General features: G+C 60.2%; 51 protein-coding genes, 2 tRNA genes and 1 pseudogene (2 of these 54 running past the window's edge). 33 read left to right on the top strand and 21 right to left on the bottom strand.

The annotated features are described in order from the left end of the window. From lpxD to ispD, 13 genes are all read left to right on the top strand, one after another. A protein-coding gene (gene lpxD, locus IFT47_RS03670; protein WP_192170830.1) for a UDP-3-O-(3-hydroxymyristoyl)glucosamine N-acyltransferase crosses the window boundary here: on the top strand, positions 1-183 show its 3' portion. 873 nt of this gene lie to the left of the window's left edge; 183 of the gene's 1,056 nt are visible here — the last part of the coding sequence; the start codon falls outside the window, past its left edge; it ends in the stop codon at positions 181-183. 112 nt (positions 184-295) lie between these two features. Further along, positions 296-736 carry a 3-hydroxyacyl-ACP dehydratase FabZ gene (gene fabZ, locus IFT47_RS03665; RefSeq protein ID WP_037014232.1) on the top strand — a complete coding sequence of 147 codons (441 nt, stop codon included), beginning with the start codon at positions 296-298 and terminating at the stop codon, positions 734-736. Beyond that, positions 733-1,509, top strand: a complete 777-nt coding sequence (gene lpxA / locus IFT47_RS03660; protein ID WP_192170831.1) for an acyl-ACP--UDP-N-acetylglucosamine O-acyltransferase — start codon at positions 733-735, stop codon at positions 1,507-1,509. The genes fabZ and lpxA overlap by 4 nt, the downstream gene beginning before the upstream one ends. 2 nt (positions 1,510-1,511) lie before the next feature. Further along, positions 1,512-2,648 (top strand): lipid-A-disaccharide synthase, encoded by a 1,137-nt coding sequence (lpxB, locus tag IFT47_RS03655; RefSeq protein WP_192170832.1) that lies wholly within the window; start codon positions 1,512-1,514, stop codon positions 2,646-2,648. A gap of 11 nt (positions 2,649-2,659) precedes the next feature. Next, positions 2,660-3,301 carry a ribonuclease HII gene (gene rnhB / locus IFT47_RS03650; protein ID WP_122622967.1) on the top strand — a complete coding sequence of 214 codons (642 nt, stop codon included), beginning with the start codon at positions 2,660-2,662 and terminating at the stop codon, positions 3,299-3,301. A 71-nt stretch (positions 3,302-3,372) separates the two neighbouring features. Then, positions 3,373-6,894 (top strand): DNA polymerase III subunit alpha, encoded by a 3,522-nt coding sequence (gene dnaE, locus IFT47_RS03645; protein WP_192170833.1) that lies wholly within the window; start codon positions 3,373-3,375, stop codon positions 6,892-6,894. A gap of 127 nt (positions 6,895-7,021) precedes the next feature. Continuing rightward, the gene (locus IFT47_RS03640) at positions 7,022-7,969 is read left to right on the top strand and encodes an acetyl-CoA carboxylase carboxyltransferase subunit alpha (protein WP_172610979.1); all 948 of its coding nucleotides are present in this window, start codon (positions 7,022-7,024) and stop codon (positions 7,967-7,969) included. Between the two features lie 80 nt (positions 7,970-8,049). Next, positions 8,050-9,387, top strand: coding sequence for a tRNA lysidine(34) synthetase TilS (gene tilS, locus IFT47_RS03635; protein ID WP_192170834.1), 1,338 nt, complete (start codon positions 8,050-8,052; stop codon positions 9,385-9,387). A 272-nt stretch (positions 9,388-9,659) separates the two neighbouring features. Next, entirely contained in the window at positions 9,660-11,291 is a 1,632-nt protein-coding gene (locus IFT47_RS03630) for a CTP synthase (protein WP_192132158.1), read from the top strand. Between the two features lie 14 nt (positions 11,292-11,305). Then, entirely contained in the window at positions 11,306-12,151 is an 846-nt protein-coding gene (gene kdsA / locus IFT47_RS03625; protein WP_122622970.1) for a 3-deoxy-8-phosphooctulonate synthase, read from the top strand. A gap of 170 nt (positions 12,152-12,321) precedes the next feature. After that, positions 12,322-13,608, top strand: coding sequence for a phosphopyruvate hydratase (gene eno, locus IFT47_RS03620; RefSeq protein ID WP_122537377.1), 1,287 nt, complete (start codon positions 12,322-12,324; stop codon positions 13,606-13,608). 159 nt (positions 13,609-13,767) lie between these two features. Then, a complete protein-coding gene (ftsB, locus tag IFT47_RS03615) occupies positions 13,768-14,046 on the top strand; it encodes a cell division protein FtsB (protein ID WP_037014212.1) in 279 nt (92 codons plus the stop codon). A 10-nt stretch (positions 14,047-14,056) separates the two neighbouring features. Beyond that, a complete protein-coding gene (gene ispD / locus IFT47_RS03610) occupies positions 14,057-14,767 on the top strand; it encodes a 2-C-methyl-D-erythritol 4-phosphate cytidylyltransferase (protein WP_192170835.1) in 711 nt (236 codons plus the stop codon). A 5-nt stretch (positions 14,768-14,772) separates the two neighbouring features. Here the strand turns inward: ispD and IFT47_RS03605 are convergent, their stop codons facing one another. Beyond that, entirely contained in the window at positions 14,773-15,669 is an 897-nt protein-coding gene (locus tag IFT47_RS03605; protein WP_192170836.1) for a LysR substrate-binding domain-containing protein, read from the bottom strand. Between the two features lie 103 nt (positions 15,670-15,772). Here IFT47_RS03605 and IFT47_RS03600 point away from each other — a divergent pair, with 103 nt between their 5' ends. From IFT47_RS03600 to rpoS, 8 genes are all read left to right on the top strand, one after another. Further along, positions 15,773-16,885, top strand: coding sequence for an S-(hydroxymethyl)glutathione dehydrogenase/class III alcohol dehydrogenase (locus IFT47_RS03600; RefSeq protein ID WP_108120933.1), 1,113 nt, complete (start codon positions 15,773-15,775; stop codon positions 16,883-16,885). Between the two features lie 94 nt (positions 16,886-16,979). Next, a complete protein-coding gene (gene fghA / locus IFT47_RS03595; RefSeq protein ID WP_122537381.1) occupies positions 16,980-17,825 on the top strand; it encodes an S-formylglutathione hydrolase in 846 nt (281 codons plus the stop codon). A 106-nt stretch (positions 17,826-17,931) separates the two neighbouring features. Continuing rightward, entirely contained in the window at positions 17,932-18,405 is a 474-nt protein-coding gene (ispF, locus tag IFT47_RS03590) for a 2-C-methyl-D-erythritol 2,4-cyclodiphosphate synthase (protein WP_192170837.1), read from the top strand. Next, on the top strand, positions 18,402-19,460 hold the full coding sequence (gene truD / locus IFT47_RS03585) for a tRNA pseudouridine(13) synthase TruD (protein ID WP_192170838.1): 1,059 nt from the start codon (positions 18,402-18,404) through the stop codon (positions 19,458-19,460). The genes ispF and truD overlap by 4 nt, the downstream gene beginning before the upstream one ends. Then, complete coding sequence (surE, locus tag IFT47_RS03580; RefSeq protein ID WP_192170839.1) at positions 19,448-20,197, top strand: 5'/3'-nucleotidase SurE; 750 nt, start codon at positions 19,448-19,450, stop codon at positions 20,195-20,197. Before truD ends, surE begins: the two co-directional genes overlap by 13 nt. Before the next feature lie 41 nt (positions 20,198-20,238). After that, entirely contained in the window at positions 20,239-20,874 is a 636-nt protein-coding gene (locus IFT47_RS03575) for a protein-L-isoaspartate(D-aspartate) O-methyltransferase (protein ID WP_172610991.1), read from the top strand. A 179-nt stretch (positions 20,875-21,053) separates the two neighbouring features. Further along, positions 21,054-21,947: a peptidoglycan DD-metalloendopeptidase family protein gene (locus tag IFT47_RS03570; RefSeq protein WP_192170840.1), complete on the top strand. Its 894-nt coding sequence runs from the start codon at positions 21,054-21,056 to the stop codon at positions 21,945-21,947. Between the two features lie 103 nt (positions 21,948-22,050). Next, complete coding sequence (gene rpoS / locus IFT47_RS03565) at positions 22,051-23,055, top strand: RNA polymerase sigma factor RpoS (RefSeq protein WP_065989798.1); 1,005 nt, start codon at positions 22,051-22,053, stop codon at positions 23,053-23,055. Positions 23,056-23,614: 559 nt separating this feature from the next. Here the strand turns inward: rpoS and fdxA are convergent. Both fdxA and mutS read right to left on the bottom strand, forming a co-directional pair. Continuing rightward, complete coding sequence (gene fdxA / locus IFT47_RS03560; RefSeq protein WP_065989796.1) at positions 23,615-23,938, bottom strand: ferredoxin FdxA; 324 nt, start codon at positions 23,936-23,938, stop codon at positions 23,615-23,617. 239 nt (positions 23,939-24,177) lie between these two features. Continuing rightward, entirely contained in the window at positions 24,178-26,745 is a 2,568-nt protein-coding gene (gene mutS, locus IFT47_RS03555; protein ID WP_192171052.1) for a DNA mismatch repair protein MutS, read from the bottom strand. Between the two features lie 495 nt (positions 26,746-27,240). On the opposite strand from mutS, the gene IFT47_RS03550 reads away from it, so the two are divergent. The 3 genes from IFT47_RS03550 (at position 27,241) to recX (ending at position 29,367) form a co-directional block, all read left to right on the top strand. Further along, the gene (locus IFT47_RS03550) at positions 27,241-27,741 is read left to right on the top strand and encodes a CinA family protein (protein WP_192170841.1); all 501 of its coding nucleotides are present in this window, start codon (positions 27,241-27,243) and stop codon (positions 27,739-27,741) included. A gap of 85 nt (positions 27,742-27,826) precedes the next feature. Then, positions 27,827-28,891 (top strand): recombinase RecA, encoded by a 1,065-nt coding sequence (gene recA / locus IFT47_RS03545; protein ID WP_065989790.1) that lies wholly within the window; start codon positions 27,827-27,829, stop codon positions 28,889-28,891. Positions 28,892-28,899: 8 nt separating this feature from the next. Beyond that, positions 28,900-29,367: a recombination regulator RecX gene (recX, locus tag IFT47_RS03540; RefSeq protein ID WP_122537389.1), complete on the top strand. Its 468-nt coding sequence runs from the start codon at positions 28,900-28,902 to the stop codon at positions 29,365-29,367. Positions 29,368-29,415: 48 nt separating this feature from the next. On the opposite strand, the gene IFT47_RS03535 is transcribed toward recX, so the two are convergent. Continuing rightward, the gene (locus tag IFT47_RS03535) at positions 29,416-30,522 is read right to left on the bottom strand and encodes an LOG family protein (RefSeq protein WP_192170842.1); all 1,107 of its coding nucleotides are present in this window, start codon (positions 30,520-30,522) and stop codon (positions 29,416-29,418) included. Between the two features lie 378 nt (positions 30,523-30,900). Next, positions 30,901-31,326, bottom strand: a complete 426-nt coding sequence (locus IFT47_RS03530; RefSeq protein WP_065989783.1) for a quorum-sensing-regulated virulence factor family protein — start codon at positions 31,324-31,326, stop codon at positions 30,901-30,903. Positions 31,327-31,544: 218 nt separating this feature from the next. Here IFT47_RS03530 and IFT47_RS03525 point away from each other — a divergent pair, with 218 nt between their 5' ends. Next, positions 31,545-32,276 carry a tRNA-uridine aminocarboxypropyltransferase gene (locus tag IFT47_RS03525; protein WP_192171053.1) on the top strand — a complete coding sequence of 244 codons (732 nt, stop codon included), beginning with the start codon at positions 31,545-31,547 and terminating at the stop codon, positions 32,274-32,276. A 58-nt stretch (positions 32,277-32,334) separates the two neighbouring features. On the opposite strand, the gene IFT47_RS03520 is transcribed toward IFT47_RS03525, so the two are convergent. After that, positions 32,335-33,219 carry a DMT family transporter gene (locus IFT47_RS03520; protein WP_192170843.1) on the bottom strand — a complete coding sequence of 295 codons (885 nt, stop codon included), beginning with the start codon at positions 33,217-33,219 and terminating at the stop codon, positions 32,335-32,337. 175 nt (positions 33,220-33,394) lie between these two features. On the opposite strand from IFT47_RS03520, the gene erdR reads away from it, so the two are divergent. Together erdR and IFT47_RS03510 are read left to right on the top strand one after the other, a co-directional pair. After that, positions 33,395-34,042, top strand: coding sequence for a response regulator transcription factor ErdR (erdR, locus tag IFT47_RS03515; protein ID WP_065989781.1), 648 nt, complete (start codon positions 33,395-33,397; stop codon positions 34,040-34,042). Positions 34,043-34,147: 105 nt separating this feature from the next. Beyond that, positions 34,148-34,516 carry a diacylglycerol kinase gene (locus tag IFT47_RS03510; protein ID WP_192170844.1) on the top strand — a complete coding sequence of 123 codons (369 nt, stop codon included), beginning with the start codon at positions 34,148-34,150 and terminating at the stop codon, positions 34,514-34,516. A gap of 27 nt (positions 34,517-34,543) precedes the next feature. On the opposite strand, the gene IFT47_RS03505 is transcribed toward IFT47_RS03510, so the two are convergent. Next, positions 34,544-35,470: a LysR family transcriptional regulator gene (locus tag IFT47_RS03505; RefSeq protein WP_192170845.1), complete on the bottom strand. Its 927-nt coding sequence runs from the start codon at positions 35,468-35,470 to the stop codon at positions 34,544-34,546. A 121-nt stretch (positions 35,471-35,591) separates the two neighbouring features. Here IFT47_RS03505 and fpr point away from each other — a divergent pair, with 121 nt between their 5' ends. Continuing rightward, positions 35,592-36,371, top strand: coding sequence for a ferredoxin-NADP reductase (gene fpr, locus IFT47_RS03500; RefSeq protein ID WP_065989778.1), 780 nt, complete (start codon positions 35,592-35,594; stop codon positions 36,369-36,371). A gap of 168 nt (positions 36,372-36,539) precedes the next feature. Here the strand turns inward: fpr and tsaA are convergent, their stop codons facing one another. From tsaA to IFT47_RS03485, 3 genes are all read right to left on the bottom strand, one after another. Beyond that, positions 36,540-37,244 (bottom strand): tRNA (N6-threonylcarbamoyladenosine(37)-N6)-methyltransferase TrmO, encoded by a 705-nt coding sequence (gene tsaA / locus IFT47_RS03495; protein WP_192170846.1) that lies wholly within the window; start codon positions 37,242-37,244, stop codon positions 36,540-36,542. Positions 37,245-37,261: 17 nt separating this feature from the next. Then, positions 37,262-37,723, bottom strand: a complete 462-nt coding sequence (locus IFT47_RS03490) for a DUF1456 family protein (RefSeq protein ID WP_074891250.1) — start codon at positions 37,721-37,723, stop codon at positions 37,262-37,264. A 72-nt stretch (positions 37,724-37,795) separates the two neighbouring features. Further along, on the bottom strand, positions 37,796-38,506 hold the full coding sequence (locus IFT47_RS03485) for an rRNA pseudouridine synthase (RefSeq protein WP_133772785.1): 711 nt from the start codon (positions 38,504-38,506) through the stop codon (positions 37,796-37,798). Between the two features lie 162 nt (positions 38,507-38,668). Between IFT47_RS03485 and IFT47_RS03480 the strand changes: the two genes are divergently transcribed. Then, on the top strand, positions 38,669-39,664 hold the full coding sequence (locus IFT47_RS03480; protein ID WP_192170847.1) for an alpha/beta fold hydrolase: 996 nt from the start codon (positions 38,669-38,671) through the stop codon (positions 39,662-39,664). Between the two features lie 12 nt (positions 39,665-39,676). Here the strand turns inward: IFT47_RS03480 and IFT47_RS03475 are convergent, their stop codons facing one another. Together IFT47_RS03475 and rimO are read right to left on the bottom strand one after the other, a co-directional pair. After that, a complete protein-coding gene (locus IFT47_RS03475) occupies positions 39,677-40,129 on the bottom strand; it encodes a GNAT family N-acetyltransferase (RefSeq protein ID WP_192170848.1) in 453 nt (150 codons plus the stop codon). 121 nt (positions 40,130-40,250) lie between these two features. Further along, positions 40,251-41,588 (bottom strand): 30S ribosomal protein S12 methylthiotransferase RimO, encoded by a 1,338-nt coding sequence (gene rimO / locus IFT47_RS03470; RefSeq protein ID WP_122537399.1) that lies wholly within the window; start codon positions 41,586-41,588, stop codon positions 40,251-40,253. Positions 41,589-41,858: 270 nt separating this feature from the next. On the opposite strand from rimO, the gene IFT47_RS03465 reads away from it, so the two are divergent. Next, positions 41,859-43,757 carry a potassium transporter Kup gene (locus IFT47_RS03465; RefSeq protein ID WP_192170849.1) on the top strand — a complete coding sequence of 633 codons (1,899 nt, stop codon included), beginning with the start codon at positions 41,859-41,861 and terminating at the stop codon, positions 43,755-43,757. 187 nt (positions 43,758-43,944) lie between these two features. On the opposite strand, the gene IFT47_RS03460 is transcribed toward IFT47_RS03465, so the two are convergent. From IFT47_RS03460 to IFT47_RS03445, 4 genes are all read right to left on the bottom strand, one after another. Next, a complete protein-coding gene (locus IFT47_RS03460) occupies positions 43,945-45,234 on the bottom strand; it encodes a virulence factor family protein (protein ID WP_192170850.1) in 1,290 nt (429 codons plus the stop codon). Next, positions 45,234-47,876 (bottom strand): bifunctional lysylphosphatidylglycerol flippase/synthetase MprF, encoded by a 2,643-nt coding sequence (mprF, locus tag IFT47_RS03455; protein WP_192170851.1) that lies wholly within the window; start codon positions 47,874-47,876, stop codon positions 45,234-45,236. Before mprF ends, IFT47_RS03460 begins: the two co-directional genes overlap by 1 nt. 330 nt (positions 47,877-48,206) lie before the next feature. Then, a tRNA-Met gene (locus IFT47_RS03450) sits at positions 48,207-48,283 on the bottom strand. A 268-nt stretch (positions 48,284-48,551) separates the two neighbouring features. Further along, positions 48,552-48,628 (bottom strand) — tRNA-Met (locus tag IFT47_RS03445). Between the two features lie 237 nt (positions 48,629-48,865). Here IFT47_RS03445 and dinB point away from each other — a divergent pair. After that, positions 48,866-49,924 carry a DNA polymerase IV gene (gene dinB / locus IFT47_RS03440; protein WP_192170852.1) on the top strand — a complete coding sequence of 353 codons (1,059 nt, stop codon included), beginning with the start codon at positions 48,866-48,868 and terminating at the stop codon, positions 49,922-49,924. Positions 49,925-49,941: 17 nt separating this feature from the next. Here dinB and IFT47_RS03435 read toward each other — a convergent pair whose 3' ends face one another. The 3 genes from IFT47_RS03435 to IFT47_RS03425 form a co-directional block, all read right to left on the bottom strand. Next, positions 49,942-50,898, bottom strand: coding sequence for a hypothetical protein (locus IFT47_RS03435; protein WP_192170853.1), 957 nt, complete (start codon positions 50,896-50,898; stop codon positions 49,942-49,944). 83 nt (positions 50,899-50,981) lie between these two features. Next, on the bottom strand, positions 50,982-52,697 hold the full coding sequence (locus tag IFT47_RS03430; protein WP_192170854.1) for a proline--tRNA ligase: 1,716 nt from the start codon (positions 52,695-52,697) through the stop codon (positions 50,982-50,984). A 173-nt stretch (positions 52,698-52,870) separates the two neighbouring features. Next, complete coding sequence (locus IFT47_RS03425; protein ID WP_122623039.1) at positions 52,871-54,193, bottom strand: OprD family porin; 1,323 nt, start codon at positions 54,191-54,193, stop codon at positions 52,871-52,873. A gap of 987 nt (positions 54,194-55,180) precedes the next feature. On the opposite strand from IFT47_RS03425, the gene IFT47_RS03420 reads away from it, so the two are divergent. Together IFT47_RS03420 and IFT47_RS03415 are read left to right on the top strand one after the other, a co-directional pair. Beyond that, positions 55,181-55,606, top strand: coding sequence for an HIT domain-containing protein (locus IFT47_RS03420; RefSeq protein WP_192170855.1), 426 nt, complete (start codon positions 55,181-55,183; stop codon positions 55,604-55,606). Between the two features lie 2 nt (positions 55,607-55,608). Further along, positions 55,609-55,815 (top strand): SlyX family protein, encoded by a 207-nt coding sequence (locus IFT47_RS03415; protein WP_192170856.1) that lies wholly within the window; start codon positions 55,609-55,611, stop codon positions 55,813-55,815. A gap of 75 nt (positions 55,816-55,890) precedes the next feature. Here IFT47_RS03415 and IFT47_RS28050 read toward each other — a convergent pair whose 3' ends face one another. Beyond that, positions 55,891-56,112 (bottom strand): cold shock domain-containing protein, encoded by a 222-nt coding sequence (locus tag IFT47_RS28050; RefSeq protein WP_004667445.1) that lies wholly within the window; start codon positions 56,110-56,112, stop codon positions 55,891-55,893. A gap of 108 nt (positions 56,113-56,220) precedes the next feature. Further along, a pseudogene (locus IFT47_RS28045) lies at positions 56,221-56,459 on the bottom strand (cold shock domain-containing protein membrane protein); its annotated part runs 37 nt beyond the window's last position; the annotation flags it as partial.

The following is a 56,459-nucleotide window of genomic DNA, read 5'->3' as shown; positions in this document are numbered from 1 at the left end:
GTCACCCGGTCGATCACCGAGCCTGGATCGTATTCTTCGGGGACGGCGATGCAGCCGGCGGCGGAGTGGCGCAAGAGCGCGGCACGCATGCGTCATCTCGATGACATGGCGCGACGTCTGCAGCACCTGGAAAAGATTGTCGAGGCAGTGACCTCAGGCGGTAAAGCTTCATCTGATGGCTGATACTTTTTTCTTATCAAGCGTGCACAGCCGATAAACTGCCTCCTTGATTTGCTAGAGGAGTGACGCGCGTTAGTCGCGCCCTCCCACTCTTTACTACAGGCTTCCCTTCGAAATGATGGACATCAACGAAATCCGTGAATATCTGCCGCACCGTTACCCGTTCCTGCTTGTGGACCGTGTGGTGGAGCTGGATGTCGAGACCAAGAGCATTCGTGCCTACAAGAATGTCAGCATCAACGAGCCTTTCTTCAACGGTCACTTTCCTCAGCACCCCATCATGCCGGGCGTGCTGATCATTGAGGCCATGGCTCAAGCGGCCGGCATCCTGGGCTTCAAGATGCTCGATGTGAAGCCTGCCGACGGCACCCTGTATTACTTCGTCGGTTCCGACAAACTGCGCTTTCGCCAGCCCGTGCTGCCGGGGGATCAGCTGATCCTCGAAGCGAAATTCCTGAGCTGCAAGCGTCAGATCTGGAAGTTCGAATGCCAGGCATCGGTAGATGGCAAGCCGGTCTGCTCGGCTGAAATCATCTGTGCGGAACGCAAACTATGAGTTTGATTGACTCTCGCGCAATCATCGATCCGACGGCCGTGCTGGCCGACAATGTGGAGGTCGGCCCGTGGTCGATCGTCGGACCTGGTGTGGAAATCGGCGAGGGTACAGTGATCGGACCGCATGTGATCCTGCGCGGCCCGACCAAAATCGGCAAACACAACCACATCTACCAGTTTTCCTCGGTAGGTGAGGACACGCCTGATCTGAAATACAAAGGTGAAGCGACACGTCTGGTGATCGGTGACCACAACGTCATCCGTGAAGGCGTGACCATCCACCGTGGCACCATTCAAGACCGCGCCGAAACCACCCTCGGTGATCACAACCTGATCATGGCCTACGCGCACATCGGTCATGACAGCGTCATCGGCAATCACTGCATTCTGGTCAACAACACCGCACTGGCCGGCCATGTGCACGTGGATGACTGGGCCATTCTGTCGGGGTTCACCCTGGTGCATCAGTATTGCCATATCGGCGCGCACAGTTTTTCCGGCATGGGCACGGCCATCGGCAAGGACGTTCCGGCGTTCGTCACCGTGTTCGGCAACCCGGCCGAAGCCCGTAGCATGAACTTCGAAGGCATGCGCCGTCGCGGCTTCTCCGAGGAAGCGATCCATGCGCTGCGCCGCGCCTACAAGACCGTCTACCGTCAGGGCCTGACCGTGGAGCAGGCGATCGTCGAGCTGAGCGAACCCGCCGCGCAGTTCCCCGAAGTCGAGCTGTTCCTCAAGTCCATCCAGTCTTCGACTCGCGGCATCACCCGCTGACCATGGCCCGCTTGCGTATTGCGCTGGTGGCCGGAGAGGCCTCCGGCGACATTCTCGGCTCCGGTTTGATGCGTGCAATCAAGGCGCGGCATCCGGACGCCGAATTTATTGGTGTCGGCGGACCGCTCATGGAAGCCCAGGGCATGACGTCGTATTTTCCGATGGAGCGCCTGTCGGTCATGGGCCTTGTGGAAGTACTGGGCCGCCTGAAGGAGCTGCTCGCCCGCCGCAAGTTGCTGATTCAGGCCCTCATCGACGAAAAGCCCGACGTGTTCATCGGCATCGATGCCCCGGATTTCACCCTCAATATCGAGCTCAAGCTACGTCAGGCCGGGATCAAGACCGTTCATTACGTCAGCCCGTCCGTATGGGCGTGGCGGCAGAAGCGTGTTCTGAAGATCCGTGAAGGCTGCGACCTGATGCTGACGCTGCTGCCGTTCGAAGCCCGTTTCTATGAAGAGAAGGGCGTGCCTGTGCGTTTCGTCGGGCATCCGTTGGCCGACACCATTCCACTGCAGGCGGATCAACTGGCGGCGCGCGCCGAACTTGGCCTGGGCGAAGGCCCGGTGGTCGCGTTGATGCCGGGCAGTCGCGGTGGTGAGGTCGGGCGTCTCGGTGCGCTGTTTTTCGACGCGGCCGAGCGCCTTCTGGCCGAGCGCCCCGACATCCGTTTCGTGCTGCCCTGTGCCAGCCCTCAACGCCGTGAGCAGATCGAGCAACTGCTGCAAGGGCGCGATCTTCCACTGACGTTGCTCGACGGCCGGTCCCACGTAGCGTTGGCAGCCTGCAATGCCGTGCTGATCGCTTCCGGGACCGCGACCCTCGAAGCGCTGCTGTACAAACGACCGATGGTGGTTGCCTATCGTCTGGCACCACTGACCTACTGGATACTCAAGCGGATGGTGAAAAGCCCGTACGTGTCGCTGCCGAATTTGCTGGCCCAGCGCTTGCTGGTTCCGGAGCTTCTGCAGGACGCGGCGACCGCCGAGGCCCTGGCGCAGACGCTGTTGCCGTTGCTGGAAAACGGCGACGCACAGACGGCCGGCTTCGACGCGATTCACCGAACCTTGCGTCGCGATGCTTCCAATCAGGCCGCCGAAGCGGTGCTGAACCTGATTGGCGCAACGCCTTCACAATGAGCAGGCAATCAATGCAAATGGGTCTGGACTTCAATCTTGTCGAGGATCTGGTCGCCGGTGTCGACGAAGTCGGTCGCGGCCCACTGTGTGGCGCCGTGGTCACTGCGGCGGTCATTCTTGACCCCAAGCGCCCGATTCTGGGCCTGAACGATTCAAAGAAACTCACCGAAGCCAAGCGCGAAAGACTGTTCGACGAGATCTGCGAGAAGGCGTTGTGCTGGCACATCGCGCGGGCTGAAGTCGAAGAGATCGACGAGCTGAATATTCTTCACGCCACTATGCTGGCGATGAAGCGTGCGGTAGAAGGCTTGATCATCACGCCGAAACTGGCGCTGATCGACGGCAACCGCTGCCCGCAGCTGTCGGTGCCCAGCGCGCCTGTCATTCAGGGTGACGCCCATGTGCCGGCCATTGCCGCCGCGTCGATTCTGGCCAAGGTCAGTCGCGACCGGGAAATGGCGCGCATGGAGCTGCTCTATCCGGGCTACGGCATTGGCGGCCACAAGGGTTATCCCACGGCCGTGCACCTTGAGGCCCTGGCGCGTTTGGGCCCGACGCCTATTCACCGGCGCTCCTTCGGCCCGGTCCGTCAGGCCTGGGCCGCGCGGGACATGATGGTCTCCACCGGCTTCATGTCGCTGCCGCTCAGTTGATCGCGGGCTGATGTTTTTCTGAATGGCCGGTACAATCCGGCCTTCGTTTTTTCTGCACCATAGGATCAACCATGCCGGCTTCTTTCGTTCATCTACGCCTGCACACCGAATACTCCCTCGTTGATGGTCTGGTCCGTGTAAAACCCTTGGTCAAGGCGCTCACGGCCATGAACATGCCGGCCGTGGCGGTGACCGACCAACACAACATGTGTTCGTTGGTGAAGTTCTATAAAGCCGCCATGGGTGCGGGGATCAAGCCGATCTGCGGCGCCGACATCTGGCTGGCGGGGCGTGATCGCGATGCACCGCTCAGCCGTCTGAGCCTGCTGGTGATGAACCCCAAAGGCTACCTGAACCTCACCGAACTGATTTCCCGTGGCTTCATGCATGGCCAGCGCAATGGCCTGGTCGTCATCGAGCGGGAGTGGGTCGCCGAAGCCAGCGAAGGGCTGATTGCTCTGTCTGCGGCGAAGGAAGGCGAGATCGGCATGGCCCTGCTCGGTGGCAATCCGGCCGAAGCCGACGAGCTGCTCAAAGAGTCGCTGTCGGTTTTCCCGGACCGCTTCTACATCGAAGTCCAGCGCACCAACCGCATCAATGACGAAGAACACCTGCACGCCGCCGTCGCCCTGGCCGAGCGCCATGGTGTGCCGCTGGTGGCCAGCAACGACGTGCGCTTCATCAAGCAGGAAGATTTCGAAGCCCACGAAACCCGCGTGTGCATCGGCGAGGGCCGGGCGCTGGACGATCCGCGCCGCTCGCACAATTACAGCGATCAGCAGTACCTGAAGAGCGCGGAGGAGATGGCCGAGCTGTTCAGCGATTTGCCGGACGCCCTCGCCAACACCGTCGAGATCGCCAAGCGCTGCAACATCGACGTCAAGCTGGGCACGCACTTTTTGCCCAACTTCCCGATCCCCGATGGCATGACCATCGACGAGTATTTCCGCAAGGTGTCTTTCGAGGGGCTGGAAGAGCGCCTTGCCGTGCTGTGGCCGAAAGAGACCACGCCGGACTACGAGGCCAAACGGCAGGTCTACGTCGATCGCCTGAATTTCGAGCTGGATATCATCATCCAGATGGGCTTCCCCGGTTACTTCCTGATCGTGATGGACTTCATCCAGTGGGCCAAGAATAACGGTGTGCCGGTGGGTCCGGGCCGGGGGTCGGGTGCCGGTTCGCTGGTGGCCTACGTGCAGAAGATCACCGACCTCGACCCGCTGGAATACGACCTGCTGTTCGAACGTTTCCTCAACCCCGAGCGGGTCTCCATGCCCGACTTCGACGTCGACTTCTGCATGGACGGTCGCGACCGGGTCATCGAGTACGTGGCCGAGAAATACGGCCGCAACGCGGTCAGCCAGATCATCACCTTCGGTTCCATGGCCGCGAAGGCCGTGGTCCGTGACGTGGCGCGGGTACAGGGCAAGTCCTACGGATTGGCCGATCGTCTGTCGAAGATGATCCCCTTCGAAGTCGGCATGACCCTGGAAAAGGCCTACGAGCAGGAAGAGATTCTGCGCGACTTCCTCAAGGTGGACGAAGAAGCGGCAGAAATCTGGGAGATGGCGCGCAAGCTCGAAGGCGTTGTGCGTAACGTCGGCAAGCACGCCGGTGGTGTGGTTATCGCGCCGACCAAACTGACTGACTTCTCAGCGATCTACTGCGATGAAGAGGGCGGCGGCCTGGTCACCCAGTTCGACAAGGATGACGTCGAGGCAGCCGGTCTGGTGAAGTTCGACTTCCTCGGACTGCGTACCCTGACCATCATCGACTGGGCGCTGAAGACTATTAACCGCGACCGCGCCAAGGTCGACGAAGAGCCTCTCGACATCGCGTTCATCCCGCTGGATGACATGCCGACCTACGAGCTGCTGCAGCGCGCCGAAACCACGGCCGTGTTCCAGCTTGAATCCCGCGGCATGAAAGAGCTGATCAAAAAGCTCAAGCCCGACTGCCTGGAAGACTTGATCGCACTGGTGGCACTGTTCCGTCCCGGCCCGTTGCAATCGGGCATGGTTGACGACTTCATCAACCGCAAGCACGGCCGTGCCGAGCTGTCGTACCCCCACGTCGATTACCAGTACGAAGGCCTCAAGCCGGTGCTTGCGCCAACGTACGGCATCATCCTGTATCAGGAACAGGTGATGCAGATTGCCCAGGTCATGGCCGGCTACACCCTCGGCGGTGCTGACATGCTGCGTCGTGCGATGGGCAAGAAGAAGCCCGAGGAGATGGCCAAGCAGCGCGGCGGTTTCATCGAGGGCTGCAAGACCAACAACATCGACCCGGACCTGGCCGGTAACATTTTCGACCTGGTGGAAAAATTCGCCGGTTACGGCTTCAACAAGTCGCACTCGGCGGCCTACGGGCTGGTGTCGTACCAGACCGCCTGGCTCAAGCGTCACTACCCGGCGCCGTTCATGGCAGCGGTGCTTTCAGCGGATATGCACAACACCGACAAGGTCGTGACCTTGATCGAAGAAGTGCGGATCATGAAGCTGCGCCTTGATGCGCCGGACGTGAACAACTCCGAGTTCAAGTTCACCGTGAACGACGACGGCCGTATCGTCTATGGCCTCGGCGCGATCAAGGGCGTCGGCGAAGGCCCGGTGGAAGCCATCACCGAAGCGCGTCAGGAAGGCCCGTTCGCCGACCTGTTCGATTTCTGCGCTCGCATCGACCTCAAGCGCGTCAACAAGCGCACCCTCGACGGCCTGATTCGCAGCGGTGCGCTGGACCGGCTGGGCCCGTTCTTCTATGACGAGCCAAAACAGTATCAAGCCAATATCGACCGTAACCGCGGCGTCCTGTTGGCCGCGCTTGAAGAAGCCATTCAGGCGGCTGAGCAGACCGCGCGCAGTCACGACAGCGGCCACGCGGATCTCTTCGGCGGCCTGTTCGTCGAAGCCGACGCCGACGTGTACGCGAACCATCGCAGCGCCAAAGAGGTCACGCTCAAGGAGCGGCTGCGTGGGGAGAAAGAAACCCTGGGCCTGTACCTGACCGGGCACCCGATCGACGAATACGAAGGCGAGATCCGCCGGTTCGCGCGTCAGCGTATTGTTGATCTGAAGCCCTCGCGGGAAACCCAGACCATCGCCGGCCTGATCATCGCGCTGCGGGTGATGAAGAACAAAAAGGGCGACAAGATGGGCTTCATCACCCTGGACGACCGTTCGGGGCGTATCGAAGCGTCGCTGTTTGCCGACTCGTTCCAGGCTGCCCAGTCGCTGCTGCAGACCGACGCGATGGTGGTGGTGGAAGGGGAGGTCAGCACCGACGATTTCTCCGGCGGCCTGCGGTTGCGGGCCAAACGGGTGATGAGCCTGGAAGAAGCGCGCACCGGGCTGGCAGAGAGTCTGCGCCTGAACGTGCGTGCCGAAGCGCTCAAGGGCGACCGGCTGCGCTGGCTGGGCGAGCTGTGCAAGAAGCACCGCGGCGCGTGCCCGATCACCCTCGACTACACCGGGCAGGAAGCCAAGGCACTGCTGCAGTTCGGCGAAGCGTGGCGGATCGATCCCGCGGACAGCCTGATTCAGGCGCTGCGTGACCAGTTCGGACGAGAGAACGTCTTCCTGCAGTATCGCTGACACCGATCAGCTCAACATTTGTGACTCGACACTTTAAACTCGACCGAAAGGCGCCCGCTCCATTAAGGTAGGGCGCTTATCGGATCAACCGGCCGGCCTCTTGGCCGTCGACCCAAGACGGATGCCTATGAACCCGAATTTTCTGGATTTCGAACAGCCGATTGCTGACCTGCAAGCCAAGATTGAAGAGCTGCGTCTGGTAGGCAATGACAACTCGCTGAACATCGGCGACGAAATCTCTCGACTGCAAGAGAAGAGCAATACGCTCACCGAAAGCATTTTCGGCAACCTGACCAGTTGGCAGATCGCGCGCATGGCGCGTCATCCGCGTCGTCCGTACACGCTGGACTACATTCAACACATCTTCACCGAGTTCGACGAGCTGCATGGCGATCGCCACTTCTCCGACGACGCCGCTATCGTCGGCGGCATTGCCCGTCTGAACGAGCAGCCGGTGATGGTGATCGGTCATCAGAAAGGCCGCGAAGTGCGCGAGAAGGTTCGCCGCAACTTCGGCATGCCGCGTCCTGAAGGCTACCGCAAGGCCTGCCGCCTGATGGAAATGGCCGAGCGCTTCAAAATGCCGATCCTGACCTTCATCGACACGCCGGGCGCTTATCCTGGCATCGACGCCGAAGAGCGTAACCAGAGCGAAGCCATTGCCTGGAACCTGCGGGTCATGGCGCGCCTGAAGACCCCGATCATTGCCACCGTGATTGGCGAAGGCGGTTCGGGCGGCGCGCTGGCCATCGGCGTGTGCGATCAACTGAACATGCTGCAGTACTCGACCTACGCGGTGATCTCGCCGGAAGGCTGCGCGTCCATTCTCTGGAAAACCGCCGAGAAGGCGCCGGATGCCGCCGAAGCGATGGGCATCACTGCCGAGCGTTTGAAGGGCTTGGGCATCGTTGACAAGGTGATCAGCGAGCCGTTGGGTGGCGCGCACCGTGATCCGGCCGCTGCCGCTGCATTGATCCGCGAAGAATTGAGCAGCCAACTGAGCATGCTTCAGAAGTTCGATAATGACGCGCTGCTGGCCCGTCGTTACGACCGCCTGATGAGCTATGGCCTTTAACCGGACCGTTCTGCAACAGGAGCGTCACCGAACCCGGTGATGCTCACCGGTCCGGCGAGCTTTAAGCAGGGTTAACCAGCATGAGCAAACCGGACAGCATCACACTCGCACTCTCCAGACGTCTGCTGTCGCGCCTCGAACCCTGGCGCGCTGCAGTCGCCTGGCGCGTCGCATTCTCAGGTGGGCTCGATTCCACTGTCCTGCTTCACCTGCTGGCGGAACTTGCCAGGGTTCACGCGCTTCCTCCGCTGACCGCTGTTCACGTCAACCATGGCCTTCAGGCGGTGGCTGCTTCGTGGCCGGTGCATTGCCGGCAGATGTGTCAGATTCTGGGGGTGCCGATGGAGGTCATCGACGTCCAGGTGCGCCCCTGCGCGAGCCTCGAACAAGCCGCGCGTGACGCTCGTTACGCCGCGTTCAACTCAACCCTCGGGCCCGGCGAGGTGCTGCTTACCGCCCAGCACCGTGACGATCAGGCCGAGACGCTGCTGTTCCGTCTGCTGCGTGGCGCCGGGGTGCGCGGGCTGGCCGCGATGCCGGCGCAGCGTCCTTTGGGCGCAGGACAGTTATTTCGGCCGCTGCTGGATGAATCTCGCGCTACCCTCGAGGCTTATGCCCGGGAACAGGGGTTGAGCTGGATCGAGGACCCGAGCAACAAAGACAGCCGCTTTTCGCGCAACTACCTGCGCAGTCATGTACTGCCGCTGGTGACAACGCGCTGGCCGCAAGCGATCGCGAGCATGGCCCGCAGCGCCGCGCATCTGGCCGAAGCCCAGCAGTTGCTGGACGAGCTGGCGGTGCAGGATCTGGCTCTGGCCGATACGCCGTGCCCCTGGCCGTGGCTCGACATGCCCTCCCTTGAACTGGCGCCGCTCGAAGCGCTGTCACCCGCCCGACAACGCAACGCACTGCGCCACTGGCTGGCGCCGCTCACTCGATTGCCGGACACCGATCACTGGGTGGGCTGGGATTCGTTGCGCGACGCCGGGCCGGACGGTCGCCCCATCTGGCGACTGGCCGATGGTCAGATGCACCGAGCCGAAGGGCGTATCTGGTGGCTGTCCGGGATCTGGCTGAAAAATGTCGCCGGCTCGCAACACTGGTCCATGGCGTCGCAACCTCTCGCGCTGCCGGGCAACGGCATGCTGCAGATCCTCGGCGCTGCGCCTGCGGGTGGCTTGCATGTGCACTACCGCCAGGGCGGCGAAACTTTCGATGTGCCGGACAGAGGCCGACGCGACCTGAAAAGGCTGCTCAACGAGAAGGGCGTGCCGGTTTTTCTGCGCGGCCGATTGCCGCTGTTGTACCGCGGCGAGCAACTATTGGCCGTGGCAAACCTTCCGGGACTGGACGCCAGCCCCCGTGGCGACTGGCGATTGCACTGGTTGCCACCGACGAATGACCAAAGTTTGAGCTGAAAGGGCCTTTCCGGTAGACTACGCTCCCTTCTTGATACAGCTTATGTCGATCCTTCCGGAACGACGCAAGTTGCCGATTACCAGCCAGTTTTTACTGGACGATTCTCAAAAATGTGGCAAACCACGGACAGACCTTTTCAAGGCCGGTCGCTGACTTGGGCGCGACAGATTCGAAGATCCACAGTGAAACACGCAGGTTGTCGGGGGCTTCGGCCTTCCTTCGCTTTCCCCGGCGGCTCTGACCGCTTTAACGCAGACTTCTAGGGTTTTTCATGACGCGCTACATCTTCGTCACGGGCGGTGTTGTTTCTTCATTGGGGAAAGGCATCGCCTCGGCTTCATTGGCGGCCATCCTGGAGGCGAGGGGACTTAAGGTCACCATGCTCAAGCTGGACCCCTACATCAACGTCGATCCCGGCACCATGAGCCCGTTCCAGCACGGTGAGGTGTTCGTCACCCACGACGGCGCCGAGACTGACCTGGACCTGGGTCACTACGAGCGTTTCATTCGCACCACCATGACCCAGAACAACAACTTCACCACCGGCCGTGTGTACGAACACGTCCTGCGCAAAGAGCGCCGTGGTGATTATCTGGGCGCGACCATTCAGGTGATTCCGCACATCACCGACGAAATCAAGCGTCGCATCATCAAGGGCGCCGGCGATGCCGACGTCGCCATGGTCGAAATCGGCGGCACCGTGGGCGACATCGAGTCGCAACCGTTCCTCGAGGCGATCCGTCAGCTGCGTTTCGAAGTGGGCGCTAAGCGCGCCATGCTTATGCACCTGACACTGGTTCCGTACATTGCCACCGCGGGCGAAACCAAGACCAAACCGACTCAGCATTCGGTCAAGGAACTGCGTTCGATCGGCCTGCAGCCAGACGTACTGGTCTGCCGTTCCGACCACCCGATCGACATTTCTTCGCGCCGCAAAATCGCGCAGTTCACCAACGTTGAAGAGCGCGCGGTCATCGCCCTCGAAGACGCCGACACCATCTACAAGATCCCGGGCATCCTGCATTCCCAGGGCCTTGACGATTTCGTCGTCGAGCGCTTCGGCCTGCAGTGCGGCAGCGCTGACCTGTCCGAGTGGGAAAAGGTCGTCGACGCGAAGCTCAATCCGGAACACGAAGTCACCATCGCGATGGTCGGCAAGTACATGGAGCTGCTGGACGCCTACAAGTCGCTGATCGAAGCGATGAGTCACGCCGGCATCAGCAACCGTACCAAGGTCAATCTGCGCTACATCGATTCCGAAGACATCGAGAATCAGGGCACCGGCCTGCTCGAAGGCGTCGACGCGATTCTCGTCCCGGGCGGCTTCGGTCTGCGCGGCGTCGAGGGCAAGATCACGGCCGTGCAGTTTGCTCGCGAAAACAAGGTGCCTTACCTGGGCATCTGCCTGGGCATGCAGGTGGCAGTCATCGAGTTCGCACGTAACGTGCTGGGCTGGAAAGACGCCAACTCCACCGAGTTTGATCGCGCCAGCCAGCACCCGGTCGTCGGTCTGATCACCGAATGGGAAGACGCCACCGGTGCTGTCGAAACCCGTACCGAAACCTCGGACCTGGGCGGCACCATGCGTCTGGGCGCGCAGGAATGCCTGCTCGAACCGGGTTCTCTGGTGCACGATTGCTACGCCAACGACGTCATCGTCGAGCGCCATCGCCACCGTTATGAAGTGAACAACAATCTGCTGCCGCAACTGGTCGAGGCCGGTCTGAAAATCTCCGGTCGTTCCGGTGACGGCGCGCTGGTTGAAGTGGTCGAGTCCCCTGACCATCCTTGGTTCGTGGCCTGCCAGTTCCACCCCGAGTTCACCTCTACGCCGCGCGATGGCCACCCGTTGTTCAGTGGTTTCGTCAAGGCAGCGCTTGCTCAACACCAGAAGAACGGCTGATAGGGATTTATCACATGGCACAGAAAATCATCCGCGTCGGCTCGATCGACATCGCCAACGACAAGCCTATGGTTCTGTTCGGCGGCATGAACGTCCTCGAGTCGCGTGACATGGCGATGCAGGTCTGTGAAGAATACGTGCGAGTGACCGAGAAACTCGGCATTCCGTACGTGTTCAAGGCCAGCTTCGACAAGGCCAACCGTTCCTCGGTGACCTCCTATCGCGGCCCGGGCCTTGAAGAAGGCATGCGGATTTTCCAGGACATCAAGCAAGCCTTCGGCGTGCCGATCATCACCGACGTGCACGAGCCTGAGCAGGCCGCTGCCGTGGCGGAGGTCTGCGACATCATTCAGTTGCCGGCTTTCCTGTCCCGTCAGACCGATCTGGTCGTGGCCATGGCCAAGACCGGCGCAGTGATCAACATCAAGAAAGCCCAGTTCCTCGCGCCCCACGAGATGAAACACATCCTGGCCAAGTGCGTCGAAGCGGGTAACGATCAGTTGATCCTCTGCGAGCGCGGTTCGAGCTTCGGCTACAACAACCTGGTTGTCGACATGCTCGGTTTCGGCATCATGAAATCGTTCGAATACCCGGTGTTCTTCGACGTGACCCACGCCCTGCAGATGCCAGGTGGTCGCTCCGATTCCGCCGGTGGCCGTCGTGCCCAGGTGACCGATCTGGCCAAGGCCGGCATGAGCCAGGGCCTGGCCGGTCTGTTTCTGGAAGCCCACCCTGATCCGGACAACGCCAAGTGCGACGGTCCCTGCGCCCTGCGCCTGGACAAGCTGGAGCCGTTCCTTGCTCAGCTCAAGGCGCTCGACGAACTCGTTAAAAGCTTCCCGACGATCGAAACGGCGTAAAACCCGCTTCTCCGGCGCCGAGCCCTCCGGTAGAGTGCCGTTCGTTGTTTTCCCGACTAAAGGGTCGGGAAAATTGTCGTTTCAGGGCCTGCCCGTTGTCCTAGAGCCCTGAGACGCCGAATCGTTTTCCCAGCTGCGTCGTTTTCGTCAATCTTGGAGTGTTAACAACAATGGCAAAAATCGTCGACATCAAAGGTCGTGAAGTTCTCGACTCCCGTGGCAATCCCACCGTGGAAGCAGACGTGCTCCTCGACAACGGCATCATCGGCAGCGCTTGCGCGCCGTCCGGTGCTTCCACCGGCTCGCGTGAAGCGCTCGAGCTGCGTGATGGCGACAAGAGCCGTTACATGGGCAAGGGCGTTCTGAAAGCCGTGGCCAACATCAATGGCCCGATCCGCGACCTGCTGCTGGGCAAAGACCCGGTTGACCAGAAAGCCCTGGATCACGCGATGATTCAGCTGGACGGCACCGAGAACAAAGCCAGCCTGGGCGCCAACGCGATCCTCGCCGTGTCCCTGGCCGCTGCCAAGGCCGCCGCTCAGGACCAGGATCTGCCGTTGTACGCGCACATTGCCAACCTGAACGGCACGCCGGGTGTTTACTCGATGCCGGTTCCGATGATGAACATCATCAACGGTGGCGAGCACGCTGATAACAACATCGACATCCAGGAATTCATGATTCAGCCGGTGGGCGCCAAGACCTTCTCCGAAGGCCTGCGTTGGGGCACCGAGATTTTCCACCACCTCAAAGCGGTGTTGAAAGCACGTGGCCTGAACACTGCCGTGGGTGACGAAGGTGGCTTCGCGCCGAACCTTAACTCCAATGGCGACGCGCTGGACGCCATCGCCGAAGCCGTTGCCAACGCGGGCTACAAGCTGGGCACCGACGTGACCCTGGCGCTGGACTGCGCCGCGAGCGAGTTCTACAAGAACGGCAAATACGTGCTGAGCGAAGAAGGCGAGTACGACTCTGCCGGTTTCGCCGACTACCTGGCTGACCTGGTCAGCAAGCACCCGATCATCTCCATCGAAGACGGTCTGGACGAGTCGGACTGGGACGGCTGGAAAGTCCTCACCGACAAGATCGGCGACAAGATCCAGCTGGTGGGCGACGACCTGTTCGTGACCAACACCAAGATCCTGAAAGAAGGCATCGACAAGAAGATCGGTAACTCGATCCTGATCAAGTTCAACCAGATCGGTACGCTGACCGAAACGCTGGAAGCCATCCAGATGGCCAAGGCCGCGGGTTACACCGCCGTGATCTCGCACCGTTCCGGCGAAACCGAAGACTCCACCATTGCCGACCTGGCCGTGGGCACTGCGGCTGGCCAGATCAAGACCGGTTCGCTGAGCCGTTCCGACCGTATCGCCAAGTACAACCAGCTGCTGCGTATCGAAGAGCAACTGGGCGCCAAAGCGGTGTACCGTGGTCGCGGCGAGTTTCGCGGCTGATTGCAAAGATGGTAAAAAGGCAGCAGGCGTTGTAGGAAAAGTCACTGAAGCGTGACCTTTCTTGTCGTCCTGATCCATGAGCCCGGTGACCACCGGGCTTATGGGCATTTGAAATGGTCGGTTTTGCTGTCTTTATTCGCCGGGTAACAGATATTCACAATGCGCAGTCCTAACTGGTTGTTCCTCGTTCTGCTTTTGATGCTCGCTGGCTTGCAGTATCGCCTATGGGTAGGTAATGGCAGTCTCGCGCAGGTGGCCAGTCTGACTCAGCAAATCGCCGATCAACACGCCGAAAACGATGCTCTGCTGGAGCGCAACCGAGTCCTCGACGCGGAAGTGCTGGAGCTGAAAAAAGGCCTCGAAACCGTTGAAGAGCGTGCCCGTCATGAATTGGGCATGGTCAAGGACGGCGAAACCCTTTATCAGTTGGCACAGTGACGTTAGTGTAATGACTCAATCCCTTCCTGCCTTCTGGGCAGTGATTCCCGCAGCGGGCGTTGGCGCGCGCATGGCGGCAGACCGTCCCAAGCAGTACCTGCAACTGGGCGGCCTCACGATTCTTGAACACAGCCTGCTTTGCTTTCTCGATCACCCCCGGCTCAAGGGCCTGGTGGTCAGTCTGGCTGTGGATGACCCTTATTGGCCGATGTTGCCTTGCGCGCTGGATTCCCGCATCCAGCAGGTCGCAGGCGGCAAGGAGCGTGCGGATTCGGTGCTCAATGCGCTGCTGCACCTGCACGCCAACGGCGCCGATGACAACGATTGGGTGCTGGTGCACGACGCCGCGCGCCCGAATTTGGCGCGTTCGGACCTCGACAATCTGCTGGGCGAGCTGGCGCATGATCCGGTCGGCGGCCTGCTGGCGGTGCCGGCGAAAGACACCCTCAAGCGCGCCGATGCCAATGGCCGCGTCACCGAAACCGTGGATCGCAGCCTGATCTGGCAGGCCTATACGCCGCAGATGTTTCGTCTAGGTGCGCTGCACCGGGCGCTGGCGGACAGCCTGGTGTCGAATGTGGCGATCACCGATGAAGCCTCGGCGATCGAATGGGCCGGGCAATCGCCGCGTCTGATTGAAGGGCGCGCCGACAACATCAAGGTCACCCGCCCGGAAGATCTCGAGTGGCTGCGCCAGCGACGGGTCGAATTCAACGGCTGATCGGCCTAAACGCTGTATTCCTCCCGTGACGCCAAGCCCGCCTTCAGATAATCCACCAGCTTTCTCACCTTGGGCGACAGATGCCGCTGCTGCGGGTACAGCGCCCAGACGGCGGTGTTCGGCGGCTGGTGGGCATCCAGTAACGACACCAGCGCACCGCGCTTGAGATGCTCCAGCACGTAGTAATCCGGCAGCTGACACAGCCCGACCCCGCGCAGTGCCGCATCCAGCACCGCCTGCCCACTGTTGCAGCGCCAGTTGCCCTGCACCCGCTGGGAAAATTCCCGCCCGTTTTGTTGCAACTGCCAGCTGTCCGAGCTGCCGATCAGGCAATTGTGTCGCGCCAGTTCCGACACGCTGTGGGGCCGGCCATACCGTTCGAGATAAGCGGGGGAGGCGCACAGGTACATCTTGCGCGGCGCCAGTCGTGCAGCCACCAGTCGTGATTCCTGCAAGCGGCCCAGACGGATCGCCAGGTCCAGGCCTTCATGCACCAGGTCCAGCGTGTTGTTGGTCAGCTCGATGTCAACGCGCAGTTGCGGGTATTCCTCCATGAAACGTGTCACCAGCGGGGCGATGAACCTTTCGCCGTACGCCACGGCGCAGGTCATCCGTAGCAGCCCCTTCGGCTCGCTGGTCAGGTCGGTGACCGCACGCAGCGCTTCTTCGCGTCCGTCCTGCAAGCGCTGGCAGTGATGCAGAAACGTCTGACCGGCTTCGGTCAGAGCGACTTTTCGGGTGCTGCGATAGAGCAGTCGCGTCTGCAAGCGGTCTTCCAGTCGCGCGATCTGGCGGCTGATGTGCGATGACGACACCCCAAGCCGCTCAGCCGCGGCGGTGAACTGCCCGCACTCGGCAACGGCGACGAACTCGTCCAGACCTTCCCAGCGACTGACCTGCATCAATTGTCCCTACACAGCATTAATGTTTTGCTTTCAGGTGGATTATTCATCAGTCAGCACTGCATTACACTCCGGGCTCGTCTTTATTTAGCTGGAGATCATGATGATCAAGTCACGTGCTGCCGTTGCCTTCGCGCCCAATGAACCACTGCAGATCGTCGAAGTGGACGTTGAGGCCCCGAAAGCCGGCGAAGTGTTGATTCGTACCGTCGCATCCGGCGTGTGCCACACCGATGCCTATACCTTGTCCGGTGCGGATTCCGAAGGCGTCTTCCCGTGCATCCTCGGTCACGAAGGTGGGGGCGTCGTCGAGGCTATCGGTGAGGGCGTGACCTCCCTCGCCGTGGGCGACCACGTCATTCCGCTGTACACCGCCGAATGCCGCGAGTGCAAATTCTGCAAGTCCGGCAAGACCAACCTCTGCCAGAAAGTCCGCGCCACCCAGGGCAAAGGCCTGATGCCCGACGGCACCACCCGCTTCAGCTACAACGGCCAGCCGATCTACCACTACATGGGCTGCTCGACGTTCTCCGAATACACCGTAGTGCCGGAAATCTCTCTGGCAAAAATCCCCAAAGAAGCGCCGCTGGAGAAGGTCTGCCTGCTGGGTTGCGGTGTTACCACCGGCATCGGCGCGGTCCTGAACACGGCCAAGGTCGAAGAGGGAGCCACTGTGGCAGTCTTTGGCCTCGGCGGTATCGGCTTGGCGGCGATCATCGGCGCAAAAATGGCCAAGGCCTCCCGCATCATCGCGGTCGACATCAACCCGTCCAAATTCGACGTAGCCCGTGAACTGGGGGCGACCGAGTTCGTCAATCCCAAAGATCACGATAAGCCGATTCAGGAAGTGATCGTCGAAATGACCGACGGCGGCGTGGATTACAGCTTCGAGTGCGTAGGTAACGTGAACTTGATGCGTGCGGCGCTGGAATCGTGCCACAAGGGCTGGGGCGAATCAGTGATCATCGGCGTCGCTGGCGCAGGTCAGGAAATATCCACCCGTCCGTTCCAGCTGGTCACCGGTCGCGTCTGGCGCGGTTCGGCCTTCGGCGGCGTCAAAGGCCGCACCGAACTGCCAAGCTACGTCGAAAAAGCGCAGACCGGCGAAATCCCGCTGGACACCTTCATCACCCACACCATGGGCCTGGACCGGATCAATGAAGCCTTCGACCTGATGCACGAAGGCAAAAGCATCCGTACCGTCATTCATTTCTGAGGAGCAGCGGCAAGCTCCAGGCTGTAAGCCGCAAGAGCGTCGTGTCATGACTTCTTGCCGCTTGAGGCTTGGAGCTTGCCGCCCGGAGAAGCCCATGAGTCTGGAAAACATTTCGTGCCAGAAAAGCTTCGGCGGCTGGCACAAGCGTTACAAACATCACTCCGACGTGCTCGGCTGCGACATGGTGTTCGCGGTGTATCTGCCGCCGCAGGCGGAGCAGGGCGGCAAACTGCCGGTGGTCTATTGGCTGTCGGGGCTGACGTGCACCGATGAGAACTTCATGCAGAAGGCCGGTGCGCTGCGCGTCGCGGCGGAACTGGGGCTGATCATCGTGGCGCCAGACACCAGCCCGCGCGGCGCCGACGTGCCGGATGATCCGGACAAGGCCTACGACTTCGGCCTGGGCGCCGGCTTTTATCTGAACGCCACCGAGCAACCGTGGGCGCGGCACTACCGCATGTACGATTATGTGATCAGCGAGCTGCCCGCGTTGATCGAGGCGCACTTTCCGGCCTCGGACAAGCGCAGCATCAGCGGGCACTCCATGGGTGGCCATGGCGCGCTGGTCGGTGCATTGCGCAATCCCGGCCGCTACCAATCGGTGTCGGCGTTCTCGCCCATCTGCAATCCGATGGATTGCCCGTGGGGACAGAAAGCCTTCTCTCGCTATCTGGGCGAAGACCGTTCGCGCTGGCGTGAATGGGACGCCAGCGTGCTCATTGCCGAGGCCACCGAGCGCTTGCCTCTGCTGGTGGACCAGGGCGATCGCGACGATTTCCTCGGCAATCAGCTCAAGCCGGAATCGTTGGTTCAGGCGGCGAAGGCGGCCGGTCATCCTCTGGAATTGCGCATGCAGCCGGGGTACGACCACAGCTATTACTTCATCGCCAGCTTCATCGAAGACCACTTGCGCCATCACGCCCGAGCCCTGGCCGGCTGAAGTCCTCGCCCTCAATTGCAGCGTCACGGGCAATTGCGCGCGGGCCGACCCTAATGTCGGTCAAAGTAGGTAGAATCACGCCCTGACTTTTTCAGGGCGTTTTTTTATGCGTATTGGCCACGGCTACGATGTGCACCGTTTCGCTGAAGGCGATTTCATTACCTTGGGCGGCGTGCGGATTGCGCACACGTCGGGTTTGCTCGCGCATTCCGATGGCGATGTAGTGCTGCATGCGCTGAGCGATGCCCTGCTGGGTGCTGCCGCGCTGGGCGACATCGGCAAGCATTTCCCGGACACCGATCCGCAGTTCAAGGGCGCCGACAGCCGGGTTCTGCTGCGTCATGTGCTCAAGCAAGTGCAGGCAAAGGGCTGGAAGGTCGGCAACGTCGACGCGACCATCGTTGCCCAGGCGCCGAAGATGGCCCCGCACATCGAAAGCATGCGCGCCTTGATTGCCGAAGACTTGCAAGTCGACATCGACCAGATCAACGTCAAGGCGACCACCACTGAAAAGCTGGGCTTCACCGGCCGCGAAGAAGGCATCGCCGTGCACGCCGTCGCGTTGTTGATCAGCGCATGACCGAGCTCGAACTTCTGGGCCCGAGAGCTTACGGCGACCCACTGGGTACTGCTGTGCTGAAGGCCACTGCCGAAGACTTTCAGGTCGATGAAGTCCTCGACATTCCGCTGTCCGGGGATGGCGAGCACCTGTGGTTATGGGTGGAAAAGCGCGGCTTGAATACCGAGGAAGCCGCCCGGCGTCTGGCCAAGGCGGCCGGCGTGCCGTTGCGAACCGTCGCCTACGCCGGTTTGAAGGATCGGCAGGCGTTGACCCGTCAGTGGTTCAGCATTCAGCTGCCGGGCAAGGCCGATCCGGACATGTCAGTGGCTGAAAACGATTCGCTGAAGATCCTCGACAGCAAACGCCACAAGCGCAAGCTGCAACGGGGCGCCCACGCCGCCAATGGCTTTACGTTGCGTTTGACACAGTTGCAGGCCGACAAGGCCGGGCTCGACGCACGTCTTGAGTCGATCAGGCAACACGGCATTCCCAACTATTTCGGCGCTCAGCGTTTCGGCCATGAAGGCGGAAACCTCGGTGAAGCCCGGCACTATGCCGAGCGTCAGGCTCTGCCCGAGCAGCGCAATGTGCGCTCGCGACTGTTATCCACTGCGCGCAGTTACCTCTTCAACCAGGTCTTGGCCGCTCGAGTCGCCGATGGCAGCTGGCAACGGGCGCAAGTGGGCGATCTGCTGGCGTTCACCGACAGCCGCAGTTTCTTCCCTGCTGGCGAAGCCGAGTGCAGCGACCCCCGACTGGCGATCCTCGATCTGCACCCGACCGGGCCGCAGTGGGGCGAGGGCGATTCCCCGGCTGCAGGCGCCACCGCAGCGCTTGAAAACAGCATCGCCGCGCGGGAGGCGTCGCTCTGTAACTGGTTGATAAAAGCGGGAATGGAGCACGAACGGCGCATCCTGCGACTGCCCATCGGGCGGTTGACGTGGCATTATCCCGAGCCTGACATTCTGCAACTGGAATTCGTCCTGCCGGCCGGATGCTTCGCCACCGCATTGGTGCGTGAACTCATCGATCTCGCGCCGGCAGGGCAGACGGACAGCTCATGCGTATTCTGATTTCAAATGATGACGGGGTTATGGCCCCCGGGCTGGCTGCGCTGCATGACGCGCTGGCCGGGTACGCCGAGTGCGTGGTGATTGCGCCCGATCAAGACAAGAGCGGCGCGAGCAGTTCGCTGACGCTTGACCGGCCCTTGCATCCGCATACCCTGGACAACGGCTTCATCAGCCTCAACGGCACGCCCACCGATTGCGTCCACCTCGGACTCAACGGCTTGCTGCCTGATGAGCCGGACATGGTCGTTTCGGGGATCAACCTCGGCGCCAACTTGGGTGACGATGTGCTGTATTCGGGCACCGTTGCTGCGGCGCTGGAAGGTCGTTTTCTGCAACGCCCGTCATTTGCCTTTTCATTTTTGTCACGTCAGGTCGATAACCTGGCAACCGCTGCGCATTACGCGCGGCTTCTGGTCGAAGCCCATGAACGCCTCGACCTTCCACCCCGTACCGTATTGAATGTGAATATCCCTAACCTGCCGCTGGCACATGTGCGCGGAATTCAGCTGACCCGTCTTGGCCATCGCACCCGTGCGGCGGCGCCTGTGCGCGTGGTCGATCCGCGCGGAAAGGCCGGTTACTGGATTGCTGCCGCAGGAGATGCCGAAGACGGCGGGCCGGGCACCGATTTCCACGCCGTGATGCAGGGTTATGTGTCGATCACCCCGTTGCAGCTGGATCGTACTTATCAGGACGGTTTCAACAGCCTGAACGCATGGCTGGAGGGAATGGCCTGATGTCGCGTGAGCAAGATGATCTGTTACGACGTGGCGTGGGAATGACTTCCCAGCGTACCCGCGAGCGTCTGATTCAACGGTTGTGCGAAGAAGGCATCGCCAACACCCAGGTGCTGGACGTCATTCGCAAGACCCCTCGACACCTGTTCGTCGACGAGGCCCTCGCGCACCGCGCGTACGAAGACACCGCGCTGCCGATCGGCAACAACCAGACGATCTCCCAGCCTTACATGGTGGCGCGCATGAGCGAGCTGCTGTTGGCGGCGGGCCCGCTGGATAAAGTGCTGGAGATCGGCACCGGCTCGGGTTACCAGACCGCCGTGCTGGCGCAACTGGTGGAGCGGGTTTTCTCCGTTGAGCGGATCAAGGTGCTGCAGGATCGCGCAAAGGAACGCCTCGTCGAGCTGAACCTGCGCAACATGGTGTTTCGTTGGGGCGATGGCTGGGAAGGCTGGCCGGCGCTCGCGCCTTACAACGGGATCATTGTCACCGCGGTTGCTACCGACGTGCCTCAGGCCTTGCTGGACCAACTGGCACCCGGCGGTCGTCTGGTGATTCCGGTGGGGTCGGGTGAGGTGCAGCAACTGATGCTGATCATTCGTGAGGAAAACGGTTTCTCTCGCCATGTGCTGGGCGCCGTTCGTTTCGTCCCGTTGCTCAACGGACCATTGGCTTAATCGCTATTTTGCGAAGGCAATGAATTCCACAAGACGCAGCCGGTCTACAGGCTGGCGTTTTGCAACGATGCTTCGGCCAACTGCCGCAGCGCCGTCTCACACCAAGTTTTTCATGGCTGCCTGGTCTTTTCACGACGCAGGGCAGTTTCTTCTTCAGTCACCGGTAAAGGGAGTGGCGGGTGAGTCTCACAGTCATTCGGCAGCGTAGTTCTTCAACAAGTTTTCAGCGTCTGGTGATTGGAGTTGCCCTGAGTATCCTTCTGGTCGGCTGCTCCAGCACGCCATCGGGCGGCGTGCGGGTTGTCGACCGAAACGGCAAGTCGACGGTGCCGACACGTCAGCCGGTCACCACAGGTCAGTACGTCGTGAAGCGCGGCGACACGCTGTTTTCCATTGCATTCCGTTACGGCTGGGACTGGAAAGCGCTGGCCGCACGCAACAATATCCCAGAGCCATTCACCATTCATGTGGGTCAGACGATCCGTTTCGACGGGCGCGCCAGCTCGCCGTCCACGGCCGTGGCTTCTGGCTCGGCCAGCGTTCCGCAGACCACCACGAGCAGTTCGACATCGCCTTCCGGGTCGCTGAAAACCACCGTGATTTCAAGGCCCGTAGGCGCTGTCGCCGCCACGACGCCACCGCCGACCAGCAACTCGACGACCACGCCGGTCAACACAACCGTGGTCACCGGCGCCCGCTCTCCGAGCGGCTGGACATGGCCAACAAGCGGCGTTTTGATCAGCAAGTTCTCTTCAAACGGTAGTTTGAATAAAGGAATTGATATCGCTGGTGATTTGGGACAGCCTGTTTTGGCCGCGTCTGATGGGACCGTGGTATACGCCGGGAGTGGATTAAGGGGCTACGGCGAGTTGGTCATCATCAAACACAGCGATACCTACGTCAGTGCATACGGACATAACCGTCGGCTCTTGGTTCGGGAGGGACAACAGGTCAAGGCAGGGCAAAGTATTGCCGAGATGGGCTCAACGGGGACTGACCGGGTGAAACTGCATTTCGAGATTCGCCGCCAGGGTAAACCAGTAGATCCACTGGAATTCTTGCCACGTCGCTGATCGGTTGTCAGCCTGTTCCTGCGTAGAGGGGACAGGCTCAAGTGCTGCCATGGAAGAAGGCGTCACTGGAGCTTGAGGTCGAACTCACCAAAGGACTATAACAATGGCTCTCAGCAAAGAAGTGCCGGAGTTTGACATAGACGACGAGGTCCTCCTGATGGAGCCCGTAATCGTCCTGGATTCTGCAACGGATGAGAAGCCAGCTACACCTTCTGTTCGTGCAAAACCGAAAAACTCTGCAGCGCTCAAACAGCATAAGTACATTGACTACACGCGGGCACTGGATGCTACGCAGCTGTATCTCAATGAAATCGGTTTTTCCCCCCTGCTCTCCCCGGAAGAAGAAGTCCACTTTGCGCGACTGTCGCAAAGCGGCGATCCGGCTGGGCGCAAACGCATGATTGAGAGCAATCTGCGGCTGGTCGTGAAAATCGCCAGACGCTACGTCAATCGTGGTCTGTCATTGCTGGACCTGATCGAGGAGGGCAATTTGGGCCTCATTCGAGCGGTCGAAAAATTCGATCCGGAGCGCGGATTCCGGTTCTCTACCTACGCCACCTGGTGGATTCGTCAGACCATCGAGCGCGCGATCATGAACCAGACGCGCACGATCCGCCTGCCGATTCATGTGGTCAAAGAGCTCAACGTCTACCTGCGCGCCGCGCGGGAGCTGACGCAGAAGCTGGACCACGAACCCTCTCCCGAAGAAATCGCCAACCTGCTGGAGAAACCGGTCGGTGAGGTCAAGCGCATGCTGGGCCTCAACGAGCGCGTGTCTTCGGTGGATGTGTCGCTGGGCCCAGACTCTGACAAGACGCTGCTCGACACGCTCACGGACGATCGTCCTACCGACCCGTGCGAGTTGCTTCAGGACGATGATCTCTCCCAGAGCATCGATCAATGGCTGTCCGAGTTGACCGACAAACAGCGTGAAGTCGTTGTTCGTCGTTTCGGGCTGCGCGGGCATGAAAGCAGCACGCTGGAAGACGTCGGACTGGAAATCGGCCTGACCCGCGAGCGTGTACGCCAGATTCAAGTGGAAGGGTTGAAGCGCCTTCGCGAGATTCTCGAGAAGAACGGCTTGTCCAGCGAGTCACTCTTTCAATAAGCGTAGAGAGTTGGCGTAAGTTACATCGAGCAACACGAAAGCCCCGACGAGTCGGGGCTTTTTTTATGTCGGTTGAAGGTGGTTTTGATGGAGTTCCCATGACAGCGATTTGATGGGCCGACGTTCGTTTTCACAATCAGGTAAGTGATGCTTACTCAGGCTGTAAGCCGTTTCTTACGCGTAATGTGAGTTATCGTCTCTTCTTTGGCGGATCATGTCTCCGTCAGTTGCAAGTCAGTCGCTATCTCTCTGATTCAATTGATAATTTTAAGAGAGTGTCAGCCAGTGTCTGAATTTTCCTGAAAACTCTCGGGCCTTGCCCTGACGGTTTAAATCACTAAGATCAGTCCTGTACCGACGGATTGGTACAGGCGGTCAAGGACGACTGCTCAAGGACATCGCAGGATGCGATTCATCAGGATGATGAAAAAGGATTGAAGGGATTATGGAAAAAATGTGGGCGGGTCAAACCGCCCCTTTTTTTCGCCTGCTGAAAAGTGAGGCCGTGTGGAGGCCCAACGCAAAAAGGCCCCGAAGGGCCCTTTTTATCAGCAAGCGCTTAGCGCTCCAGATCGGCTATCTTGCCGGTCTTGCCATCCCACTGCGCCGCATCCGGCAGCGCGTCTTTGCGTTCCGTGATGTTGGGCCAGACGTCAGCCAGCTCTGCGTTCAGCTGAATGAAATTCTCCATACCGGCCGGAATCTCGTCTTCCGAGAAGATCGCGTTCGCCGGGCATTCAGGCTCGCACAGGGCGCAGTCGATGCACTCGTCCGGGTGAATCACCAGGAAGTTCGGGCCTTCGTAAAAGCAGTCCACCGGACAGACTTCTACGCAGTCGGTGTACTTGCACTTGATGCAGTTGTCGGTGACGACGAAGGTCATTTCTAATTCTCTCCTCAGGCGGCGGCAGCAAGGCCGTTCAGTCCGGCTTGCCAGGTACGGGACGTCCCCCGGCCGTAAAACTCAGCTTATCGAGCAACGCGGCAGGTAAGGTGTCCTGCGCGGCGATGTCCGACCTTGGTTCGCTGCGTTCAAACGCGGCCAGGTGCGCTGTAAAGCCAGGCTAAAAGCTCACAGCGTCCCGAACCGCGCGGGATTCTAACAGCTTGTTACGAATGACGTTAGATGCGTGTCTTCATCGAATACAACAACTCAAGCGCCTGTCGCGGCGTCAGGTCGTCGATCTTCAGGTTCGACAACTCGTCCAGAACAGGGTGCGGCAAACTTGCGAACATATCGCTCTGCATCGGCAGCGGAGGTTTGCCCGGCTTGGCCTTGGGCTGTTCGTGGGGCAGGCTGGTGGTCTCCAGCCGCAACAGATGCTCCTTGGCCCGCGTGATGACGCGCCCCGGCACACCCGCCAGTTGCGCCACGGCAAGACCATAACTTTGACTCGCCGGGCCCGGCAGCACGCGGTGCAGGAACACAATGCGCTCGTTGTGCTCGGTGGCATTCAGATGCACGTTAGCCACCAGCGGCTCGCTCTCCGGCAAAACGGTCAGCTCGAAGTAATGCGTGGCGAACAGCGTGTACGCACGCAGCTGGGCGAGGCATTCCGCCGCAGCCCACGCCAGGGAAAGCCCGTCGAAGGTGCTGGTGCCGCGTCCGACTTCATCCATCAGCACCAGGCTTTTGTCGGTGGCGTTGTGCAGGATGTTCGCCGTCTCGCTCATCTCCACCATGAAGGTGGAGCGTCCGCCGGCCAGGTCATCGCTTGAACCGATACGCGTGAAGATACGGTCGACCAGCGAAAGCTCGCAGCTCGCCGCCGGCACGAAGCTGCCGATATGGGCCAGCAGCACGATCAAAGCGGTCTGCCGCATGTAGGTGGATTTACCGCCCATGTTAGGGCCGGTGATCACCAGCATGCGTGTGTTGTCATGGAGGTCCAGGTCGTTGGCCACGAACGGCGACGACAAGACCTGCTCCACCACCGGGTGACGACCTTGCTCGATGCGCATGCACGGCTCGTCGGTGAAGCGCGGACGGTTGAGGTCCAGGTTCAGCGCGCGCTCGGCCAGGTTACTCAGCACATCCAGCTCCGCCAGCGCGGCGGCGGTGTCCTGCAGCGGCGCCAAGTGACCGATCAAGTCTTCCAGCAGCGTCTCATAGAGCATCTTTTCCCGAGCCAGCGCGCGGCTCTTGGCCGATAACGCCTTGTCTTCGAATTCCTTGAGCTCCGGGGTGATAAAGCGCTCGGCGCCTTTAAGCGTCTGGCGGCGGATGTAATCGGCCGGCGCCTGCTCCGCCTGCTTGCTTGGCAGTTCGATGAAGTAGCCGTGCACGCGGTTGTAGCCGACCTTGAGGTTAGCCAGCCCGGTGCGCGCCTTCTCCCGGGTTTCCAGATCGATGAGGAACTGACCAGCGTTCTCGCTCAGGGACAGCAACTCGTCGAGCTCGGCGTCGTAACCGGTTTTCAGTACGCCGCCGTCGCGAATCACCGCAGGCGGGTTGTCAATGATCGCGCGTTGCAGCAGGTCGGCCAGCTCCGGGTAAGTGCTCGCGGTTTTCGCCAGTTGCTGGATGTGCGGCGCTTCAAGCTCGGCCAGTGCCAGCTGCAACTCGGGCAGTGCGCTTAGGGCATCACGCAGCCGCGCCAGGTCTCGCGGGCGGGCGTTGCGCAGGCCGATACGCGCGAGAATGCGCTCGATGTCGCCAATCTCTTTCAGCTGCGGCTGCAGGTTCTCGAAGCGGTAGCGCTCAAGGAAGCAGCCAATCGACTCTTGACGGGCCTGCAGGATATTTAGATCGCGCAGTGGGCGGTTCAGCCAGCGGGTCAGCAGGCGCGTGGCCATGGCGGTCTGGCAGCGATCCATCACCGACTGCAGCGTGTTGTCGCGCCCGCCCGCCAGGTTGGTGTCGAGTTCCAGATTGCGGCGGCTGGCGCCGTCCAGAATCACCGTGTCGTCAAGGCGCTCATGGCGCAGGCTGCGCAAGTGAGGCAAGGCCGTACGCTGGGTTTCCTTGGCGTAAGCCAGCAGGCAGCCGGCCGCGCCGATCGCCAGGGTCAGGGTCTCGCAGCCGAAGCCTTTCAGGTCCTGAGTGGAGAACTGCTGACACAGGCTTTTGTGCGCCGAATCGCGCTCGAAATCCCACGGCGCACGACGACGGGCACCACGGCGTTTTTCCGCTGGCAGCCCTTGGGGCCAGTCATCGGGAATCAGCAGCTCCACCGGGTTGATACGCTCAAGTTCGGCCAGCAGGTTTTCCCAGCCCTTGATTTCCAGCACGGTGAAATTGCCGCTGGTGATGTCCAGCACGGCGAGCCCGAACAGGCGTTCGTCACCCAGCACGGCGGCGATCAGGTTGTCCCGACGCTCGTCCAGCAAGGCTTCGTCGCTGACGGTCCCCGGCGTGATGATGCGCACCACCTGACGATCAACCGGTCCTTTGCTGGTCGCCGGATCGCCGATCTGTTCGCAGATGACCACCGACTCGCCCAGTTTCACCAGCTTGGCCAGATAGCCCTCCGCCGCGTGATAGGGGATGCCGCACATGGGAATGCTTTGCCCCGCTGACTGGCCGCGCGCGGTCAACGTGATGTCGAGCAGCTTGGCCGCCTTCTTGGCGTCTTCGTAGAAGATCTCGTAGAAGTCACCCATGCGATAGAACATCAGCTGGTCGGGGTGCTGATTTTTCAGCCGCCAGTATTGCTGCATCATGGGGGTGTGCGAGGACAGGTCGGAAATTGCTTTATTCATCAGTTATTTAGGCAAATTCTGTAGGAGGTTGAGGCAAGTTTCGGGCGACGAAAGGGATTCCACCTACGTGGCCCGACGTCATATCCGATTGCTTTTGCGATGGCGGCAAGGTTACCACGCACGCTCTCGGGCCGCAGGTCCGGCTGATTCGTCACGGCGCGTTTCCGAACCGACACGAAGCGCTTCGAGCTGGCTAGGATGTCGAGCACCGCCCGACTGGAGGCGGCATCATCGACAAGGATTGCCCTATGCAACGCAAGCGAGGACGAGATTCAACCAACGGCCGTTTCATCCCTCTGGAGGAGGCCAGACGACGTCCACGGGAGACCATCGTGGAAACCGTCAAGAAACCCTGCCCCGAAAAACCGGAGCGCAAATAAGTGTCTTGCAGGCGTGATCCGGATTCAGGTCGCGTCCTGTATTGCACATCCATCCTGCTGGTGTAGCGTGTCTGCTTTGCCTCAACCGATACGGAGAACCCCTTTGGACGATATCACCCACCTGGCAGCAACCCTGGGTCAGCAACTGTTGGCAGCGGGCGCGCAGGTCAGCACGGCCGAATCCTGCACCGGAGGCGGCATCGCTGAAGCCATCACCCGTATCCCCGGAAGTTCGGCCTGGTTCGAGGCCGGGTATGTCACCTACTCCAACCGGCAGAAGACCCGACAACTGGCGGTGCCGGAAGCGTTGTTCGCCCAGGTCGGCGCCGTCAGCCGCGAAGTGGTCGAAGCCATGACCAGGGGCGCGCAGGCCAACAGCGGTGCGCAGTTTTCGGTCGCGGTCAGCGGGGTGGCCGGGCCGGACGGGGGCTCTGCGGAGAAACCCGTTGGCACGGTGTGGGTCTGCTGGGGCGTGGCGGAACGATTGATCGCCGAGCGCTTTCTATTTGCAGGTGACCGTGATGCGGTCCGCCGACAAACGGTGAGCGCCGCGCTAGAGGGGCTTGTACGCCTCTCTCGCGGAGAAATACCAAATCAGGGGTAGGCGCGCGTCAGACCCTGTGGAATAATACTGGCTACTTATACAGTTATATCGGCCGTCAAGGCCTAACCTATTACGAGAGGATTCAATGGACGACAACAAGAAGAAAGCCTTGGCTGCGGCCTTGGGTCAGATCGAGCGTCAGTTCGGCAAAGGTGCCGTAATGCGCATGGGTGACCATGACCGCCAGGCTATTCCTGCTATCTCCACCGGCTCGCTGGGTCTCGATATCGCACTCGGTATCGGTGGCCTGCCAAAAGGCCGGATCGTTGAAATCTACGGCCCGGAATCTTCGGGTAAAACCACCCTCACTCTGTCCGTCATCGCAGAAGCCCAGAAAATGGGCGCCACCTGCGCATTCGTCGACGCCGAGCACGCGCTCGATCCAGAGTACGCCGGCAAGCTGGGCGTCAACGTCGATGACCTGCTGGTTTCCCAGCCAGATACCGGCGAACAAGCCCTCGAAATCACCGACATGCTGGTGCGCTCGAACGCGATCGACGTCATCGTTGTCGACTCCGTGGCCGCCCTCGTACCAAAAGCTGAAATCGAAGGCGAAATGGGCGACATGCACGTCGGCCTGCAAGCCCGACTGATGTCCCAGGCGCTGCGCAAGATCACCGGTAACATCAAGACCGCCAACTGCCTCGTTATCTTCATCAACCAGATCCGTATGAAGATCGGCGTGATGTTCGGCAGTCCGGAAACCACTACCGGCGGTAACGCATTGAAGTTCTACGCGTCGGTTCGTCTGGACATCCGCCGTACAGGCGCGGTCAAGGAAGGCGACGAAGTCGTCGGTAGCGAAACCCGCGTCAAGGTCGTCAAGAACAAGGTGGCCCCACCGTTCCGTCAGGCTGAGTTCCAGATTCTTTACGGCAAGGGCATCTACCGTAACGGCGAGATCATCGACCTCGGCGTGCTGCACGGTCTGCTGGAGAAGTCCGGCGCCTGGTACAGCTACCAGGGCAGCAAGATCGGTCAGGGTAAAGCCAACTCCGCGAAGTTCCTGGCGGACAACCCGGAAATCGGCACCACCCTCGAAAGGCAGATTCGCGAGAAACTGCTGACCGCAGCGCCTGATGTGAAGGCTCAATCGTCCCGCGTAGCGGCAGACGATGTGGCTGAAGTCGAAGCTGACGCGGACATCTGATCCCCGCCATGCCGGCTGTGCTTGATACGCCCGTCGCTGTAAGGCGTACTGCAATGGACCTGCTCGCACGACGCGAGCATGGTCGTGTCGAGCTGACGCGCAAACTGCGTCAGCGCGGCGCTCCCCCCGAATTGATTGACGCAGCGCTCGACCGTTTGACGGAAGAGGGGCTGCTGTCCGAATCCCGATACCTCGAAAGCTTCGTTTCCTACCGTGCCCGTTCTGGCCACGGCCCTTTGCGCATTCGCGAAGAGCTGGGGCAGCGCGGTTTGCCGCGTCCGGACATTGAACAGGCGTTGCGTGAGTGCGGCGTCGACTGGTGGGAGAAGCTGGAAGCGCTGTGGCAGCGCAAGTTCAGCGGCCAGTTGCCCAGAGATGCCCGCGAACGTGGGCAGCAGATGCGTTTTCTGAGTTATCGCGGATACCCGCCCGAGCTGATTGGTCGTTTGCTGAGTGGCAAGGGCAACGACGACTGACGCTTGATCTGCCTGAAGGCGCGCAGACGCGCCCTCAAGCATTCACCCTCACATCGATTTCACAGGCTGGGTCTGCTGAGAAGGTGCAGGTGTCGCCCAGTTCTCCTCCAGATTTATGCAGTCCACCAGTTCGCGCAAGCGGCCATGGTTGCGGCCGTTGAACGCGAACGCCAGACGCGTGAGATGGCTGAACTGCGCTTCGTCATATTCGTCCTGATGGCTGTATTGCTGGAAATCCCCACTTAACCGCAGATCGGCGAACCTGTCCTGCAGGGCGTTCAGCGCCTGTTCGCTCAAGGCGTGATGCATGCGGATGACGAAGGTATTCTTCAGCCAGCGGCTGGAGTGGAAGTTGCTGTAGAAGCGGTTGATCTCGGCGACAGCCTCACCGGCGCTGTACACCAGCTTCATCAGGTTCATGTCCGTGGGCAGAATGTATTTGTTCGCCTCCAGCTCATTTTTGATGAAACCGAGAGCGCCTTCCCAGAACGTCCCGCCGGGTGCATCCAGCAGCACGATGGGAACCAGCGGGCTTTTGCCGGTCTGGATCAGCGTCAGTACTTCCAGTGCTTCATCGAGGGTGCCAAAACCGCCGGGGCAGAGCACCAGCGCGTCGGCCTCTTTGACGAAAAACAGCTTACGTGTGAAGAAGAAGTGGAACGGCAGCAGATTCCCGGTGCCATCCACGGTCGCATTGGCGTGCTGCTCGAACGGCAGGGTGATGTTGAAGCCGAGGCTGTGATCCAGGCCGGCGCCTTCGTGGGCCGCGGCCATGATCCCGCCACCAGCGCCGGTGATGACCATCAGGTCGGAGGCTGCCAGTTGCTTGCCCAGTTCACGGGCCAGCGCATAAACAGGATGCTCCAGGGGGGTACGGGCTGAGCCGAACACGGTGACCTTGCGCCGGCCTTTGAATCGTTCGAGCACCCGGAAGGCATTCTCCAGCTCGCGCAACGCTTGCAGGGTGATTTTGGCATTCCAGCGATTCAGGTCGTCCTGAGCCATGCGCAGGACGGTCAGAATCATGTCGCGGTAGAGCGGAAGGTTGGGGCTGTCCGGGGCGACCGAACCGAGGAGTTCTTCGACTTTGGGGGTGAGGTCGATTCCGTTGCTCTGAAAGTGCTGAGACAACGCGTCACTGGGTACGTACGGCATTCACGCTTTCTCCTTCTGCAGAATCATTGACCGCCGCCAGGTGGCGGGATCGCGACGCGTCATGCGTCGGCGTGCGCAGCGCATCCGAAAGAAAGGGAGGCGTCAGACCTGCGCGGCGCCCGATTCTGGGCTAATCCGTGGTTGAAAAGAGAAAACATTGATGGCAACCGGCGCCGCAGGCAACCCTTTCTTGCATGCAAAATGTGATGAGGTATCAGGGGCACGGCGAAACGAAAAGCAGGCACCAGGATCAGCGATCAAGCAGCGCGCGAAAAGTGCTGAGTGGCGGGGATTTGAATAGTGGAAGTACCGGGGAGGGGAGAGCAAGACTGCGCGTTGAAAGGATTTCGAAACGCGCAGCCCATAAAGCGCGTTACATCACTTCTTGTGGGCAGGGGGCTTGGCAGCGCAATCCGCCGCTTTGATTTCCTGCGTCGTGATGAGCTTGTTGGTTTTGTATTCGGTGAACTGGTAACGCAGGATCGCGCCCTTGGCCATCAGCTGACGATAACCGGCATTGCGGCACACGCTACCGCCCAGCTGACCGCGGACGTCGTCAGGGTTTTCGCGCATCTGAGCCGCCTGGCCAGACTGCACGCTCAGGTGGTTGATCAGCATCTTGCCTTCAACGGTGTAGCCTTCGTCGAGGATGTCTTCGTTGATGGCGCGTGGCGTACCGACACTGCTTTCCTTCGCGACTTTATCAAGCATCTGGCTCAGTTCGTAATCCTGTTTGGACGCCGCGTTGGCGCACAGTGGAGCGACGAGCAAAAGCGTGAGAGTGGGGGCGATGAGGCGCAGCATTGAATTCTCCTGGTGCGTGGACGGGTGATGCAGAGGCTGGCCGTTGGACCGGCGACATCCCGAGGCGTTCACTGGGGGAGTGAGCTCTCAGGGCCGGGCAGTATAGGGGAGGAGCCTTGGCGGACACCAGAGAACACGGCGCGTCGGGCGGGTCTGATAGAATGCCGCGACCTCTCGACCTGCCGGATACCCTCGTGTCACTGCCTTCTTACCCTTCGATGACCCCGACTCTTTTTCACAGAAACTCTGTCGCATGTCTGAGAGATGAGCGGGAGGAGGAGAGTACCAAGCCTTACCTTGCTCGCGGATCACGTGCGCCCAGGTGCCCGTACTGTCGAGTGATCGAAAGTCACTGCCTGTGCAGGTGGCGTCCCAAGGTCGAGGCAAAATCAGGGGTGTGCCTGATCATGACAACAAAAGAGGTCTTCAAACCCAGCAATACGGGTTGGCTGATCGCAGACGTGATCAAGGATAACCATGCGTTTGTGTGGTCACGCACCGAAGTCGATGAGAAGCTGATTGCATTGCTCAACGATCCGCAGTGGCAACCGTATCTGGTGTTTCCGGGGGAATATGTAGCGGCCGAGCGCCTCACCAATACCGTGACGATTAATCCGAATAAGAGACCGCTGTTCGTGCTGCTTGACGCTACATGGACTGAAGCGAGGAAAATCTTCCGTAAAAGCGCTTATTTTGACTCCATCCCCATTTTGAGCCTGATCCCCGAAAAGCTTTCACGGTACAAGCTCAGACGTTCCACGCGCAGCGAACATCTCTGTACCGCTGAAGTGGCCGCACTGTGTTTCGATCTGGCCGGCGACACTGAAGCAGCTTCGGCTCTAAGCTGCTACTTCGATGTGTTCAGTCAGCACTATCTAGGTGCCAAAAATCAGTTGCCCCTCGACTTGCTAAGCGATGCTCATCAAGAGCTCAAGGGCTATCTTGAGTAGTCATCAGTAAGGCTGGTGCCAGTGAGCCGTATCAAGACGGCTCGCATAGCAGCAGATATCAGGCGAGGGTTTTCTTCGGCCACAACTGCGCCAGCAGCATCCCGGCCAACATCAATCCGCAGCCGATATAGCCGCGCAGTTGCAACGCCTCGCCGAGAATCCAGGCGCCGGCGATGGCGGCGAACACGGCCTCCAGCGAAAGGATGATCGCGGCGTGGGAAGCAATGGCGTGTTTCTGCGCGACCACTTGCAGCGTGTAGCCGACGCCGACCGCGACGATGCCGCCGTAGAGCAGGGCAGGGGCCGCGTCGATGATCGCGCTGAGGGCAATCGGTTCGAAGAGGACTGCCAGCAACAGGCTCACCACCGAACACGTGGCGAACTGTAAGAAGGCCAGACGGATCGGGTCGTGGCGACTGGCAAACAAGCTGACCAACACCACATGCCCGCCCCACACGAACGCGCCGATCAACTGCAGCCAATCACCTGAGGCGACGTGAAAGTTATCGCCAATACTGAGCAGGCACATGCCGACCACGGCCAACAGGCAGCCCAGCCAGGTGCCCAGCCCGGTTTTATGGCCGAGCAGCAAGCCCAGCAGCGGAACGACAATCACGTACAGACCGGTGATGAAGCCGGAATTGGTCACGCTGGTAAACAGCAGGCCAACCTGTTGCAGGTTGATGCCCAGTGCCAGCGCCAGGCCCATGATGATGCCGGCGCGTAACATGCCACGATTGAGCAAAGGTTCCGGCACTCGGACCGTCTTGGCGTTGCGCAGAATCAGCGGGATCAGGCAGAGGGAGCCCAGCGCAAAACGCAGCCCCGAGAACAGGTACGGACCGATATGATCCATCCCGGCGGTCTGAGCAACAAAGCCGGTGCCCCAGATCAATGCGGTCAGGAGCATGAGCAAGTCCGCTCGCAGGGCATGGTTTGGCATGATGGCACTCGTCAGGTCGGGGGCGCAGACTTTGCCGTAAAGCGTCAGGCTTGACCACCCCGACTTCGCTGGGCATCCTTGGCGCCGCTCACGCACGGTCCCTGTGTCAAGATGTCGCGGGCTGCCTCATTAGGTGTTGAATTCGTCGGCGCTGAGTCACTTAAAGGATCATGAAATGCCATACGAAATCCTGATTGCCGACGACCATCCCCTGTTTCGCAGCGCATTGCATCAGGCGCTAAGCCTGGGGCTCGGGCCGGATGCAAGGCTGGTCGAGGCCGAGAGCATCGCCGATCTCGAAGCGCGACTGACCGAAAAGTCCGATTGGGATCTGGTCCTGCTGGACCTGAACATGCCCGGCGCCTATGGCTTTTCGGGCCTGGTGCTGTTGCGCGGTCAGTACCCGCAGGTGCCGGTGGTGATGGTCTCTGCTCAGGAAGAGGCTGCGGTGGTGGTCAAGTCCCGGGAATTCGGCGCCAGCGGTTTCATCCCGAAATCCAGTTCCCTCGAAACCATTCAGAAGGCTGTGCGAACGGTGCTGGATGGCGATGTCTGGTGGCCCCCGCAGGTCAACGAAAGCATCAGCGTGTCGCCGGAGGCCAAGGCCGCCAGCGAAGGCCTTGCCAGCCTGACGCCCCAGCAGTTTCGGGTGCTGACGATGGTCTGTGAGGGGCTGCTGAACAAGCAGATCGCCTACGAGCTGAGTGTGTCGGAAGCAACGATCAAGGCCCACGTCACGGCGATCTTTCGCAAGCTCAATGTGCGCACGCGAACTCAGGCGGCCTTGCTGCTGCAACAATTGGAATCCATTCCGCAGAGCTGATTCCCCTGAATCAGGCTGAACCCGGGCTATACGCGGTCGACCTTCACACTTTTTTGACCGTCGTCGCACTAGCCTCCACCGCTTTCATTCATCAGTAGTTTCCCTATGACGTCCCCATTCAAAGGCCAGACCGGCCTGAAACGTATTCTCAACGCATCTGGCTACTCCTTCGACGGCCTGACCGCTGCATTCAAAGGCGAAGCGGCGTTCCGTCAACTGGTGCTGCTCAACGTCGTGTTGATCCCGCTGTCGTTCATGTTTCACGTCAGCCGCGGCGAGCGCGCGATCCTGATCGCGGTGTGCCTGTTGGCGCTGATCGTTGAGCTGCTGAACTCGGCGATCGAAGCCGCGATTGACCGGATCTCTCTGGACCGTCACCCCTTGTCCAAAAACGCCAAAGACATGGGCAGCGCCGCACAGTTCGTGGCGTTGAGCATGATCGCCGTGGTCTGGGGCCTGATTCTGCTCGGCTGACAATCGCTTTTACAGTCGGGCTCCGCGTCAGGCGATGCTCGGCAGGACGATCTCGTCGCTGCGATTCACGCCCGCGGTGAATGAGCGGCAGAGGTCGAGGAATTCGCGAATGGCCGATGTCTGGTATTTCTGCTTGTGCCAGATGAAGTAGAACTGCCGCACCAGATCCAGCTCCGGCGTTTCAACGGCCACAAGGCTGCCCCGGCGGAAAGCGTCACGCAGGGCCAGACGCGAAATGCAGCCGATCCCCAGCCCGGACTCGACGGCGCGTTTGATCGCTTCGGTGTGTTCCAGCTCCAGCCTCACGTTCAGGCTGTTCAAGTGATGACGCATGGCCTGATCGAAAGTCAGGCGCGTCCCCGAACCCTGTTCCCGCAAGATCCACGCCTCGTGCGTCAGTTCCTCAAGGGACGCCCGGCCCTTTTTGGCCAGGGGATGCTGAGGGGCGCAAAACACCACCAGCTCATCCTCGACCCAGGTCTGCACTTCGATGTCGGGGTGGCTACAGTCACCTTCGATCAAACCCAGATCAATCTCGTAATGAGCGACCTGCTGAACGATGTTCGCCGTGTTTTGCACGTGCAGCTTCACCTGGCTCTCGGGGTGGCGCTGCATGAAGCTGCCGATCAGCAGCGTGGCGAGGTAGTTACCAATGGTGAGGGTCGCGCCGACTGCCAGCGAACCAAAGCCGGACTTGCCGTTGAGCAGGTCTTCGATCTCCTTGGCCTGATCCAGTAGCGCGACGGCCTGAGGCAACAGCTGCCGGCCGGTCGCGTTGAGGCTCAGTCGTTTACCGGCGCGGTCGAACAGCTGGCAGCTGGACTGGCGCTCCAGTTCGGTGATGGAGGTACTCGCCGCAGATTGCGATAAGGACAACAGGACCGCGGCGCGGGAAACGCTTTCCTGCTGGGCGACGGCGACGAAAACCTGGAGCTGACGGAGAGTAAATCGCATATCTATATAACCGATAACCTATATCTTGATAATTCAGTTAACAGATATTGTGTCTGCCACTAGAATGTCGCGCAATGGCGCACTGACCCGCGCAAGAATTTATCAGGAGCTCCCACGTACCATGAGCAACATGAATCACGAGCGTGTCCTCAGCGTTCATCACTGGAACGACACCCTCTTCAGTTTCAAGTGCACCCGTGATCCTGGCCTGCGCTTCGAGAACGGTCAGTTCGTCATGATCGGTCTGCAGCAGCCAAACGGGCGCCCGCTCATGCGTGCCTACTCCATTGCCAGCCCGAACTGGGAAGAGCATCTGGAGTTCTTCAGCATCAAGGTGCCGGACGGTCCGCTGACCTCGCAGCTGCAGCATCTGAAGGAAGGCGACGAGATCATCATCAGCAAAAAGCCTACGGGCACGCTGGTGCTGGACGACCTCAAGCCGGGCAAACACCTTTATCTGCTCAGCACCGGTACCGGTCTGGCGCCGTTCATGAGCGTCATTCAGGACCCTGAAACCTACGAGCGTTTCGAGAAGGTCATTCTCTGCCACGGCGTGCGTTACGTGAACGAAGTCGCCTACCGCGAGTTCATCACCGAGCACTTGCCGCAGAACGAATTCTTCGGCGAGATGCTGCGCGACAAGCTGATTTACTACCCGACCGTGACCCGCGAGCCGTTCGAAAACGAAGGCCGCCTGACCGATCTGATGCGCAGCGGCAAGCTGTTCAGCGACATCGGCCTGCCGCCGATCAACCCGCAGGACGACCGCGCCATGCTGTGCGGCAGCCCGAGCATGCTCGACGAAACCAGCGAAGTGCTCAACAGCTTCGGCCTGACCGTTTCGCCACGCATGCGCGAGCCGGGTGATTACCTGATCGAGCGCGCGTTCGTCGAGAAGTAATCGCGTTCGGATACGACCCAATCGCCGATGAATCATCCTCGCACTACCGCGAGGGTGACGTCATCGGCGAATAGGTCAGTACAGGCACCCGCCTTTTTGGGGTCTGAAAAAAACCGCCTGGAGGTCACGGACCAGGCGGTTTTTTTGTGGGCGGGTGTAAGCGGTTTATCAACCGGCGGCGGGGACGACTTCCAGCACGCAGATCACGCCTGCTTGCGGGTAATGCCAGCGCACGTCCAGATCCCAGAACTGCGCGCCGTAGCGTCGCTCTGGCGTGGGTGTCTGGTAGGCCGGTCGCGGGTCTTGAGCCAGGCACTGCTCGATCAGTTCGATCAGCGGTTCTTCGAGGCGCAGCCCCTGTTCGCGAGCCTGGGCCAGCGCCGCGTCTGCCCATTGCACCGGAATCATCTCCGGCGCGGCGGCGGCCATGCTGTTGCGCGCATCAACGATCACATCGGCATAAGGCACGTAGGGTTTGACGTCCAGCACCGGCGTGCCGTCCAGCAGGTCGATGCCTGACAGCCACAGGCGCCCGGCTTCGACCTTGTCCAGCTTGACCACCGACTGACCGATCCCGTTCGGCCGATGGGTCGCGCGCGTGGCGAACACGCCCATCGACTGATTGCCGCCCAGACGAGGAGGGCGCACCTTGAGTCGCGGCTTATCCTCCAGGGCCTGATGAAACAGAAACAGCAGCCAGACATGGCTGACCTGTTCGAGGCCCTGCACGGCGTCACCCTGATCAAAAGGCGCGACCAGCTCCAGCACGCCCCGCGCGGCAGGCGCCAGTTGCGGCTGCCGGGGAATGGCGAACTTCTCTTTGAAGCACGAGCGCATAAAGCCGATCGGCGAGACGCTGTAGGCCTGGGTCATCGACGGATCTGCAGCACTTAGCCGCGTACGCGCAGGGTCAGGCCGCGCAGGAAATTGCGCAGCAGCTGGTCGCCGCAGACGCGGTAGTTGGTGTGACCGGCCTTGCGGAACAGGGCGCTGAGTTCAGGCTTGGACACCGGGAACTCGGACGCCTTGAGGATGGCGTGCATGTCGTCTTCTTTCAGCTCGAAGGCCACACGCAGCTTTTTCAGGACGATGTTGTTGGTGATCGGCAGCTCGACAGGCAGCGGCGGGCGGCTCTCGTCTTTGCCACGCTTGAAGAACACCAGGCCGTCGAGGAAGTGCGCCATGACCTCGTCACTGCACGGCACGAAGCCTTCTTCTTCGTCTTTCTTCATGTAGGCCGCGACATCGGCTTTGGTCGCGTCGAACCCGCCGAGCTTGATGATATCGACCACTTTGGCGTCGTTGATATCAAGCATGTAACGGATGCTGCGCAGTACATCGTTGTTCATCATGGTGCGTGTATTTCCTGGAGATTCACAGATGAGCGCACGCAGGGTTGGATGCGGCGCTCATAAAGGGGGGATTCAGAATTTTTCTTTGTCGGTCATGTAGCGCCACTGGCCTTCAGGCACCTTGCCGATGGACACGCCGCCGATACGGATGCGCCGCACCGAAACAACCTTCAGGCCTACTGCCTCGCACAGTTGGGCAATAACGCCGGGCTGCGGGTTTTTCATGGCGAAGCGCAGGCGGTTTTCGTTCTGCCAGCTGGCTTTGACCTTCGGCAGTTCCTTGCCCTTGTAGGTCATGCCGTGGTTCAAGCGGTTGAGGCCGTGGGCAACCATGTCGCCCGAGATTTCGACGACGTATTCCTGCTCGATCTTGCTGCGGTCGTCGGTGAGTTTGCGCAGGATTTTCCAGTCCTGGCTGAACACCATCAGGCCGCTGGCGTTGGCTTGCAGCGTGGAAATCGCTTCCAGGCGCAGAAAGTGCCCTTTGAGGGGACGTCGACCGATGCTGTGGTCGGCGGACAACGTAGCGGGTGTGATCAACGCCAAGGCACTTTCAGGGGCCATGCCTGCAGGGGCGTTAAACAAAAGGGTAACGGATTCAGGCGTGTCGGCTTTTGCTTCCGCGTTCAGCACCACGGTCTGGTTTTCGACCTTGAACTGCGGCTCGTCGACGACAACGCCGTCCACCGTGACCCAGCCGCCTTCAATAAACAGCTCGGCTTCGCGACGGGAGCAGCCGACCAGCTCGATAAGGCGTTTGGAAAGGCGAATGGGGTCAGTCATGAGAAAAGCCGTAACAAAATGGAAAGGCGCCTATTGTACCCGCGCAGGCACCGTTAATCGCGGCCACATTGAAATTGCCTGGCGAATAAGCCTCCACTCGATGGATTTTTCCGGGAGCGACGCAGGTCTGCTCTCTATTCCTACATTGTCTGGAGCGAATTCATGACCAAATGGCTACCCGCCCTGCTGATGACTGTCAGTCTGCCGCTGCTCGCTGCGCAACCACCGGCCTACGGCCCACAGCTGGAAGGGTTTCAGTATCCGTTCCCGGCGCAGAACTTCAGCTTTGAATCCCAGGGTGCGCCCGTGCAGATGGGTTACATGGACATCAAGCCAACCGGCACTGCCAATGGTCGCAGCGTGGTGCTGCTGCACGGCAAGAACTTTTGCGGCGCTACGTGGGAAGGAACCATCAAGGCGCTGACGGGCGCGGGTTATCGTGTGGTCGCGCCGGATCAGATCGGTTTCTGCCGCTCCAGCAAACCGGCGGATTATAAGTACTCGTTTGAGCAGCTGGCGCAGAACACCAAAGCGCTGCTGACCCAACTGGGCATCGATCACGTCACCGTGGTCGGGCATTCAATGGGCGGCATGCTGGGGACCCGGTTTGCGCTGATGTACCCCGACCAAGTGGATCAACTGCTGCTGGTCAACCCTATCGGTCTGGAAGACTGGAAAGCCAAAGGTGTCCCGGATCGCAGCTTCGATGACTGGTACGCCCGTGAGCTGAAGACCAGTGCCGACAGCATTCGCAAGTATCAGCAGTCGACCTACTACGCCAATGAATGGCGGCCCGAGTTCGATCATTGGGTCGACATGCAGGCCGGCATGTTCAACGGCAACGGCAAGGAGGAGGTCGCCCGGGCATCTGCGCAGACCTACGGGATGATCTTCAATCAGCCGGTGTTCTACGACTTCGAGAAATTGAAAATGCCGACGGTGTTGTTGATTGGGCAGAAGGACAATACCGCCATCGCCAAGGACGCGGCGCCCGAGGAGTTGCGCAAGACGCTGGGCAATTACCCGGAGCTGGGCAAGGCCGCAGCGAAGCGCATCCCGCAGGCGACACTGGTGGAGTTCGCTGGGTTGGGCCATGCGCCGCAGATTCAGGACCCTCAGCAGTTCAACAAGGTGCTGCTGGAAAGTCTGAAGCGCTGATGCAGGGTTGCTTCAGATGACCTTGAGCCGCATCCGCAATATCGGATGCGGTCGGCCGAGCCCGTCCAGCTCGGTCCGGCCCACCACTTCAAACCCCTGCCGTTCGTAAAACCCCCGCGCTTGGGCATTTTGTTCGTTCACGTCCAGCTCGGTAATGTGGAAGTGCTCCATCGCGTAGTCCAGCAGTTGCTGGCCCAGGCCCGTGCCACGGTGGTCGGGGGCAATGAACAGCATTTCGAGTTTGCCCGGGGTGGTGCCGGCGAAACCGGTGATGCGCAGGTGTGAGTCGCGGGTGCAGAACAGGTTTACGGCGCCCAGGTACTGGGTTTCCAGCAGATGCCGGAGCAGCGTGATGTAGTTCTCGGGCAGAAAGTCATGGGTCGCGCGCACGGACGCTTCCCAGACCCGGATGAGTTCGGCGAAGTCGTGCTGCCTGGGCAGATAAATGACCGAGTGCCGGGTCATGTGGCCGCTGCTCCCTGGGTAGTGATCCTGATGTGGGGACGATAGCCAGAAAAAACAAACCCCGCCGTTTTACGGGCAGGGCTGTTGGAGGTGAAGCGGCGTGCGAGCCAGGGATTGAGCGTTAGATTGGCTCAGCCCACAGGTCGTACTCATCGGCATCCACCACCCGGCACATGACTTTGTCGCCTGGCTTGAAGTCACGGTCGCTTTCCACGAAGACGTTACCGTCGATTTCCGGTGCGTCGAAGAACGAGCGACCGACGAAGCCCTGTTCATCCACTTCGTCGATCAGCACTTCGATTTCCTTGCCGATTTTCATCTGCAGGCGTGCGGCGCTGATGGCTTGCTGGTGCGCCATGAAGCGATCCCAGCGATCCTGCTTGATGTCGTCCGGAACAATCGGTGCATCCAGCAGGTTCGCCGGCGCGCCCTCGACAGGGGAGTACTGGAAGCAGCCGACGCGATCCAGCTGGGCTTCAGTCAGCCAGTCCAGCAGGTACTGGAAGTCTTCCTCGGTTTCGCCCGGGAAGCCGACGATGAATGTCGAGCGGATGATCAGGTCCGGGCACTGTTCGCGCCAGTTCTTGATGCGCGCCAGGGTCTTGTCTTCGAAGGCCGGGCGTTTCATCAGCTTGAGGATCTTCGGGCTGGCGTGCTGGAACGGGATGTCCAGGTACGGCAGGATCTTGCCCGCCGCCATCAACGGAATGATCTCGTCGACGTGCGGGTACGGGTAAACGTAGTGCAGGCGTACCCACACTCCCAGCGAACTTAGGGCCTGGCACAGCTCGGTCATGCGTGTGCGGACCGGCTGACCGTTCCAGAAACCGGTGCGGTACTTGATGTCGACGCCGTAGGCGCTGGTGTCCTGGGAAATCACCAGCAGTTCTTTCACGCCGGCTTTGACCAGACGCTGCGCTTCGTCGAGCACATCGCCAATCGGGCGGCTGACCAGCTTGCCGCGCATGGACGGGATGATGCAGAAGCTGCAGCTGTGGTTGCAGCCTTCGGAAATCTTCAGGTACGCGTAATGGCGTGGGGTCAGCTTGACCCCTTGCGGCGGCACCAGATCGATCAGCGGGTTGTGATCGAGCTTCGGCGGGGCGGCGTCGTGGACGGCATTGACCACTTGCTCGTACTGCTGCGGACCGGTGACGGCCAGCACGCTCGGGTGCACGCTGCGAATCACGCTTTCATCCACGCCCATGCAGCCGGTGACGATCACTTTGCCGTTTTCGGCCAGCGCCTCGCCAATGGTCTCGAGGGACTCGGCCTTGGCGCTGTCGATGAAACCGCAGGTGTTGACCACGACCACGTCAGCGTCCTGGTAGGTCGGCACGACCTGATAGCCTTCCATGCGCAGCTGGGTCAGGATGCGCTCGGAATCGACCAGAGCCTTCGGGCAACCGAGGCTGACAAAGCCGACCTTGGGGGCGGCAGACGTGGTGACGGTGGACATTGACTAACCTCGGCGTAGGATGCCCGGCGTTTGGCCGAAGCATTGACTGGGCGCTTGGGGCGCCTCTGATCAAAAAGTGCGCAATTCTAGCGGCGCGTCGAACGATTGACCAGTGTTATACAGAGAATTACGACGAGTGCTGCGCTATGCTTCGCGGCGTTACGCCCGGCACCCCAAGTGGGCCGGGCGCATCGGAATTTACCGGTGCGGCGTGGGTCAATCCGACAACGCCGGATCGCGGTGCTCGAGTCATGGTTTCAGGAGTGGTAAATGGGTCACGCAACGAGTCAGGCAGAGGTCGGGCATTCTTCGGCGAAACCGTTGAGTCTGCTGGTGGGCGCGGTGGGTGTAGCCTATGGCGACATCGGTACCAGCCCGCTTTACACCATTAAAGAGGTCTTCGTCGGCGGCTATGGCGTGCAGGCCGGCCACGATGCCGTGCTGGGCATTCTGTCGCTGATCTTTTGGTCACTGATCTGGGTGGTCTCCTTCAAGTACATGGCCCTGGTGCTGCGCGCCGACAACGAAGGCGAAGGCGGCATCATGGCGCTAACGGCGCTGGCGCGAAGGGCTTCAGCCAAATACCCGAAGCTACAGGCGAGCATGATCGTCTTCGGCCTGTTCGGCGCGGCGCTGTTTTACGGCGACAGCATGATCACCCCGGCGATCTCGGTGCTGTCCGCGGTCGAAGGCATGGAGCTGGCCTTTGACGGACTGGAGCACTGGGTGGTGCCGATTGCATTGGTCGTGCTGGTGGCGCTGTTTCTGATTCAGCGTCACGGCACTGCGCGCATCGGCGTGATGTTCGGCCCGATCATGGTGCTGTGGTTCGTGACCCTCGGCGTGCTTGGCGTTCACGGCATCCTGCAACAGCCGGAAGTGCTGCATGCCGTCAACCCGGTGTGGGCGGTTCGCTTCTTTATTGATCATCCCGGCATTGGCGTTTCGGTGTTGGGCGCTGTGGTGCTCGCACTGACCGGTGCCGAGGCGCTGTATGCGGACATGGGTCACTTCGGTCGCAAGCCGATCTCCCGTGCGTGGTTCGCGCTGGTCCTGCCGGCACTGGTGCTGAACTACTTCGGTCAGGGCGCCCTGGTGATTCAAGACCCTGAAGCGGTACGCAACCCGTTCTACCTGCTGGCGCCGAGTTGGGCCCTGTTGCCTTTGATTGCCCTGTCGACGCTGGCGACCATTATTGCTTCGCAGGCGGTGATTTCCGGGGCGTTCTCGATGACGCTGCAGGCGATCCAGCTCGGCTACATCCCGCGCATGTACATCCAGCACACCTCGAGCGACGCCCAAGGGCAGATCTACATCGGTGCGGTGAACTGGGCGCTGATGGTCGGGGTCATCCTGCTGGTGCTGGGATTCGAATCCTCCGGCGCGCTGGCCTCGGCCTACGGCGTGGCGGTGACCGGCACGATGCTCTGCACAACGATTCTGGTGGCGTCGGTCATGCTGCTGGCCTGGAAATGGCCGCCGCTGATCGCGGTGCCGATTTTGGTCGGATGCCTGTTCGTGGACGGTATGTTCTTCGCGGCCAACGTGCCAAAAGTCATTCAGGGCGGGGCGTTCCCGTTCCTGGCGGGTATCGCGCTGTTTATCCTGATGACCACCTGGAAGCGCGGCAAGCAGCTGTTGGTAGATCGCATCGACGAGGGCGGTCTGCCGCTGCCGATCTTCATCAGCAGTATTCGCGTGCAGCCGCCCCATCGCGTTCAGGGCACGGCCGTATTTCTCACGGCCCGCGCGGACGCCGTTCCCCATGCGCTGTTGCATAACCTGCTGCACAACCAGGTGCTCCATGAGCAAGTGGTGCTGCTGACCGTCGTGTACGAAGACACCCCGCGCGTGCCGACGGCCCAGCGCTTCGAGGTCGAGGCGTTTGGCGAGGGCTTCTATCGCGTGATTCTGCATTTTGGCTTCATCGACGAGCCGGACGTGCCGGCAGCGCTAAGCCTGTGTCACCTGAAGGAGCTGGACTTCAGCCCGATGCGCACGACCTACTTCCTCAGCCGCGAAACCGTGGTCTCGTCGAAACTGGTGGGCATGGCCCGCTGGCGCGAGGGCCTGTTCTCGTTCATGTTGAAGAACGCCAACGGCAATTTGCGTTTCTTCAAACTGCCGTTCAACCGAGTGATCGAGTTGGGCACGCAGGTGGAGATGTAAGCAGCTCCGCTTCGGCGGGGTTTAACCGGGAGTGTGCCGGGTGTCACGCCGTGAGATTGATGGCGTATGCACTGGCCTCTTCCCGGCTGAAGCCGGTCCTAAAGAGGTCGGCCTCACGTCAGCGAGTAGCTGAAACAAAAAAATCCCCGCAATCGCAAGAAAGCGGGGATTTTTTATGGGCGGGCGATTACTCCGCGGCGGGTTCTTTGCCCTTCCACTTGTCGATCACCGCACTCAGGCGCTTGGCCAGGGCCGGGTAGTCTTCGTCGAAGTGATGGCCGCCTGGCAGTTGCATCTTCTCGCCAGGTGCTGTGGTTTCCGTACAGCCGCTTTCATCCTTCTCTTCAATGCCATAGACACACAACACCTTGTCGCCGGGCAGCTTGGCCATTTCAGGGCCTGTCGCCGCTTCCTTACCGGCTGCGCCCAACCAGCCTTCGACGGCAATCTCGAAGCTGCCGGTGCGGGCGAAGGCCAGCAGGATGATGCCGTCGACCCGCGCCTTGTCTTCTTCCGGCAAGCGGTTGTAGATCGCTGGCAACACGTCGGCGCCGAAGGAATAGCCCGCCAGCACGAAATGCTTGGCGCCCCATTTCTGCCGGTAATGGGCCATCAGCTCGCTCAGATCAGCGGCGGTCTGTTCTGGCGATTTGTGCTCCCAGTAGTAACGAAGGGTGTCGATGCCGACGACCGGGTAGCCACCCATTTTCGCCATGTCGCCCGCCACGTCCTTGTCCAGGTCGCGCCAGCCACCGTCGCCGGACAGAAACAGCGTCACCGTGTCAGAGGGCTGGGAAGACGGCACCTCGACCACCGGAATGTTCAGGCCACCGTTGTCGTCACCCCCAATCAGGCGACGGCGCACTTCGTTGTTCAGCACCTGCGGGTACTTGATGTCGTAGTCGCTGATGCTGGTTTCGGTATTGGGTGCGTCACGGACCAGCGTGGCGCTTTCGTCGTCGGGGCCGTCGTTCCAGGCGACCGTCCACTTGCCGTGGGCGGCGGCCTTCGGCACAGGGTCGGTGCAACCCGGCTGATCGCGGACGAAGCCAACCGAGATGGCCCGGGCATTGTCGTTGTCCTGACCGGCCAGCCAGCGCCACGCCAGGGAAGCACCCGCACCGACACCGGCAACCAGATCAGGCGCGCCGTCGAGCTTCTGCAGCGCGGCATTGAAGGTTTTCGCCTGAAGCTGACAATCGTCCTTCGGCAGCGTCACTTGTACGACCCGGGCCGAAGCGTCGTAGCTCAAGGCGAGCAGTTGTTTCTCGGTCAGTGATTCTTCAGTGGTCACGGCGAGCGCGACCTGGGTTTTCACCTTGGTCGAAGGCACCACCCGGATCAGTGCAGAGCCGTCATCCAGGGTGATGTGTTCAAGAGTCGGTTGCGCGGCGGGGCGGTTCCACAGCCAGAAACCCAATGCCACCACCAGAATTACCAGGGCTGCGAGCAAAAAGCGCCAGTAGCGTTGAATCATCAGCGTTTCACCAATCCAGTCAGGCCGCCCGCAATCAGGGCGGCGGTATCTGCCAGTGCCACGAGCGGATCAAGTCCTGCGGGCACGGCCATGTAACGAGGTTCCCAGTCAGGCTGGAATTTGTCTTTGAAACGGCGCAGCCCCTGGAAGTTGTAGAGCTGCTCGCCACGGCTGAACACCATCGAGCCCAGACGTTGGGTCAAGGGCGCGCCACGTCGCGGTTGCAGCCCGGACAACGGGACCATGCCGAGGCTGAAGCGGGCGTAACCTTCTTTTTTGTAATGCAGGATCAGCCCGACCATCATGAATTCCATGGTCAGCTTCGGCGCTTCCGGGTGCGAGCGCATGAGGTCCAGGCTCGCCAGATCATTGCGCGAGGTCTCCAGCAAATTGGAGAACGCGACCGGCTTGCCCTGGAAATGCACGATGGCGATGCGGAAATGCTTGAGGTAATCCAGGCTGAAGCGCCCGAGGGAGAAGCCTTTCTCGCGCACGTTCTTGCCCATCAGCCACGCATCGGAAATCACTTTGAGCTCGTCCATGGGCGCTTGACCCACTTCGTAGATTTCCAGCGACAGACCGTCGCGCCCACCCCGATTCCAGGTGTAGCGCAGGTCCTTCATTTCCTTGCCCTTGGCTTCGATGTCGAACTTGTGCAGATCGACTCGGGCCTCTTCGCCCAGCTTGATCGCAGTCAGGCCGATGTCCATGTAGAACGGCAGGTTCTCCGCACGCACCTGATAGAACACCGGGCGGGCATGGTGAACGTCACACAGATCGCGGAACTGCCAGATCAGCTCGGCCCGCTGCTGGGTCGGGCCGATCGGATCGTACAGCGCAACCAGGCTGCGGCCGCGATGGGCGTACATCAGAAACGCATTGCCGTCAGGGTGCATCAGCACGGCCTTGTCGCCGGTCAGCACCAAACCGCCATCGGGCTGGCTGGATGCTTTGATGATCTCCGCGGCTTTGGCCAGCTGTGCCTCATCTGGCAGGTTGATCACAGGGCGCGCGGTACGCAGCAGCCAGGTCAGCGAGACGATCAGCAGCAACACCGCGCTTCCGAGCGCCGAGCGCAGACCCCGTGGGGCATCGGCGTCCAGTGTGAACTGCCACCACAGCTGGTGGCTGTAGGGCACGTCTTGATAGGCGAACAGCAGCAGCCAGACCGAAGCACCCAGCACGCAGACACTGGCGACCAGATACAGCGGTGAAAACGGCAGTTCCAGCAAGCGACTCGGACGGTAGAACGAGCGACGGAAGATGGTCAGCAGGCACGCGGTCAGCAGCAGCAGACTCGCTTCTTCCCAGTCGAAACCCTTGAGGATCGACAGAATGGAGCCCACAAACAGCAGAATCGTGGTCAGCATCCACGCCGCCGACAGGCGACGACGCAGGCCCTGCGCGAGCAACAGGCAGAGCACGCCGATCAGGCTGGCGCCGAAGTGAGAGGCGTCGATCAGTCGATGGGGAATGAGGAAGCCGAGGCTCTCCAGGCGGGTGTCGATCTCGGGGGTCGAGCCGGAAAACAGCAGCACCACGCCGGAGAGAAATACCAGCAACGCCAGAATCGGAGCGCCAAGGCCTGACGCAACGCGCATGGCTTGTTGCGCAAACAATAGTCGCTTGGCCTCGCTGTAAAGCAGTACCAGACAAGCGATCAGCAGCGGCATCACCACGTAGATCAGGCGGTACAGCAGCAGCGCGGCGGCCAGCGGTGCGGCGCCCAGCTCGTCGGCAAAGGCGGCGAGCAGAATGGCTTCAAAGACGCCGACGCCACCGGGCACGTGGCTGAGGACACCTGCGGCCAGGGCCAGCAGGTAAACCAGCAGGAACGCACCGAAGGGCGGGGCGGAGGGCAGCAACAGATAGAGGACGGCAGCAGCGGCGGCGACGTCCAGCGCAGTAATCACCAACTGCATCAGGGTCAGGCGTACGCCAGGCAGACGCAGGGTGCGGCGGCCGGCGCGGACCAGCAGGTTATGCGGGATCGTCTGTTCCGGCAGGCGTCGGCGATAGATGGCATAACCCAGAATCAGACTGAACGCGAGCACGGCGACTGCAACGGTTGCCAGTACCGGCACTGATACATGCAGAGCCAGCGAAGCGGCGGGCAGGTCGCTCAAGGTCGCGAGGGCAGCCAGCGGGGGAAGTGCGCAACCCAAGGACAGGCTGGCAAACAGGGTCATGTGGGCAACTTCGCCCGCACCCAGTCCCAATCGCGAGTAAAGGCGGTAACGAACCGAGCCGCCGGACAGCATCGACAGGCCTACGGCGTTGCCGATGGCGAACGCGCAAAACCCGCCCATGATCAGCGACTTCGGCGGCAGATCGACATTGGCGTAGCGACTGGCGGACCACTCGTAGCCCAGCAGAATCACGAACCCGATGGCAGTCGCCAGCACTGCGCCGGCCAGAGAAGGCAGCGGCACACTGAGCAGCGAATCCTGCAGAGCGTAGATGTCCAGCTCGGTCAGCATGTGCCGACAGGCGATCAGGGCGATGGCGAACAGCAGGATGGTGACGCCTAACCCAATGGGTTGACGGTACTTGCTCACCAGTTCGCGTAGACGCAGTCGTTTCGGGGGAGCCGGAGGATGCTCCGTCACTGCTTCGTTTGTGTCGGACGGGTTGGCGCGCATCAATCACTCCTTGGATCGTGCGCGACAGGATGGAGGTATACAGCCAAGTTACCAATCCCTACGCAAAAAATAATTCAGGATGTTAGCGCTTGAACGTCTAACGGGCGAATACCACGGATACGTATCGGTGACCGTTCAGTCTAGGTTCAGTCGTTGGCCAGCGTATCGGCAGGGGAGATCAAAACTATCGCTCCCGGCAACATACAGTAACAAGACCTCTCGGATGAACGCACCCCGGTAATGGGATGTGACAAGGATTCCGGCCCGCTGTTCGAGCGCTTTCAGCGAGGCAAAAAAAAGGCCACTCTTTCGAGTAGCCTTTTTAGATGTTGGTTGCGGGAGCCGGATTTGAACCGACGACCTTCGGGTTATGAGCCCGACGAGCTACCAGACTGCTCCATCCCGCGTCTGTGTGGCGGCATTCTACAGTCGAACGACGAAGTGTCAACCTTTAATGCCAGGGATCGACAAAATAACCGCATCGGGAGCGTTGGGGCGCCTAAGTGGCGGTTGGACAAGGCTTTTATCGCAATCCGCGCCTGACAGCAGGTCGCCATCATCCACAGGCCTTGTTTCATTAATATGAAGCGCTGGGTGGAGAGGGCGGCGGGATCGCGCTTCCCCAAATGACAGCCACAAAAAAGGCCACTCTTTCGAGTAGCCTTTTTTGATGTTTGGTTGCGGGAGCCGGATTTGAACCGACGACCTTCGGGTTATGAGCCCGACGAGCTACCAGACTGCTCCATCCCGCGTCTGTGTGGCGGCATTCTACAGAGGATCGCCGGGCTGTCAAGCAATCGGCAGAAAAAAAGGCTTTTTCTTCAATCGGTTAGCGTGAACGTGTCGCGGAGAGCCATGGCGCGTCTCGCTTTCGGGACTTTCAGGGGCGGTTTCTTGGAGTGGCATGGCCGTAGGGGACGAGGCTTATTCAGTGTCAGAAAGTCGCGTGAATGAGATACTGCTCGACCGTTTTCCTACGACCCTATGTGATGCCGCAGCGCAAAATCATCCATATCGACTGTGATTGCTTCTACGCCGCTATTGAGATGCGCGACGACCCGCGTCTGGCCGGCAAGCCGTTGGCAGTCGGCGGGTCGGCTGAACGGCGGGGTGTCATTGCGACCTGCAACTACGAAGCTCGGGCCTACGGCATCCGCTCCGCGATGTCATCCCGACATGCGCTGACGCTGTGCCCGGATCTCACCATCGTCAAACCGAGAATGGATGCCTATAAAGAAGCATCGAAAGAGATCCAGACGATCTTCCGTGACTACACCGATCTGATCGAGCCGCTGTCGCTGGATGAGGCTTATCTGGATGTCACGGAATGCGAGCACTTTTCCGGCAGTGCGACGCGGATCGCCCAGGACATTCGGCGGCGCGTTTCCAATCAGTTGCACATCACCGTTTCCGCCGGCGTCGCTCCGAACAAGTTTCTGGCCAAGATCGCCAGCGACTGGAAAAAGCCCAACGGGTTGTTTGTCATTACCCCGGATCAGGTGGAAGACTTTGTCTCCGAATTGCCGGTGTCCAAGTTACACGGCGTTGGCAAAGTAACGGCCGACAAGCTGGGCCGCCTCGGCATCATCACCTGCGCCGATTTGCGCGGCTGGAGCAAGCTTTCGCTGGTGCGGGAATTCGGCTCATTTGGCGAGCGGCTGTGGAATCTGGCCCATGGTGTGGATGAGCGGCCCGTGCAGAACGACAATCGCCGCCAGTCGGTCAGTGTCGAAAATACCTATGACACTGATCTGCCGGACCTCGCCAGTTGCCTGCTGATGCTGCCGGCATTGCTGGAAACGTTGAACGACCGCATCGCGCGGATTGACACCCTTTACCGCCCTGGCAAACCGTTCGTAAAGGTCAAGTTTCATGACTTCACCCAGACAACGCTGGAACAGGCGGGGGCAGGGCGGGACTTGAGCAGTTATGAGCAACTGTTGACCCAGGCGTTCGCACGGGGCGGTAAGCCGGTGCGATTGCTTGGGATTGGTGTACGTCTGCATGACCTTCGGGCTGCCCATGAGCAGCTCGAGTTGTTCAGCTGAGACTGGTTCAGGCCAGGCTATTCGCTGCCCGGCGGTACCGCGACCAGGCGACCAGCATCTTTTGCCAGTGCCCGAAGGAATTCGTGCTGCAACTGCGGATCGTTGCGGGTCAGCTCGATCAATGACTGTTCCAGCTCACTGGCTTCCTCTTCCAGTCCCAGCTCGGACAGGCGCTTGACGCGATGCACCCACTGGCTGACTTCGTCATCTTCCAGATCGTCGTAGATCAGGTCGTGGGCTTCAATCAGCTTGCCGCGCAGTGATTTGCTCAGTGGCAACGTGGCAGTTGCCTGAACGTTGCTTTGCTCATCCTGCACTTTGATGTTCAGTTGCGTGACATAGCTGAGGTTCTGCTCGGCGAACGGGCTGTCCAGCAGATTCACGCGCAGCACGCCGTTACGGTCCGTATTCAACTCGTGGGTCTCTTTGCCCGCGGTGACTTCAACCGGCGCTTCACTCCACGGCAGACTCGAATGCTCGACGCGGTGATCGCGCTGTACTTCGTCGATACCGGCCAGGTTCTGTTGAGCGCGACCATGGGAGGGTGCGTTCATGAACGGGTTGACCCCCGCGACGCCGTAAGTGAGCCAGTCCTTGGTGACACTGTCGGGCAGACTGCCAAACGTCAGTACGTTGACCACATTGGCGCCGATGCCCGCGACGATGGCCACCGCGCCCAGTGGGATTTCATAGACTTCCCGCCACGGCTGATACGGCGTGTACCGGTCGTAGTGCCGGGTGACTTCGAATTCGGTGATGTCGAAGGTTTTCAGCTCGTGGATGCGTATCCGGCGCTGGGGCAATTCCAGCGTCTTGGGATCGCCAAGGTCGACCTGAAAACTGTGGTCGAGCAATTTGCGCTCGACACGTTCTTCATGCTCGCTGCGTTGAGACAGATGATTGGCACAGCCGCCAAGAAACAGGCTGGTGCACAACACAGCGCCTGCGAGACGTGAGGGATTTCGCTTGAACATGAGATCTCTAGGTGCAGGTAAGGCGCATAGCAGAGGCGTGGCGGATGAAAGCGCGCCTGCACAATCGCAGGCGCGCAATCCGGTCAGCGCTTGATCCGGTCCTTGATGAAAGACAACACATCGGCGACAGGCAGGGCCTGCGCTTCGGCTTCGGTGCGGCTCTTGTATTCGAGGTTACCCTCGGCAAGACCACGGTCACTGACCACGATGCGATGCGGAATGCCGATCAGTTCCATGTCAGCGAACTTGATCCCCGGGCTGGTCTTCTTGTCGCGGTCATCCAGCAACACTTCGAAGCCGGCAGCCGTCAGTTCGGCGTACAGCTTGTCGGTTGCCTCTTTAACCGCATCGGTTTCGTAGCGCAGCGGCACGAGGGCGATCTGGAAAGGCGCGAGCGCGTCGCTCCAGATGATGCCGTTTGCGTCGTTGTTCTGCTCGATCGCGGCAGCCACAACGCGCGACACACCAATCCCGTAGCAGCCCATGGTCAGTGTGACCGGCTTGCCGTTCTCGCCCAGCACCTGGCACTTCATCGCGTCGCTGTACTTGGTGCCCAGCTGGAAGATGTGCCCGACTTCGATGCCGCGCTTGATGATCACGTTGCCCTGACCATCCGGGCTCGGGTCGCCGGCGACGACGTTACGCAGGTCAGCGACGGTCGGAACAGGCAGGTCCCGCTCCCAGTTGACGCCGAAGTAGTGCTTGTCGTCGATGTTCGCGCCAATACCGAAGTCGCTCATCAGCTCAACCGAGCGGTCGATGATGCACGGCAGCGGCAGATTCAGCGGGCCGAGGGAACCCGCGCCGGCGCCAATGGCATCGCGCAGTTCGGCTTCGGAGGCCATGACCAGCGGGCTGGCGACTTGCTCCAGATTCGACGCCTTGATTTCGTTGAGTTCGTGATCGCCACGGATAATCAGCGCAATCAGCTTGCCTTCTTCAGCGGCATGCACAACCAGCGTCTTGACGGTCTTTTCGATCGGCAGATTGAACTGCTCGACCAGGGCCGCGATGGTCTTCGCGTCAGGGGTGTCGACAAGGCGCAGCTCTTCTGTCGGCGCAGGGCGGCTGGCCTCGCGCGGAATGGCTTCAGCCTTTTCAATGTTCGCGGCGTAGTCGGAGGTGTCGCTGAACACGATGTCGTCTTCGCCGGACTCGGCCAGCACGTGGAACTCATGGGAGCCCGCGCCACCAATGGAGCCGTTGTCGGCCACGACCGGGCGGAAGTTCAGGCCCAGACGAGTGAACACGTTGCAGTACGCCTGATGCATACGGTCGTAGGTTTCCTGCAGGGAATCCTGGGTCGCATGGAAGGAATAGGCGTCCTTCATGATGAACTCGCGGCCGCGCATCAAACCGAATCGCGGGCGGATTTCGTCACGGAATTTGGTCTGGATCTGATACATGTTGATGGGCAGCTGTTTATAGCTGTTGAGTTCGTTGCGGGCCAGATCGGTGATGACCTCTTCGTGGGTCGGGCCCGCGCAGAAATCGCGATCGTGACGGTCTTTCAAGCGCAACAGCTCAGGGCCGTACTGTTCCCAGCGGCCCGACTCCTGCCAGAGCTCTGCCGGCTGAATACCCGGCATCAACACTTCCAGCGCGCCCGCTGCGTTCATCTCTTCGCGAACCACCGCTTCGACCTTGCGCAGTACCCGCAGGCCCATGGGGAGCCAGGTGTACAGACCGGAGGCAAGTTTGCGGATCATGCCGGCACGAAGCATCAGCTGATGGCTGATCACGACCGCATCGGATGGCGTTTCTTTCTGTGTGGCGAGCAAATATTGACTGGTACGCATGGTCGGCCGTTGTCGGTTGCGGTGACTGGGAAATGACCCGGCATTGTACGGTGGTGGTATCGCTGAGTACAGGCCGGGCGGGCACCGCAGGAGCAGGGATTGTCAACCGCGCGCCCATGAAAAAGCCCGGCGCGAGGGCCGGGCTTTTCTATAACGAGTGTCAGACAGTGCGATTACAAGACCGAAATCGGGTAGTCGACGATCAGACGGAACTCGTTGACATCGCCTTCGCCCTCGTCCGTGTTGGCACGGTGGAATGCTTGACGGATGCGGAACGACAGGTCTTTGGCTGGGCCAGTTTGAACAACGTACTTGGCCTCGACGTTGGTCTCGTGGTGGCTGCCATCAGAACCGTACAGGCCGGTGTAGGTGCTGTTCGATGGAGTGTGAGTCCCGTCGATGTCAGTACCGGTCACGTAGCGAGCCATGAAGCTCAGGCCTGGAACACCGTAGGTGGCCATGTTCAGGTCGTAGCGGGCTTGCCAGGATTTCTCACCCGGGGCGTTGAAGTCGGAGTATTGAATCGAGTTCGCCAGGAAGATCGAGTCGCCACCGCGGTTGTTGTCGCCGATACCGATGTAGTCGAACGGTGTATCACCGTTAACTTTCTGGAATGCCAGGGTCAGGGTATGAGCGGCCAGGAACGAGTAGGCTGCAGACAGGGAGAAAGCGTTGTTGTTGATGTCGCCTGCTTTCTTGCTGCCGGTGTCCTGGGTGTTGTAATAGTTGAAGTCAAACGCCAGCGCCTGGTCGTCAGTCAACGGCAGTGCGTAGTTCACGTTGCCGTAGTACTGGTTCCACACGTCTTCCAGTTTGTTGTAGTAGAAACCAACACCCAGGTTGTCGGTGATCGAGTACTTGCCGCCGCCGTAGGTAGCGGACTTGGAAGTCACGCCAGCGTAGGTGGCCCAGATATCGCCGTTGCGATTGGTCTCATCCTGGCTGGTGCCCGAAGTGAAGCGACCTGCTTCTACGTCGAGACCTTTGATCTCACTGCTCTGCAAGGTCACGCCAGTTGCTGTTTGTGGCAGCAGGCGGGAACCGCCAACTGCGAAAACCGGGTTCTGCGGCTGCATGTCGCCGATTTTCAGTTCGGTCTTGGAGACGCGGAATTTAACAGCGCCACCGGCCTTGCCGAAGCTGTCTTCGTTTTTACCCTGGCTGTCGGTCACCAGGTTGCCCGAACCCGAATACTTGTCCGAACCATCAAGCTTGAAGCCGGCATAGCCAAACGCGTCAACACCGACACCAATCAGGCCTTGGGTGTAACCGGAGCTGTAGTTAGCCCAGAAACCTTGAGTCCAGTCTTTGTCGTCTACCGCGCCATTCTTTTTGTCGCGATTATAGTAGTAGTTACGAGCCTTGACGTCGAGCTTGCTCCCCTCTACAAAACCAGTTGCTTCGGACTGATCGCTTACGAATGCCGCAGCCGATGCCAATTGGGTGCTGGCTGCAGTAACTGCCAGTGCGATTGCGCTCCACTTCATCACTCTCATCGTGACTTTGCTCCTTTGGTTTTTAAGAAGAGTACTGCCGTCCACCTGTTTTTTTATCTGGCCGGCTTCTTTCTTTTTGGTGTCGGCGAAATTTATAGCACGCTGACATTAATGGCGATAGTTACGAACCTATCCTTTCAATTTCTTTACGGCCTTGTCGCCGCCAGCTCTGTCCATGTCGCTACTGAACAGCTCCTGATTCGTTAAACCGTGCAACTACCGGGTTACTTTGAACGCTGGATTCATTCACACCTTCATTGAATCCAGACGCTCCAGCTACCTTGTCAAACGCCGTTGCATCCCTTCGGTCCCGGCCTGTCTCTCGACACGCTCGTCTTCAAGCCTGTGTGTGACAAAGCAACAACCGTGCACAAAATTTCGACGAATATGAAAAAAATGTCGGAAGCGTTGTAAAAACATTCGATGTCGACTCCAAGCTACTGAATCAAAACGATAAAAATATTTTCGATAGCCTGCTTTGCAACCCGAATTTTCTTGAGACTAGCGCGATGAAATGTCACTAACGTTACCTGTTACCCCTTGGCAGTGGGTAAATCGCGGATAGCTGTCACATATCCGGGCCTCATCTGAGTCGTTTTGGTGCGTCACGCCGCAAAATTGCCTGCGTTTGGTTCTTCCGATTCGGTATCGCTGCCATCCTAGGAATCATGACTGCAGCGGCACCCAGGAATATCGTCCGTGAGGCCCGGATTGACTGGGTGCACCCGAAGTCCGTTGCCTGGTTCTGCCAGGCCTGGGGCGGCGGCTGCCCGCTTCATGAAAGTGCGTGGCGGTATTTTTCGCGCGTTTCTGGTGCGAGGCGGACGTGTAGTGCCTACCGATCAACACCAGATCCGCAAAATGCCCAGAATCACAGTGCCGGATGAATCGTCCGGAATTCGCGAGTATCCTTCCCGCTACCCACGACTTCTTTATCGGGCCAGTCAATCGGCTCAGCCTATCTAATCCGCGATCAGGAGTATTTACGTGTTTGTTCTAGATCCGCGCTTGCTGCAAGACACACTACCGATCGGCGACTTCCCGCTGTGCACGCTGCTGCTGTCCAATGATTCCAATTACCCATGGTTCATTCTGGTGCCGAAGCGTCCGGACATCAGTGAAGTGTTCCAACTGTCCGAAGCGGAGCAGGCGCAGTTGTGGAAAGAAACCACCTACCTCTCGGCCGTACTTGATCGTACGTTTCACGCCGACAAGATGAACGTCGCTGCGCTGGGTAATGTGGTCAGTCAGCTGCATATGCATGTCATTGTTCGCCGGGTCGGCGACGCGGCCTGGCCTGCTCCGGTATGGGGAAAGCATCCCGCCAGGCCTTATTCGCCGGATGAGGTTGCCCGGATCACCTCGCAACTGAAGTCCGGATTGACCGAAGCATTCACCTTTAAGGAGGACTGACCATGGATCTTGAATCACGTGTCATGGAGCTGGAAAGTCGACTGGCCTTTCAGGACGATACGATTCAGGCCCTCAACGATGTATTGGTCGCCCAGCAGCGCAGTCTTGATCGTCTGGAATTACAGATCACCGCCCTGATCAAGCGTCAGGAGGAGATGGGCGGGCAGGGCGACGGTTTTGCTGAAGACTCGCGTCCCCCTCACTATTAAGGGAGAAAGAGCTGAGGGCAGGAATTTCAGCCAAAAAAAACCGCGCTTGTGAGCGCGGTTTTTTATGCGGCAACGTTAGCGGCGCGGAAGCGCAGCGATGACGTCTTCCGCTTGCAGGCCTTTGTCGCGGTTCATCACCGAAAACTCGACGCGCTGGCCTTCGACCAGAACGCGGTGGCCTTCTCCGCGAATGGCGCGAAAGTGCACGAAGATATCGTCGCCCGAATCACGGGAAATGAATCCGAAGCCTTTGGAGGTGTTGAACCACTTCACCGTACCTGTATCGCGGTTGCCCAGATCCTGGGACTGTGCGGCAGGCGCAGGAGAGGAACGGTAGAAGCTGACCGCCAGGTGCAACGCCACGGCAATAACGACGGCGAGCAGGCTGACCAGGACGGCTGGCTGGCCGGCAATGGTTTCCAGTGGAACGACCAGCGTGAGGATTTGAAGCACGACAGCCAGCACGAGCAAGCCGCTGACCAGGTTTTGCAGTTGATGACGTGGACCTTTGTTCCAGTAAGGAATCACTGGCGCAAGCACCAGGTTGATGAGGCCGAAGAGCGCCAAGTACAGCGCATCCGGTTGGGACAGGTAAGAAGACAGCGCTTCACTACGCAGGCTAGGGATGAAAGACAGCAGCAGGG

This window comes from Pseudomonas sp. CFBP 13711, from assembly GCF_014842265.1.
Taxonomy (GTDB): Bacteria; Pseudomonadota; Gammaproteobacteria; order Pseudomonadales; family Pseudomonadaceae; genus Aquipseudomonas.
Note: the sequence above shows the minus strand (reverse complement) of the source record. Positions and strands in the feature narration are given on the sequence as shown.

What these genes read in the sequence shown, in the direction of transcription:
- IFT47_RS03490 (WP_074891250.1), bottom strand. Translation starts at nt 37,723, where the DNA reads ATGATGAACAACGATGTACTGCGCAGCATCCGTTACATGCTTGATATC.
- IFT47_RS03430 (WP_192170854.1), bottom strand. Translation starts at nt 52,697, where the DNA reads ATGCGTACCAGTCAATATTTGCTCGCCACACAGAAAGAAACGCCATCC.
- IFT47_RS03475 (WP_192170848.1), bottom strand. Translation starts at nt 40,129, where the DNA reads ATGACCCGGCACTCGGTCATTTATCTGCCCAGGCAGCACGACTTCGCC.
- IFT47_RS03460 (WP_192170850.1), bottom strand. Translation starts at nt 45,234, where the DNA reads ATGATTCAACGCTACTGGCGCTTTTTGCTCGCAGCCCTGGTAATTCTG.
- fdxA (WP_065989796.1), bottom strand. Translation starts at nt 23,938, where the DNA reads ATGACCTTCGTCGTCACCGACAACTGCATCAAGTGCAAGTACACCGAC.
- IFT47_RS03525 (WP_192171053.1), top strand. Translation starts at nt 31,545, where the DNA reads ATGACCCCGACTCTTTTTCACAGAAACTCTGTCGCATGTCTGAGAGAT.
- rpoS (WP_065989798.1), top strand. Translation starts at nt 22,051, where the DNA reads ATGGCTCTCAGCAAAGAAGTGCCGGAGTTTGACATAGACGACGAGGTC.
- IFT47_RS03530 (WP_065989783.1), bottom strand. Translation starts at nt 31,326, where the DNA reads ATGCTGCGCCTCATCGCCCCCACTCTCACGCTTTTGCTCGTCGCTCCA.
- IFT47_RS03465 (WP_192170849.1), top strand. Translation starts at nt 41,859, where the DNA reads ATGGGTCACGCAACGAGTCAGGCAGAGGTCGGGCATTCTTCGGCGAAA.
- ispD (WP_192170835.1), top strand. Translation starts at nt 14,057, where the DNA reads ATGACTCAATCCCTTCCTGCCTTCTGGGCAGTGATTCCCGCAGCGGGC.
- surE (WP_192170839.1), top strand. Translation starts at nt 19,448, where the DNA reads ATGCGTATTCTGATTTCAAATGATGACGGGGTTATGGCCCCCGGGCTG.
- eno (WP_122537377.1), top strand. Translation starts at nt 12,322, where the DNA reads ATGGCAAAAATCGTCGACATCAAAGGTCGTGAAGTTCTCGACTCCCGT.
- IFT47_RS03485 (WP_133772785.1), bottom strand. Translation starts at nt 38,506, where the DNA reads ATGACTGACCCCATTCGCCTTTCCAAACGCCTTATCGAGCTGGTCGGC.
- dnaE (WP_192170833.1), top strand. Translation starts at nt 3,373, where the DNA reads ATGCCGGCTTCTTTCGTTCATCTACGCCTGCACACCGAATACTCCCTC.
- rnhB (WP_122622967.1), top strand. Translation starts at nt 2,660, where the DNA reads ATGCAAATGGGTCTGGACTTCAATCTTGTCGAGGATCTGGTCGCCGGT.
- fpr (WP_065989778.1), top strand. Translation starts at nt 35,592, where the DNA reads ATGAGCAACATGAATCACGAGCGTGTCCTCAGCGTTCATCACTGGAAC.
- IFT47_RS03520 (WP_192170843.1), bottom strand. Translation starts at nt 33,219, where the DNA reads ATGCCAAACCATGCCCTGCGAGCGGACTTGCTCATGCTCCTGACCGCA.
- IFT47_RS03505 (WP_192170845.1), bottom strand. Translation starts at nt 35,470, where the DNA reads ATGCGATTTACTCTCCGTCAGCTCCAGGTTTTCGTCGCCGTCGCCCAG.
- recX (WP_122537389.1), top strand. Translation starts at nt 28,900, where the DNA reads ATGCCGGCTGTGCTTGATACGCCCGTCGCTGTAAGGCGTACTGCAATG.
- recA (WP_065989790.1), top strand. Translation starts at nt 27,827, where the DNA reads ATGGACGACAACAAGAAGAAAGCCTTGGCTGCGGCCTTGGGTCAGATC.
- IFT47_RS03575 (WP_172610991.1), top strand. Translation starts at nt 20,239, where the DNA reads ATGACTTCCCAGCGTACCCGCGAGCGTCTGATTCAACGGTTGTGCGAA.
- fghA (WP_122537381.1), top strand. Translation starts at nt 16,980, where the DNA reads ATGAGTCTGGAAAACATTTCGTGCCAGAAAAGCTTCGGCGGCTGGCAC.
- erdR (WP_065989781.1), top strand. Translation starts at nt 33,395, where the DNA reads ATGCCATACGAAATCCTGATTGCCGACGACCATCCCCTGTTTCGCAGC.
- mprF (WP_192170851.1), bottom strand. Translation starts at nt 47,876, where the DNA reads ATGCGCGCCAACCCGTCCGACACAAACGAAGCAGTGACGGAGCATCCT.
- kdsA (WP_122622970.1), top strand. Translation starts at nt 11,306, where the DNA reads ATGGCACAGAAAATCATCCGCGTCGGCTCGATCGACATCGCCAACGAC.
- ftsB (WP_037014212.1), top strand. Translation starts at nt 13,768, where the DNA reads ATGCGCAGTCCTAACTGGTTGTTCCTCGTTCTGCTTTTGATGCTCGCT.
- IFT47_RS03600 (WP_108120933.1), top strand. Translation starts at nt 15,773, where the DNA reads ATGATCAAGTCACGTGCTGCCGTTGCCTTCGCGCCCAATGAACCACTG.
- IFT47_RS03535 (WP_192170842.1), bottom strand. Translation starts at nt 30,522, where the DNA reads ATGCCGTACGTACCCAGTGACGCGTTGTCTCAGCACTTTCAGAGCAAC.
- IFT47_RS03480 (WP_192170847.1), top strand. Translation starts at nt 38,669, where the DNA reads ATGACCAAATGGCTACCCGCCCTGCTGATGACTGTCAGTCTGCCGCTG.
- IFT47_RS03435 (WP_192170853.1), bottom strand. Translation starts at nt 50,898, where the DNA reads ATGTTCAAGCGAAATCCCTCACGTCTCGCAGGCGCTGTGTTGTGCACC.
- IFT47_RS03425 (WP_122623039.1), bottom strand. Translation starts at nt 54,193, where the DNA reads ATGAGAGTGATGAAGTGGAGCGCAATCGCACTGGCAGTTACTGCAGCC.
- dinB (WP_192170852.1), top strand. Translation starts at nt 48,866, where the DNA reads ATGCCGCAGCGCAAAATCATCCATATCGACTGTGATTGCTTCTACGCC.
- truD (WP_192170838.1), top strand. Translation starts at nt 18,402, where the DNA reads ATGACCGAGCTCGAACTTCTGGGCCCGAGAGCTTACGGCGACCCACTG.
- tsaA (WP_192170846.1), bottom strand. Translation starts at nt 37,244, where the DNA reads ATGACCCAGGCCTACAGCGTCTCGCCGATCGGCTTTATGCGCTCGTGC.
- lpxB (WP_192170832.1), top strand. Translation starts at nt 1,512, where the DNA reads ATGGCCCGCTTGCGTATTGCGCTGGTGGCCGGAGAGGCCTCCGGCGAC.
- fabZ (WP_037014232.1), top strand. Translation starts at nt 296, where the DNA reads ATGATGGACATCAACGAAATCCGTGAATATCTGCCGCACCGTTACCCG.
- lpxA (WP_192170831.1), top strand. Translation starts at nt 733, where the DNA reads ATGAGTTTGATTGACTCTCGCGCAATCATCGATCCGACGGCCGTGCTG.
- rimO (WP_122537399.1), bottom strand. Translation starts at nt 41,588, where the DNA reads ATGTCCACCGTCACCACGTCTGCCGCCCCCAAGGTCGGCTTTGTCAGC.
- IFT47_RS03510 (WP_192170844.1), top strand. Translation starts at nt 34,148, where the DNA reads ATGACGTCCCCATTCAAAGGCCAGACCGGCCTGAAACGTATTCTCAAC.
- IFT47_RS03630 (WP_192132158.1), top strand. Translation starts at nt 9,660, where the DNA reads ATGACGCGCTACATCTTCGTCACGGGCGGTGTTGTTTCTTCATTGGGG.
- IFT47_RS03605 (WP_192170836.1), bottom strand. Translation starts at nt 15,669, where the DNA reads ATGCAGGTCAGTCGCTGGGAAGGTCTGGACGAGTTCGTCGCCGTTGCC.
- IFT47_RS03640 (WP_172610979.1), top strand. Translation starts at nt 7,022, where the DNA reads ATGAACCCGAATTTTCTGGATTTCGAACAGCCGATTGCTGACCTGCAA.
- ispF (WP_192170837.1), top strand. Translation starts at nt 17,932, where the DNA reads ATGCGTATTGGCCACGGCTACGATGTGCACCGTTTCGCTGAAGGCGAT.
- IFT47_RS03415 (WP_192170856.1), top strand. Translation starts at nt 55,609, where the DNA reads ATGGATCTTGAATCACGTGTCATGGAGCTGGAAAGTCGACTGGCCTTT.
- tilS (WP_192170834.1), top strand. Translation starts at nt 8,050, where the DNA reads ATGAGCAAACCGGACAGCATCACACTCGCACTCTCCAGACGTCTGCTG.